We start from the raw sequence: 56599 nt of genomic DNA, 5'->3' as shown, positions 1-56599 counted from the left end.
GGGCCTTTCACCGGCACGCACGGCCTGCTCATCGACACCGACTACGTGACCCCCGAAGGATTGGAAGCCTACAAACTGACGCCCAAAACGGGCTTCGACATCTCGAAGGGCAATACGCCGCAGTTCACCATCGGATTCTGGTTCAAGGCCCCGACCTGCGTGAGCAAGAGCAATGTGACGATCCTTGCCAACAAGAACTACGTCAGCGGCGGCAACGCCGGTGTGGCCATCGGCATGTTCTCGAGTTCCGGCAACCAGTGCGGCATCGCGTTCAACATCGGATCGGGCGGCGGTGTGCGAGCCGACGGACCGACCGGCCCCTATACGCAGATCACCGTCGACCGCTGGGTCTACCTGGCGTTCTCGGTGGATGGCGTCGGCCGGACGATGAATGCCTATGTCCACGATCCGGTGACCCGCACCTCCTCCAAGGTCGTGAGCAACAAGTCGACTGGCAGCGTGGACTTGTCGAAACTGTCCGCCTTCCCGCAGTGGGGCATCGGGGACGACGGCTCGGGGGCCTACCTGATGAACAAGTGCAATGGCTCCGTGACACCGCCCTACTTCGCCGGCAAGTGCGCAACTGCCCCGACTTACCAACAGATCTTCGGCGACCTGGCGATGTGGAACCGCGTGCTGACCGACGACGAGCTGCAATCCATCTTCCTGTCGAACAAGCCGCTGTCGACCTTGCCCCTCCAGTGAGACCCAACATGACAGAGACCCCCTCGCGAAACCGCGTCGCCCTTCACACGGCCATGACCCTGGGCCGCACGCTTGCAGTCGCCATCCTGGCGGGTGTGCTCGTCACGGCCTGCGGTGGCGGAGACGAGCCGGCCAGTCCGGTCGCTTCCCCTCGGCCCACGACCGCCGCAGACGGCGCGTCCGACGTTCAGGCGCCCATCGCCGTGCAGCCGGCCAAGGGTTGCGATACCGCGCCCACCGGCGAGACGGTGCAGCCGCCGCTCCTCAATACGCAACTGGACTGCGCACCTTGAAGCGCCGGCAGCCCACGCCTTGAAAAGACACAGCCATGACACAAGTCAACCGTCGAAACTTCCTTCGGGCAGCCGCCGCGAGCGCCGCGCTCAGCCCCTTCCCGCCCGCCATCCAACGAGCGCTGGCCATTCCAGCCCACAACGCGACCGGCACCATCCATGACGTCGAGCACGTCATCATCCTGATGCAGGAAAACCGGTCGTTCGACCATTACTACGCCACCCTGCCCGGCGTGCGTGGTTTCAGCGACCGCTTCACCATCCCGATGGCATCGGGCAACCCCGTCTGGGTTCAGCAGGGCAGTTCCGGCCCGGTACAGCCCTATTACCTGGATGCCACCAAGGGCAACGGCCTGAGGGTCGGCGGCGCCCACGACTGGCGGGATCAGCAGGCCGCCTGGGATGGCGGACGGATGTCCGCCTGGCCGCGGGCCAAAAACACCAACGTCGCCATGGGCTATCTCCAGCAGTCCGATCTGGCCTTCCATTGGGCACTGGCCAATGCCTTCACCGTATGCGATGCATACCACACGTCGATCAATACAGGCACCTTCACCAACCGCATGTTCCTGTGGAGCGGATCCAACGGGGCCAACGTCGGCGACTACGCCTGTGTCACCAACGCCAACTGGGGCGGCCTGGGGCCTTCTGCGGAGGGTCTGACCTGGAAGACCTATCCCGAACGCCTGCAGCAGGCCGGTGTGAGCTGGAAGGTCTACAACAAGCCCGGCAACAACAGCAACAACAACCAGCTCGTTGCATTTGCGGCCTACCGCGAAACCAACGAACGCCTGCAGTCGATGGGTTCTCCCAACACGGCCTACTCGGCGACCCTGGAGTCGTACTCCCCGCTGTACAAGGGCTATGGCAACACCATGCCCGACGGCGGATTCCTCCAGGCCATTGCGGACGACATCGCACTGGGCACACTGCCGCAGGTCAGCTGGATCGTCGCGCCCGGGGCCTACAGCGAGCACCCCAGCATGTCGGTGCCGAGTCAGGGCGCCTGGTATCTGCAGACCCTGCTCGATATCCTGACAGCCAAGCCCGAGATCTGGAGCAAGACCGTGCTCATCGTCAACTACGACGAGAACGACTGCTTCTTCGACCACATGCCGCCGCCCGCACCGCCCTGGCGCAACGACGACGGGACGTACGAGGGCAAGTCGACCGTGGACATCGAGAGGGAGTTCTACACGATGCAGGCCCCTCCCGGATCGTCCAACAAGATCGCACCGGATGGCCGTCCGTTCGGTGCCGGTCCCAGACTGCCGACCCTGGTGATTTCGCCTTGGAGCGTGGGCGGATGGGTGAACTCCCAAGCGTTCGATCACACCTCGACGCTGCGTTTTCTGGAACAGCGCTTCGGCGTGCTGGAGCCCAACATCAGCCCCTGGCGGAGGACGGTGTTCGGCGACATGCTGTCGTGCTTCGACTTTCGCAATCCCAACGCCAACAAGCCCGCGCTGGTCACCGCGCCCACCAAGGAACAGGCCGATGCCTTGCATGCGCAGCAGGTCGCATCGGGCAGCGTACCCGTCCCGGCTTTCGGCTCGCAACCCTTGCCGACGCAAGAATTGCTCGTTCGCCGCTCCCGCGCGTTGCCCTACCAGTTGCACACCAGTGCCAATGTCGATCTCGCAACCCAAGAGGTCTGGCTGACGTTCAGCAACACCGGCTCGCAGGGTGCCGTGTTCCATGTCTACGACGAGCTGAATCTGTCACGCTATCCCAAGCGCTACACCGTCGAAGCAGAGAAGATGGTGTCGGACCGCTGGAAAGTCGAATCGACGGCCTCCGGCAACTACAGCCTCTGGGTTCTGGGCCCCAATGGCTACCATCGACACTTCAAGGGCAACCTGAACGGGCTCGGACAAGGTGCCAATCCTGAAATCCGCGTGTGCTACGACACGGCCGGCAACGCCGTCTACTTGACGCTCATGAACATGGGCGACGATGTGGCCGAATTGACGGTGACCGCCAATGCCTACCGCCAGGACGGTCCCTGGACTTACCGCGTCGATCCCGGCATGCAAGTGGAGCCACGCTGGTCGCTGGCCGCTTCGCACAGCTGGTATGACTTCACGGTCACGATGGACAACGGTTTCGAACGCCGGTTTGCCGGCCGCCTCGAAACCGGAACGGACGGTTGGAGCGATCCGGAGATGGGCGCAAGCTGAACCGTCATCCTCCGCCAATCCGGCGATGGAGCTGCTGATCGAATCGCTGGAAGCGCAGCAGTGAGCGGCCTGGCCTCAGAAAAGATCGGTCTTGTCTTTCGAAATCTGGCGCACGTGCTCCATCAGCCTGCCACCGACGCTGGCGCAGGCCTATCCGTCGAAACCCATCACCGTGGTCGTGCCCTATGCGCCGGGCGGCGGGGTCGACATCGTGACCCGCATCGTCACGCAGGAGCTGGCCACGGCACTCGGCCAGTCCGTCATCGTCGACAACAAGCCCGGGGCATCCACCAACATCGGCATGTCGGCCGTGGCGCGGGCGCCGGCCGACGGCTATACCCTGCTGACGGCCTCGCCCACCCTGGCCAGCAACGGCGCCCTGTTCAAGAATCTGGGCTTCGATCCCGGCGCCGACTTCACGGCCATCGGCAAGATCGGCTACGCGCCGCTGGTCATCGTCGTGCCCGTGGCCTACAAGGGTGGCAGCCCGGCCATCACCGATCTGCTCGGCGGCCGCATCTCCTTCATGTCCATCAACCCGTTGGAAGTGCTGGCCCATATCCAGGCCGGCAAGCTCAGGGCCTCAACGCCGAGCTGCAGAAAACGCTGGCCCGCCCGGATGTGCAGGACAAGCTGGCCACCCGGGGCGCCATCGTCGAGACCGGCTCGGCGGCACAGTTCGACGCCTTCAACCGCGCCGAGATCTCGAAGTGGACCCAGGTGATCAAGGACGCGGGCATCCAGGCGGATTGAGCCCCGGGGCTCGGCGCCTAGCCGTGCAGCAGGCCTGCGGCCTCGACACCCGCGATGCAGATCAGTTCGTCCTCGTCGCCGGTGCCCCCGCTGGCCCCCATGGCGCCGATGACCGTGCCGTCGGCCGACTTGATCACCACGGCGCCGGTCTGGGGCAGGAATTTCCCGGCGGCCGTGGCGGAGAGCGAGACAAAGAAATTCGGATTGTCCTTCGCCCGCTCGGCCAGGATGCGGCTGGAGACCCCCATGCCGGCCGCGCCCCAGGCCTTGGCCCGGGCGATGTCGAAACGGAACATGCTGGCGCCGTCTTCGTGCGCATAGGCCTTGAGGTTGCCGGCGGCATCGAGCACGGCGATGCCCATGGGCTTGAATCCGGATTCACGCGCCCGGGCGAGGGCCGCGCGAAGCAGGGTCTGGGCTTGATCGAGAGTGAGTGAGGTCATGGGGGTTGGGCAGCAGTCGTGCCGTGTATCGGCGTTGCAGGGATGTCGAGGCGGGGGCCTGCGGACGGGGTCGGTCAGCCTCCGGGAACGAGGCTTTCGAAGCTGTAGCGGTTCATGCTGCCGAACAGCGGCATGCAGGGATGGGGCACAAAGGCGGTCCGGCAATCCAGCACGGCAGGCCTGCCGCTGGCCAGTGCACGGGCCATGGCGGGGGCGACCTCGGCCGGGGTCGTCACGGTCTCGCCATGGCAGCCGAAACCGCGTGCGATGGCCGCGTAGTCCGTGCCCGACAGCGAGGTGCCGAACTCGAAGCCCCGGCTGCTCTTCTGGCCGGCCCGGATGATGCCCCACGACTCGTTGTTGTGGATGATCGTCACCACCGCCAGGCCGTAGCGGCGGGCCGTGTCGAGCTCGTTCATCGAGAAACCGAACGAGCCATCCCCCGTGATGTGAAGCACCGGCCTGTCGGGGTGACTGGCCTTGAGCGCCATCGCGTAGGGCAGGCCAAAACCCAGGTGGCTCATGCCCGGCTCGTGAAAACGCGTGCGCACGTCGTGGACAGGCGTCAAGTCGTTGCTCCAGAACGAGGTGTGGCCGCCGTCGTACACGGCCAGCGCATCGCGGGGAAACGCCGCGGCGATCTCGCGCGCCAGGGCCGCCGGATGCATGGCCGGGGCGTCGTCGGCGGCCAGATCGGCCAGCGTCTTTTCGTGCGCGCGACGGGCCTCCCGCATGCGCTCCAACCACGCAGGGTCGCGCCCTTGCGACAGCCGCTCACCGCCCACCGACAGCAGGTCGCCGAGCGCTGCGCGGGCGTCCGCCTGCAGGGCCACCTCGTGGACCGCCGGATGCCCGAGAGCCGAGGCATCGAGGTTGATGGCGATCGTGCGGTGCGTGCGGCGTGCGAGCGGTCCGTGCTCATCCCACATCCAGGACGACCAGCGGCAGCCCACGCTCAAGATCACATCGGCCTCGGCAAAAGCCTCGCGTATCGGCGGGCCCGCGATCAAGCCGCCGTGGCCGATGAAATGGGGGCTCTCGCTCGACACCACGCCCAGCGCCATCTGGGTGGGAACGACCGGGCACCGCAGGCGCGCCGCGAGCTGCCGGATCTGCTCGCCGGCCTCGCTGGCGATCACGCCGCCGCCGGCGACGATCAGCGGCCGGCGTGCATCCGCCAGCACGTCCACGGCTCGCGCCACGCCGTCGGCATCGGGCCGGATGCGTCCGGTGAACCGGTATCGCGCCGGGGTCAGATCGAATTCGCTTTCGCTGTAGCGGCAGCGCTGGTCGAGCACATCCTGCGGAATATCCAGGTGCACCGGACCGGGCCGGCCGCTCAACGCTTCGCGAATGGCACGGCGGGCGATCTCGGGGATGCGCCGGGCATCGTGGACGACGGCGTTCCATTTCGTGATGGGGCGGCTGACGGCGACGGTGTCCAGATCCATGAACATGCCGTTGTGGGGATAGGCGGCCGCGCGGTGCTGGTTGGTGGTGATCGCCAGCAACGGCAGGTTGTTGTTGAAGGCCACCCCCAGACCCGAGATTAGGTTGAGACCGCCGGGGCCCATTTCTGCCAGGGCGACCGCCAGCCGGCCCGTGGCGGCATAGGTCGCCGCAGCCATCATGGGGCCGGCCGCCTCGTGCCGGGTGCCGATATAACGCAGCGCCGGCTCTTGGGAAACGGCATGCAGCAGAGGGCTGAGCTTGCCCCCGACGATGCCGTAGACATGCCGGACGCTTTCGCCCAGCAACACGCGGGTCAGTGCCTGTGCACCGGTCAATTCTGGGTGCATGTCAGTCCTCTGCCGTGAAGCCGGATGCCTTGACGATGGGCCCCCAGCGATCGAAGTCGGTGCGGACCCGCTGCGCGAACTCGGCCGGCGTCTGGTGCAGCGGCTGCAATCCGCTGGCCGCGAGCGCATCGATCAGTTGGGGATCCTGCAGACCCTGCCCGACCCGCTCGTTGAGACGGGTGACGGTGTCTGCCGGCGTCTTGGCCGGAACGAACCAGCCCAGCCACTCCTCGACCGCGATGTCGTCGTAGCCCTGCTCCACGAAGGTCGGGATCTCGGGCAGGAAACGCGAACGCACGGGGCTGGAGACGGCCAGTCCCCTGAGCCGTCCGCTGCGGATATAGGGCATGACTTCGCCCAGCACGCTGATGCTGACCGGGATCTGCCCGCCGAGCACGTCGTTGAGCAAGGGTGCACCGCCTTTGTAGGGGACCGCCGTGTAGCTGCCGCCCAAACGTGCGCCCAGCATCATGCCGACGAAATGCAGGGCCGAGCCGGCCGCGGGAACGCCGTAGCTGGCCAGCCGGGGATGGGCCTGCACCCACTGCACATACTGCGCCAGCGTCCTCACGTCGTCGGGCACCCCGGGGCCGGCCGTGAGCACGAATGCATACGAGACCGTGCTGGCGACCGGTACAAAATCGGCCAGCGGTTCGTAACCCAGCTTGCGATAGGTATGCGGGTACAGCGTCATCGGCGAACTGGGAATCTGCAGGATGGTCGACCCGTCCGGCGCCGCCCTCTTGACATAATCCACGGCGATCCGGCCGCCCGCGCCGACCTTGCTGTCGACGACGACGTTCTGGGCATACACGCCGCGCAGCTTCTCGGCCAGGGGCCGGGCGACGTGATCGCCCATGCCGCCCGCCGGAAAGCCGGACACGATGAAAGCCGTTTTCTGAGCTTGCGAGTGGGCCGGCAGAGCGGGGGCGAGCAGCCCCAGTGCCAGACTTCTTTCGAGTAGCGATCTCCGATGCATGGTGTCTTTGTCTCCTGTTCTTGTCGTCGCGGCATGCCGTGCATGTGACTCGACTGTGCCGCCCCCTCAGGAAAAAGCCCATAGACAAAGCACCCTGTTGCCGGTACTTTTCCGACATCTTCTGCTGCATGTCCATGACCTTGGAAACCCAGGCCATCCGCCCCGTCCCGTTCCGCGAGGTCCGTCACGACCAGCCGGACGACTGCGTCCACTACGAACCGGTCGCGACCCGCTTCGCCGCCATGAACTGGACCATCCCGATGCACTGCCACGAGGGCCTGCACCAGTTGCAGTACCTCACGGAAGGATCGGTCCAGGGGCGCATCGACGACCGGCAGGTCAGCGGCTGCGCGCCCGTGTTCTTTCTGATGGCGCCGGGCTCCATGCACGGCTTCCAGTACTCGCACGATGCCGTGGGACACCAGTTGACCCTCCCCTCGGCGACGCTGGCGCGATGGCTGGCGCAGACCCCGGTGCTGGAGCAATGGCTGAACGGCTCGTTCATGCTGCACCCCTGCGCCGTGCAGGCCGAACGATGGCGCATCGGCTTCGAGCAGATCGCCGAGGAGTTCGAGAGCGCGCACCCGGGGCGTGTGCAGACTTTGTGCGCTCTGACCACCCTCATGGCCGTGCAGGCCGGCCGCCTGTACGGTGCGCAGGCCGTCGGCGAGAAACGCTACGACACGCGCGACGCCTTGGCCCGCCGCTTCAAGGCCCTGGTCGAACTGCACTACGGCAAGCACTGGCCGCTGAGCGACTATGCCGCCTTGCTCGGCGTCGGGCAGGACCATCTCAGCAGAGCCTGCCGCAAGGCCTGGGGCCTGGGCGCACTCACGGTGCTCAACGACCGGCTGCTGCTGCAGGCCCGGCGGCTGCTGGCCTACACACCGCTCTCCGTCTCCGAGATCGCCGAGCAACTGGGCTACGCGGATTCGGCGTACTTCAGCCGGGTCTTCCGGCGCGGCGTCGGCCGCACGCCGTCTGAATACCGCGTGCTGGCCGAGCAGGGCATCCACAGCGCAGACTGAGGCGTCAACGCATCTTGCCGCCCTTGTCTCGCCGGTTGACCGCGTAGATCAGGCCCCGCAGCCACCGGTTGGCGGGATCGGTGTGCATGCGGCCGTGCCAGTACTGCTGGATCCTGAGTTCGGGCGGCCGAAACGGCAACGTCAGTTCGCGCAGCCGGATGTGATGCCCCAGCACCGTGGCGATGTCGTCGGGCACCGTCGCGATCAGCCCGCTGTCGGGCAGGAGCTCGAGCAGGCTGAGGAAATGCGACAGCTCGAGCGTGACCTGCCGCTGCCAGCCCTTGTTCTCGAGATGCTGGTCGAGCAGATGCTCGCGGCCGTCCGGCCGCACCACCACATGCCGTGCCGCAAGGTATTGCTTGAGGCTCAGGCGCGGACTGGCCAGCTCGGTGTCTGCGTGCGTGATGCAGGTGTATGAACTCACGAACAGCGCCTGCTGGAAGTAGCCCGCACGCTGCAGATCCGGAAAGAAGCCGATGGCCAGATCGGCCTCTCCGCGCTCGAGTGCCTGGGCCGCTTCGTCGCGCGACTTGGACATCGCCCGCAGCCGAATGCCCGGGGCCTCGCTCTGCAGCCGTCTCAGCACCGCCGGCAGGAACGCCACCTCGCCGATGTCGGGCGTCAGCACCGTGAACTGGCGCCTGGCCGTCGCCGGATCGAAGACGGGCGCGTGCAGCACCTCGGTCTGGATGGTCTCGACCAGCCTGCGCACCGTCGGCGCCAGCCGCTGGGCCTTGGGGGTCGGCAGCATGCCCGATCCGGTGCGAACGAACAGCGGGTCGCCCAGCATCTCGCGCAGCCTGGCCAGAGCGCCGCTGGTTGCCGACTGGCTCAAGCCCATGGCCTCGGCCGCGCGGTTCACGCTCTGCAGCCGCGACATCTCGTCGAAGAGCACCAGCAGGTTGAGATCGACTTTTCTGATATCCATGAAACCGATTTTACAGATCGATCAAAAGCCGTATACAGGATATACACGCCCCCCTAGGATTGCGCCAGAGACAAACCAGACCGAAAAGGCGTTGTATGCATGGCTTTCCGATAACCGCGCTGCGCAGCGTGGAACTGTCGACTCCCGATCTGCCCGGCTCCGTCGACTTCTACACCCGCATATGGGGCTTGCAAGTGGTCGCCGAGCAGGCCGGCAAGGTGTTCCTCGGCGCCACCGGCGACGATTTCCACGTGCTGGAGCTCAAGGCCGGCGACCGGTCCGAGCTGCGCAAGGCCACGTTCCGAGCGGCCTCCGAAGACCACCTCGCCACCCTGCTCGCCCGCTGCATCGACCGTGGCTGCACGGTCGTGCGCGACATCGGCCCGGCCGATGCGCCATCCGGCGGCCTGCGCTGCGTGATCCGCGAACCCCGGGGCAGCACCCTCGAATTCGTGCACGGCGACCGCCGCAAGACATCGGCGGCCGTGCCCAACCAGGTCCAGCGGCTCGCCCACGTGAACATCAACACACCCGACCCCGACGGCCTGGCGGCCTTCTACCGGGACGTCCTGGGTTTCCAGATCACCGACCGCTCGCGGATGATGGCTTTCCTGCGCTGCAACGACGACCACCATGCCGTCGTGCTCGCCGAAGCACCGGTCGACGGACTCAACCACATCGCGTTTCTGATGCCCGACCTCGAGTCCGTGATGCGGGGTTCGGGCCGCGTCGTCGACGGCGGCTGCCCCATCGGCTGGGGCGTCGGGCGGCATGGTCCCGGCGACAACGTCTTTGCCTATTTCGTGGACCCCCATGGCGTGGTCGTCGAATACACCGCCGAGGTCTTGCAGGTCGACGACAGCTACCGCTTCAGAGGCCCCGACGAATGGACCTGGCCGCCCGGGCGCACCGACCACTGGGGCATTGCGCCGCCCAAGAGCGAGGTCTGCAAGAAGGCCCAGCTGGCCATCGGTTTTGCCGGCTGACAGGCGGCAGGTGTATCGGCCGCACAGCGGCAAATGGATGTCAACATGGAACAACACACACGCTACGATGTGCTGGTGGTCGGCTTCGGCCCCAGCGGCGCGGTGGCCGCCGGCCTTCTGGGCCAACTCGGCTACCGCACCCGGGTCATCGACCGGCTCGCCGACATCTACGACCGGCCCCGGGCGATCGCGCTCGACCACGAGATCATGCGGCTCTTCGACAACATGGGCATCGCCGCCGATGTCCAGCCCTATGTCACGCCTTTCACCGTGTCCGAGCACTTCGGAGCCCGGGGACAGCTGATCCGGCGCATCGACATGGTCCAGCCGCCGTACCCGATGGGCTATACCCCGAGCATGGTGTTCACGCAGCCGCCGGTGGAAGCTGCCCTGCGCCGCCATGCCCAGTCGTTCGACTCGGTATCGGTGGCGCTGTCCACCGAACTGATCGACCTCGTCGACAACGGCGAAGACGTCCTGGCCACCCTCAGGGACAGCGAAGGCCAGACCTCCAACGTGCGGGCCCGTTACGTGATCGGCTGCGACGGGGCCTCGAGCACGGTCCGCCGGCTGGCCGGCATCGCGCTGGAAGACCTGGTCTTCGACGAACCGTGGCTGGTGGTCGACGTCAAGGTCGAACCCCATGCACTGGCGGGCCTGCCGCAGAATTCCGCTCAGTTCTGCGATCCGGCACGGCCTGCGAGCTACATCGTCGGCCCGGGCAACCACCGGCGCTGGGAGATCATGCTGCTGCCCGGCGAAGACCCGCTGCAGATGGCACAGCCGGATGCCGTCTGGCCGCTGCTGTCGAAATGGCTCACGCCCGAAGACGGCGAACTGTGGCGGGCCGCGGCCTACCGCTTCCACGCGCTGGTGGCCGACGACTGGCGGCGTGGCCGTGTGTTCATCGCGGGCGACGCCGCACACCAGCAGCCGCCGTTCATCGGGCAAGGCATGTGCCAGGGCCTGCGCGATGTCGCCAACCTGCTGTGGAAGCTCGACCGGGTCATGCGCGGCCAGTCCTCGCCGCGGCTGCTCGACTCCTACACCGTCGAACGCAAACGCCATGTCCGCACGCTGACCGGCAAGATCAAGGCCATCGGGCAGACGATCTGCGAGCGCGATCCCCAGGCGGCCCACGAGCGCGACGCCAGCATTCTGGCCGCCGGCAACGGGCAGCCGCTGACCGTGACCCGGCAGGACATCGTGCCGCCGCTGGAAGCCGGCTTGCTGGCTGCCGACAGCCCGGCCAAGGGCATGCTGTTTCCGCAGCCTGCCGTGCGCGATGGACACGGCCGCCGCCTGATGGACCAGATCGCAGGCACCGGCTGGCGCCTGGTCGTCGACGGCCGCCGCGTGCCGCACGCCGAAGTGGCCGGCCTGGCGGCGGCGGTTCCCGGTCTGCGGTTGATCTCGGTCGTCGCAGCGCATGGGTTCGACGACGGGTCGGGCGATGCGCGTGCCGCTTCGGACGTGAATGCCGACACCGATGCCGATTCCGATGTCCTGACCGTGCATGAAACCGACGGCGTGGTGGCGGCATGGTTCGACCGCCATTCGGCCTGTGCGGCATGGGTGCGCCCCGACCACTACGTGTATGGCGTGGCCGTGGACATGGCCGATTTGTCCCGCCAGTCGATCGCACTGCAAACCGAACTGGCCTGAGCGCCGGCCCCTTGAACACCCTTTCCAACGGAGTCATCACATGAAACTCTCTACCGTCCTCCTCCACGGCCGTGTCACCTGGGGCGTCGTCCAGGACGACCGGTTCATCGACACCGGTGCGGCCCTGAGCCAGCGCTACGCCGATCTCAAGGCCGCGGTTGCCGCAGGATTCGCCGGCGTGCAGGAAGCCGCCGCACAGGCCCCGGCCGTCCCGCTGGCCGAAGTCGAATGGCTGCCCGTGATCCCGAATCCAGACAAGATCCTCTGCATCGGCCTGAACTACGAGACGCATCGCAAGGAAACGGGCCGCTCCGAGGTCGAGCACCCCACCATCTTTGCGCGCTACGCCAACAGCCAGGTCGGCCACCTGGCGCCCATCGTCCGGCCCAAGGTCTCCGTCGAGCTGGATTACGAAGGCGAGCTGGCCGTCGTCATCGGGCGGCCCGGCCGCTACATCGCCCGAGAAAACGCCTTCGACCACATCGCCGGCTTTGCCTGCTACAACGACGGCAGCGTGCGGGATTTCCAGCGCCACACGCACCAGTTCACACCGGGCAAGAACTTCGTCGGCACCGGCGCCTTCGGCCCCTGGCTGATGACGCGCGACGAACTCGGCCCGCTGGACGACCTGCGGCTGCAGACCCGCCTCAACGGCAGCGTGGTGCAGGAAGCCACCATCAGCCAGATGATCTTCGACCTCGCACGGCAGATCGAATACTGCTCGACCTTCACCCGGCTCGAAGCCGGCGATGTGATCGTCAGCGGCACGCCCGGCGGCGTCGGTGCCAAACGCAATCCGCCGCTGTGGATGAAGCCCGGCGATGTGGTCGAGGTCGAGATCGACCGCCTGGGCATCCTGCGCAACACCGTCGTTGCCGAAGAAGCCTGATCCCGCCCTTCCATCGACCGGACGGCACTCACCATGAATCATCCCTCCGCAAGCGCGCCGTGCTGCGGCGTCGGGGCCAGCGGCGGCATCGATGTGCATGCCCACGTGATCCCCGAACACTTCCCGCACTACATCGGCTCCCGGCTGCCGAGCGACTGGCCGTCGATGGCGCCCGCACACGCCTGCCACCGGCATGTGATGATCGCGGGCAAGGTGTACCGCACCGTGTCCGACCGCTGCTGGGACGTCGGCCGCCGGCTGGAGGACCTGCCCGGCATGGGCCTGGCGATCCAGGTGATCTCGCCCATGCCCGAGCTGCTGTCGTACTGGATGCAAGCCGCCGATGCGCAGCAGCTCCTGCGTTACCTCAACGACCAGATCGCCGCCATGGCCGATCGGTCCGGCGGACGGTTGCTGGGCCTGGGCGCCGTGCCGCTGCAAGACCTCGACCTGGCGATCCGCGAACTCGACTACGTGGTTCACACGCTGGGCATGCCCGGCATCGAGATCGGCAGCAACATCAACGGCCTGCCGATCGGCGACCCCGCCCTCGATCCGTTCTTCGAGGCCTGTGCGGCCTGGAACGTCGCGGTCTTCGTGCATGCGCTCAGGCCGGCCGGCATGGATCGGCTGGTCGGTCCGGCGGCCCTGCAGCAAGTGCTCGCCTACCCCACCGACGTGGGGCTGGCGGCAGCCTCGGCCATCACCGGCGGGCTGCTGGCGCGCCGTCCGGATCTGCGCATCGCCTTCAGCCATGGCGGCGGCGTGCTCGCCTCGCTGCTGCCCCGGCTCGAGCAGGGATGGAAGACCTTCCCGGCCCTGCGCGACACGCTGCACGAGTCACCCACGCAGGCCGCGCGCCGGTTCTTCTACGACACCCTGGTCTTCGACGAACCGGCCCTCAGACACCTGGTGCACTGCTTCGGCGCCGGCCAGCTCATGATCGGCACCGACTACCCCTTCAATTTCCACGACGCGCAGCCCACCCTGCGCATCGAACACGCACTGGCCGACCCCGGCGAGAGATCCGCATTGCGCCACGGCAACGCGCGGCGTTTCCTGGGCCTGCCCTGAGACACCCTCGGCGGCGCACCGGCATGCACCCGGTGCGCAACGCACGCCGCAACCGATGAACGAGATGCCAGACGGCAGGCCCATGCCGCCAGACCTTCAATAAAACGACAGGAGACAAACCATGCAACGTCGACACTGCCTTTCATGGATCGCAGCCACCGCTGCGCTGTGCGCGGCCACGCCAACCTGGGCGCAGCCGGACTGGCCGTCCAAACCCATCCGCTTCGTGCTGTCGCAGCCCGCAGGCTCGGGGCCGGATGCCGTCGCCCGCCTCATCGGCAACGAGCTCGGCACGCGGCTGGGCCAGCCCATCATCGTCGACAACAAGCCCGGCGGCCAGAACGCCATCGGAGCCCAGGCCGCTGCGCGCTCGCCCGCCGACGGCTACACCTTCTACTTCACCACCGCCGCAGCCCTGGTGACCAACCCCTTCCTGTTCAAGAGCCTGCCCTACGATCCGCGCAAGGATTTCACCTCGGTGGGCATGGTCGGCGTCGTGCCGTTCGCGGTCTCGGTCCATCCCGGCTCGCCGTTCCACACGCTTGCGGATCTCGTCGCCTACGCCAAGGCCAACCCCGGCAAGCTGGCCGTGGCCAACGAGGGGCCGCGCACATTCGGCGGACTCGTCACCCTGTTCCTGGCCAAGCAGACCGGCATCGAGGTCAATGCAATCCCCTACACCTCGGTGGGCGCGGGAATCAGCGATGCGGTGGGCGGGCAACTGGGCGTGCTCGTCAGCGATGTGCCCGCCGTCATGCCCATGGTCAAGGCCGGCCGGCTGCGCGTGCTGGCCGTGACATCGGCAGAGCGTGTGGCCGGCCTCGAAGCCATCCCCACGGTGAAAGAAGCGACCGTGCCCGACTTCGACTTCTCGGGCTGGATGGGCCTCGTGGCACCTTCGGGCACGCCCGCCGCCATCGTCGCGCGCGTCAACCGCGAACTCGATGCGGTGCTGTCCCAGCCCGAGCTGGCCGCCAAGATCCGGACCATCGGCCCCATCGTCAGCGGCGCAGGCTCACCGGGCGACATGGACGGCATGCTGGCCAGGGAACGCCAGCATTGGGTCAAGCTGACCCGCGATGCGGGCATCCAGCCCGAATGAGCCGTCGGCCCGGGCCCGGGCCTCGCCCCCGTGCGCTCTAGAAGTCGGCGGGCAAAGGCTGCTTGAGCCATTGTTTGGCCAGCTCGTTGAGCTGGCCACGCTGCTTGATCGACGTGATCGCGGCGTTCACGCGCTCGAGCAGCCGGCTTTCGCCCTTCGTCACGGCGGTTCGCACCGGCGAATTCATCAGCAGGAATTTCTCTTGCGGCGCACGTGGCAACTGCCGGGTCGCCAGTTCTGCCGCGACCACATTGCCCACCGAGATCAGTTGAGCCTGTCCGCTGATGAACGCGCCGATCGTGGCTGCGTGATCCTCGTAGCGCTGAAGGCGTGCAGTCGGCGGAGCCAGACGCGTCAGCAACTGGTCTTCGATCGTGCCTCGCGTCACGCCGATCAGGTGGCCCTCCAGATCCGCCGCCGACTTGACCGCCATGTCGGCAGGCCCGTACACCCCGACGTAATAGGGCGCGTAGGGCTGGCTGAAGTCCACCACCTTGGCGCGTTCTTCGTTTTGCCCCAGGTTCAGCAGCAGATCGGCCTTGCGGGTCACCATCGTCGGGATCTTGCTGGCATGGACGACACGCACCAGCTCCAGCTTCACGCCGAGCTCCTGGGCCACCAGCCGGGCGAAATCGACGTCGTAACCCCGCGGGGTCAGATCGGTGTCGACCGAGCCGAAAGGCGGGTAGTCGAGCGTGATGGCCACGCGCAGCGTCTGCGTCCGCATCACGTCGTCCAGCGTGTCGGCACGTGCCAACGAAGCCAGACCCATCGAACCGGCCACCAGTGCAAGCATTGCGATGCGACGGCCGACAGCACGCGATCCACGAGAAAAGTGAGTCATGGTGATTCTTTCTTGAAATCAGATGTTGCCGAGGAAAGCATGGAGTGCCGCGTCGAAGGCTTCCGGAGTTTCCTCCATCGGCGTGTGACCGCTTTCCGTCAGGTGTGCAATGCGGCTGTCGGGTATGCCGGCCTTCAGCATTTCGGCATGGTCGATGGTGCGGCCCGCATCGTGATGGCCAAAGACGATCAGCGTCGGTGCCGAAATCCGCGGCAACAGCGGCCGGCAATCCGTCTCCAGCAGGCTCTGCTGCACATCGATCATCGCCTGCAAGGGCGCATCGTTTGCGCGCTGCACATAACCATCGAAGAAGGGCTGCGGCAGCCGGTGGAACCACTGCGCACTGGTCTCCCGCATGTTGGCATAACCGTTCTCACGCAGATCCTTGAGCAGCACACGGCCCAGCGTGTGGTTGGTCATCACCGCACCGGTGCAGACCAGCACCATGCCGCCGAAGCGTTCCGGCTGGGACGACGCAGCCAGCTGGCAGACGACACCGCCCATCGAGTGCCCCGCGATCACGGGCCGCTCGAGATCCATCGCATCCGCAAATGCGTGCACCCGTTGTGCAAGGGCCTGCACGTTGTAGCCCTGCGGCGGCGGCGACGAACGCAGGAAGTTGTCGATCGCATAGCCGCGCCAGCCTGCGGGCAATGCAGCCATGGTGCGCTGCCACAGTTCGGAAGAACTGCCGAAGCCGCCGTGCATGAAGATCACGGCGCGCGGGCCGCTGCCATGCTCGGCATAGTGAACGGGGACGCCGTCGAGATGGATGATGGGCATGATGGTTGCGTGCGTTGAACAAGTCCAGGCAGCTTATGAACTGCCATCCCGCCACACAACGCGCAATTTTGAGAAATGACCCATTTTTTAGACAGCATCACGAAATCGGTACAAATGCACCAAAATAGGAAATGACGCATGAGTGAATCCCGCTTCCTGGCGATCGGCGAACGCCTCAGACAACTGCGGGAAGACTCGGGACTGACCGCAGACGCCGTCTCGGCCGCCGCACGCATTTCACGTGCGCTTCTGTACCGCTACGAAGCCGGCGAAGTCGTCAAGCTCGATGTGATGGAACGCCTCGCCGAGCTCTACGGTACCTCGCTGGCCGCCCTGCTGGGTCTGGGCAATCAGTACTTCACTCACGGCCTGCTGATGTTCGATCATCTGCTGCGGCTCGAAGAACAGGCCACGCAGCTGACCATCGTCTTCGGCCCTCAGGCCTATGTGCTGAGCTCGGACGCCTACGACGAGTCGCTCATGGCCCGCCTCGTCGACCACCGGAACGACCAGATGGCACTCAGCGAACTCGAAGCGCAGCGCCTGATCCATCTGCTCAAGAGGCGCAAGGAGGCCTTCAAGACCCATCGCACCTCCCTGGTCAACATCATTCCGGTCGAGGACATTGAACGTTACCTGGCCTTCGGGCTCGGAGGCCATGCCAAGCTGCCTGCCGCTCAGCGAGCACGACGCCGGCAGGCGGCTCGGGTCGAGGTCGAAAGACTGGCGCAGATGATCGCGTCTCCACCGATGGGCGTGCAGATCGGGCTGACCACCGAACAATTGCCGACCGCCGGATTCGAGCTGGTCAACATCGGCCCTCGCTCGCTTCTTGTGCTCAGTCCTTTCCGGGTCGTCGAGCCCATCAATATCCATTACGGCGTTGCCACCGTCACCGAGGACGAGCAGGCGCTGCGCCTGCATCAGGGACTCGCCGATCGGCTTTGGGCGAATTCGCTCAGAGGACATGCCGCATTCGTCGAAATCCAGCGCCTCCTCAGAGAGGCGGCCGGCTGACCGGTCCTCTCGAACACAAAGGCCTCAAGACCTCGATTGAGATGCATTCCTGTCATTTTGTATAATGATGTCTATTCTCATTACTGCAACTCTCCATGACAGGCTTGCCGGCATCCATCAGTTGTGCGTCGTCTACCGGAGCGGACGGAACGGTGGACATGGACCGGCTTTACGTCGCCCACATCGGCTGGCTGCGTCAGTTCCTGCGCCGCAAGCTGGGGGGCGATGTGCACCAGGCCGCCGATCTGGCGCAGGATACGTTCGTGCGGCTGCTGATGCGGCCGCGCACGCTGACCGATGAACCGCGTGCCTACCTGAGCACCATCGCCCGGGGCCTGCTGGTCGACCACTGGCGGCGCCAGACCGTCGAGCGGGCCTGGGCCGAGACCCTGGCCTCGCAACCGCCCGCGATGGCGCCTTCGGCCGAAGACCAGGCCATCGTGATCGAGACGCTGTGCCAGATCGACGCCATGCTGGCCCGGCTGGCCGACAAGCCCCGGCGCGCCTTCGTGCTGTCGCAGATCCACGAGATGACCTACCGCGAGATCGGCGCGGAGCTCGGGGTCTCCGAACGCATGGTGAAGAAATACATGGCACAGGCCATGCTGCAGTGCCTGCTGTTCCAGGCCGAATTCACCCAAGCCCGCGCATGAACGGCCGAGCGACCGCCGGCCCGATCCCGCCTGCGCCGACGCCTGCAGGCCCGCCGCCCCTGGCGCACGGCACGCTTCGGCAGGCGGCCGAATGGTTTGCCGTGCTGCAGGACGAGCCCGCCGATCCGCAAGCCCGCCAGCGCTGGCTCGACTGGCTGGCGGCGCACCCCGACCATCAACGGGCCTGGCAGGCCGTGCAGGCGATCAGCAGCCAGTTCGATCCCTCGCGCCGCTTGCAGCCTGCCGCCAAACGGGCGGCCAGCCATGCGCTCGATCAGGCGGCCCACCATGGCGGTCAACGCCGGCGCGCGCTGCGCACCCTCGCGGCGATGGCCGTGTGCGGCACGGCCGGCCTGCTCGCCGCCCGTTACGTGCCCCCGGTGCGGCACCGGTTGGCCTCGCAAGGCTGGGACTGGCAGAGCGACCACAACACCGGCGTCGGCCAGACCCGCCAATTGCATCTGGCCGATGGCACCCGGCTGTGGCTGGCCCCTCGCACGGCCATCGACCTTGCCGAAGCCGCCGATGCACAGCAAGGTCCGCGCATCGTCCTGCATCAGGGAGAAATCCTGGTCGACACCGGCCGCCCGGCCCTGCCCGCGCCGGCCCACCGACCCGAGCTCACCGTCGTCACCCACCTGGCCAGCCTGCGCCCGCTGGGCACCCGGTTTTCGGTCCGCACGCGCGACCGGCAGTGCACGCTATCGGTTTTCGGGGGCTCGGTCGCGGTCCGCCCCGGCACGGCGGCCGCAGCCGCAGCCGAACAAATCGTGCCCGGCGGCTGGCAAACCGACATCGGCGCAACCAGCATCGGCCGCAGCAGGCCGGTCGACGAAGCACGCCAATCCTGGGCCAAGGGCTTGCTGCTCGCCGACGACATGCGGCTCGCCGACTGGGTCGCCGAATTGTCGCTCTACCGCCCGGGGCACCTCGCCTGCGACCCTGCCATCGCCGACCTGCGCGTGGCCGGCGGCTATCCGCTGCACGACACCGACCGCGCCCTGGCCCTGCTGATGCAGGCCCTGCCCATCCGCGTGCGTTACACGCTGCCGTGGTGGGTGCAGATCGAACCCCAGGCCGGCTGAAGCCGAAAAAAACGGCTCGCACCGACGTCTCCGGTTCCCTTTTCTCGCGGCTCGCTCGGATCACGCAGGACCAGCCATCCATCCGAGGAGAAATCTCACCATGCGCCCATCGCGCCCTCCAGTCATCGCCAGCCCGCTGGCCCCCCTGCCGTTTGCCCTGCGCATCGCCCTGCTCGCCACCTCTGCCCTGCTGCCCGCCACCGCGGCACTGGCCCAGCAGGCCGCAGCCGCCGCGCCGGCCGACATCCGAACCTACGACATCGCCAACGGCCCCCTCAACCAAGCCATCAACCGTTATGTCGCGGTGACGGGCGTGTTCGTGGCGGCCGATGGACGGCTCACCGCCGGCAAACACAGCGCCGGCGTGCAGGGCGCGCACTCGGCCAGCCAGGCGCTGCATCGGCTGCTCGGCGGCACCGGCCTCGAAGCCGTGCCGCAAGCCAACGGCAGCTACGTGCTGCGCGCCACACCCGAAGCCACCGGCGCCGCCGGTGTCGATCTGGCCGAAGTGCGCGTCACCGCCAGCGCGCTGGCGAGAGAGACCACCGAAGGCACGGGCTCGATGACCTCCGGCAGCGCCAGCACCGCGACCCGGCTCAACCTCTCGCTGCGCGAGACGCCGCAGTCCGTCAGCGTGCTCACCCGCGAACAGATCGACGTGCTGGGCCTGACCACGCTGGACCAGGCCGTGCAGAACGTGACCGGCCTGGTCGTGCAGAAGGGCGACCTGGTGGGCGAATCCGGCAGTTTCAGCGCCCGCGGCTTCGCCATCGACAGCCTGCTGCTCGACGGCCTGCCCACCAGCCTGGGCGGCAACGGCACCGCCAACCCCGACAACGAAGATCTCGCCATCTACGACCGCATGGAAGTGGTTCGCGGCGCCAGCGGCCTCACCACCGGCAGCGGCAACCCTTCGGCCGCCCTCAACCTGGTGCGCAAGCGCCCCACGGCCACCCCGCAAGGCTCGCTGCAGGCCTCGATCGGCAGTTGGGACAACTACCGGCTGCAGCTCGACGGCAGCAACGCGCTCAACGAAGCCAAGACGCTGCGTGGACGGGCCGTGGCCTCGGTGCAGGACAAACGCAACTTCTACGACACCGCGCACGACCGCAACGGCCAGCTCTACGGCGTCCTCGAAGCCGACCTCTCGCCCGACACGCTGCTCACCGTCGGCGCCCACTGGCGCCGCATCTACGACACCGGGCTCTACACCCGCCTGCCGCTGGCCGCCGACGGCTCCTTCCTCGACGTGCCGCGATCCGCCAACCTGGCCAACGCGTTCGACCATTGGGGCCAGACCACGCAGACCGCCTTTGTCGAGCTCGAACAGCAGTTGGCCGGCGGCTGGCGCGCCAAGCTCTCGGCCGTGCAGCGCTGGCAGGATGTGGACATGACGTTTTCGGGCCTGAGCCGCATCGGCGGCTCGCTGTACCAGAACACCCAGGCCTACGTCATCGACAACCGCCAGACCAGCCTCGACGTGAACGCCAGCGGTCCCTTCTCGCTGCTGGGGCGCGAACACGAGGCGGCCTTCGGCCTGTCGCATCGCCGGCTCAAGTACGACTCGAACGGCGGCTGGTCGAGCTACGCCTGGACATCGTCAGGCCCGCTCGTCGACCCCTACAACTGGAACGCCTACGCCGTCGCCCAGCCCGCCATCGACATGAGCGCCTGGAGACTGCGCTTCGACACCCGCCAGACCGGCGCCTACGCCGTCGCACGCTGGCACTTGGCCGAGCCGCTCAAGCTCATCACCGGCCTGCGTGCGGACGGGTATGAACGCCTCAGCCACCAGACCAAGACCAACGCCGCCCCGCTCAAGTACGACCCCGGCCACCAGCTCACCCCTTACGGCGGCCTGATCTTCGACCTGGACGACCGCCACTCCGTCTACGCCAGCTGGACCCGCATCTTCCAGCCGCAGACCGCCTACGACATGAACGGCACGGTACTCGACCCCATCACCGGCACCAACCTCGAAGCCGGCGTCAAGGGCGCGTACTTCGGTGGCCGGCTCAACGCCAGCGTGGCCGTGTTTCAGATCAAGCAGCGCAACCGCGCCACCGACGACACCGGCGGCCCCAACCCCTGCCCCGGCAGCAGCTTCGGCTACTGCCAGCGGGCATCGGGCGAAGTCGAGAGCCAGGGCATCGAAACCGAGATCGGCGGCGAACTGCTGCCGGGCTGGCAGATCGCAGCGGGTTATGCCTATGTATCGGCCAAATACACCAAGGACAGCGACCCCGCCAACATCGGCGAGCTCTTCAGTCCCAACTACCCCCGCCATCAATTCAAGATGACCACGGCCTACCGCCTGCCCGGCGAATGGCACCGCTGGCGCACCGGCGCGTCGCTGTACGTGCAGAACACCACGGTGTCCAGCTATGGCGACACCATCCGCCAGAAGGGTTATGCGCTGGTCGGCCTGAACGCCTCGTACGACATCAGCCGCCAGGCCACCGTGCGCCTGAACATCGACAACCTGTTCGACAAACACTACTACCAGGGCCTGGGCTGGTCCACCGGCGGCAACCAGCCCGGTGCGCCGCGCAGCTTTGGGGTGACGCTGGACTATCGGTTGTAAACGCAAGCAGCGTCTGGGACGCTGTGCGGATTGAATCGATTTCGGCCATTTTCATCGCCTAACTGGTTTCAAGTCCATCCATCCGAAAAAGGCCCGCATCCCATTCAAAATCATGATGCCAGATTGGACTGCCCCTTCATGAAATAGCTTGAATGACGATGACAGGCCTTTTATTTCAGGGCTTCAAAAAAAACATGCGCATCAAAACAAGCAAAAACAACGGATAAATCTCGAATTCAGCCCCAATCGACATTCATCAAAACCCCCATCGAAATCCTACACCCCCCATCCAATCCTCGTTTATCGAATCGATTACACCGATATTCACAACCCTGTAGTCGAAAGACCACGCCAAGGGGGCGCACTTCACTCCAGACCCCAATACATTTTGGCCTCAGGATGAGTGAGGCCGATATATCGATGCATTCACCTGGCTCCAGCCCGTCAGCATGTGATACTGAAAGTAAACCCGGTCGTATTAAAACCATACTCCACGACAGGAATACCTCATGTTCTCTCACAATAAACGGCTTCAGTACACCGTGCGTGTCTCTGAAAGCAACCCCGGCCTGGCCAATCTGCTGCTCGAGCAATTCGGGGGCTCGCAGGGCGAACTGGCCGCCGCATGCCGGTACTTCACCCAGGCCATCGGCGACGACGACCCGGGCCGCAAAGACCTGCTCTTCGACATTGCCACCGAAGAGTTGAGCCACCTGGAGATCATCGGCACGATGGTCGCCATGCTCAACAAAGGCGCCAAGGGCAAACTGGCCGAGGCCTCCGAGTCCGAAGCCGACCTCTACCGGTCGATCACCGGTGCCGGCAACGACAGCCATCTCACCCAGGTGCTGTTCGGCGGCGGTCCGGCGCTGACGAACTCTGCAGGCGTGCCGTGGTCGGCCGCCTATGTCGACACCATCGGCGAGCCCACGGCCGATCTTCGCTCCAACATCGCGGCCGAGGCGCGCGCCAAGATCGTCTACGAACGGCTGATCGCCTTGACCGACGATCCCGGCGTCAAAGACGCACTCACCTTTCTGATGACCCGCGAGATCGCTCACCAGAAGTCGTTCGAGAAAGCGCTGTATGCCATCACCCCGAACTTCCCGCCCGGAAAGCTGCAGGGCCTGGAAGAGTTCTCGTCCACCTACTTCAACCACTCGGCAGGACGCGATGTCCAGGGCTCCTGGAACAGCGGCCCCAACTGGGATGTACGAAGCAAATCCAGCGAGCTGCAGGCCGTGGACGGCGGCGACGGCGATGCATTCGTCGAACTGACGCCCGACGAAGAACTGCCCTACCTCGCCATGCTCAACCGCACGACCTCCGACCCCCTGCTCGACCCTCGAACGGGTGCCGAGCTGGGAGCGGGCAGCCAGCCCCTCAAGTCGCCCAGGAGATAACGCGACCCACCACGCGGGCCCGATGGCCTCAGGCTCGAGCGCCGCCGACCGGACGGCTCACATGGGCCGCCAGCAACCGCGCGGCGCTTTTCAGAAACTCGATCTGCCGTGGAGGCGCCTCGATCTTCAGAAAATCGAAGTGGCACAGCGTGCCATAGACCTGGGCATTCTCATCGAGGACCGGCATGCCGATATAGCTTTGCATGATGTCGCGGTACTTGTGGCCTTCGAGCAGCGGATCGGCCGCTGCATCGGCGGTCACGTACCGACCGTCCTTGAGCGTGAACTGGCAGTAGCTTTCTTCATACGGAACCTCGGCCAGGTCGACGCCGCTGATTTCCTGGGCCGCATCGAAAGCCGACGTGCAATACAGCGTCTTGTGCCGAAGCCGGTAGATGGCCGTGAAGCGATGAGGCACCAAGGCGTTCAGGTAGATCAACGCCGAGCGCAGCCCTTGCCCGGCGGCCAACGCCTCGAGTTCTTCGAGCGAACCGTTGCGAAGCGGATCCTTGAACTTGGTGTTGTGAAGAAGGTCGGCTACGGAGTGCATGGTCGTCCGGTCGGTATGAAGAAGAGTTGCGTTGCAAGCCAGGGACAGGCCCGGCGTTCTGACACGGGGCCGATTGTTCGCCCCCCGACAGGGTCACTCAACGGACGATGTCCCCCAGTGTATTGCGGCTTCGCCCTGCCCTCACACCCTATCAGAAGAGAGAGAAAGCGATGACCGTCGAATATCTACGAAACGCCGGACCGGTCCGGCAAGGCGCATACCGCCCTGCCGCCACGCCCGATTCATTCATCGAAGGCACGTTTCGCAATTCAGCGGGGGCCCGGTACTACAAGCTGTATGTCCCGCCCAACCCGGCCGGCAAACGCCTGCCGCTCGTCGTCATGCTTCACGGCTGCAGTCAGGATGCCGACGACTTTGCGGCCGGCACGGCCATGAACGACCAAGGCCGTCGACACGATTTCTACGTGCTCTACCCGGTGCAGTCGCGGGAAGCCCATCCGCAGCGATGCTGGAACTGGTTCGAAAACGGCGAGCAGCTGCAGGGCCGTGCCGAAGCCGCTCTGCTGGCCGGCATGACTCGCGAGGTGGTGCTGGCGCATGGCATCGACTCGCAGCGGGTCTACATCGCAGGCCTGTCGGCAGGCGGTGCCATGGCCGCGCTCGTGGCCCGGTCGTATCCCAAGGTCTACGCAGCCGCGGGCGTGCATTCGGGCCTGGCACCCGGCGTGGCCTCCGATCTCTCGTCGGCAGCGGCCGCCATGCAGGGCCTGCACAGCACGCCGCCCACCCTGGCCGGCAGCGGCGTGCCGGTGATCGTCTTTCATGGCGATCAAGACACCACGGTGCATCCCAAAAACGCCCTGCAGATCGTTTCATCGAGCCTGGGCGATACCGCCCCCGAGGTCGTGACCGGCATGCCCGGCGAACGTGGCCAGCACCCCGTCACCCGGCACATCTACCTCAACGGATTGGGCGACGTCATCGCCGAACGATGGGAGATCCATGGCGCCGGGCATGCCTGGGCCGGCGGCTCGGAACTCGGCTCGTGCACCGATCGGAAAGGCCCCGACGCCACGTGCGAAATGGTCCGCTTCTTTCTGACCTTCAGCCAGAACGCATCGGCAGGAACTGGGCGTTGAACGCACGGCCGTCAGATCGAGGACGGCAACGCGCCATCCTCTCGCCGATCTCGCGCCACCCTATGCCCGCAGCGCTTTTCCGGCCCCGTTGGCCCCAGCGGGCTTGATCTTGAACCAGATCGAATACATCGCCGGCAGGAACACCAAGGTCATGATCGTTCCGCCCAGCGTGCCGCCGATCAGTGTGTAGGCCAGGGTGCCCCAGAACACCGAGTGCGTGAGCGGAATGAAAGCCAGGATCGCCGCCAGCGCCGTCAACAGCACCGGGCGGGCGCGTTGCACGGTCGCCTCGACCACCGCATGGAACGGATCCAGTCCCTCGTTCTCGTTGTGATGGATCTGGCCGATCAGGATCAGGGTGTTGCGCATCAGGATGCCCGACAGCGCGATCAGGCCCACCAGTGCATTGATGCCGAACGGCTGCTGGAACAGCAGCAACGTCGGCACGACACCGATCAGGCCCAGCGGTGCAGTCAGGAAAACCATCACCATCGCCGACATCGAGCGCACCTGCAGAATGATGATCAGCAACGTCATCGCCAGCATGATCGGGAACAGCGGCAACATCGCCTGGCTGGCCTTGCCCGATTCCTCGATCGATCCTGCTTCCTCGATCCGGTAACCCTCGGGCAGCCTGTCGATGATGGGCCGCAGTTCCTTGACGATGACCGCAGAGACGTCCGGCGGCTGCAGGCCTTCGGCGATGTCGCCCCGCACCGTCACGGTCGGCGTGCGATCGCGGCGGCGCAGAACCGGATCTTCCATCCGGACATCGACCTCGCCGACCTGCGACAGCGGGATGCGTTGCCCCGCCGAGCCCACCAGCGTGAAGCCTTCGATCCTGGCGGGATCGAGCCGGATATCGCCGGCGGCACGCCCCACCACCTGCACCGAGCGTATGTCTTCGCGCACCGAGGTGATCGGAACACCCGTGAGCAGAAACTGAAGCTGTTGCGCCACGGCTGTCGAAGTCAGCCCGACCGACTGCAAGCGATCCTGATCCAGCGAGAAATGCAGCGTCGAGACCGGCGGGCCCCAGTCGGAATTGACCGTGCGCATCATGGCGTTCGCCTGCATCACCTGCTGCACCTCCGCCGCGATGTCGCGCAACCGGGAAGGATCTGGCCCCATCACACGATACGCGACCGGGTACGGCGAATACGGGCCGAACACGAGCTGGGTGACCCTCACGCGGGCTTCCGGTGCGAGTCCTTCGGCCACCGCTTCGCGCAGGCGGAACTTGAGCTTCTCGCGCGCTTCCTGGCTGTCCGTGAGCACCACGATCTTCGCAAACGACGGATCGGGCAGCTCCGGCGCCATTGCCAGATAGAAACGCGGCGCGCCCTGGCCCACATAAGCCGTGACGATTTTTGCTTCTTCCTGCTTCTGCAGCCACGACTCGATCCGGGCCGTCGTCGCGCTGGTCTGCTCGATGGATGTTCCGTAAGGCATCTGCACCTCGACCAGTACCTCCGGGCGGTCCGAGGTCGGAAAGAACTGCTTCTTGACCAACCCCATGCCGAGGATCGCGACGACAAACGCCATGATCACCGTCCCGGCCACCAGCCACTTGCGGGCGATGACACGCGCCAGCACCTGGCGGAAGCGGTTGTATCGGGGCGTGTCGTAGATCGCCGCGTGGCCGCCCTCGACCTTCCGGATGTTCGGCAACATCTTCACGCCCAGATAAGGCGTGAAGAACACGGCGACCACCCATGAGGCGATCAGGGCGATGCCCACGATCCAGAACATGTTGCTGGTGTATTCACCCGCCGTCGACTGTGCAAAGCCATTGGGCATGAAACCGATGGCCGTCACCAGCGTGCCCGACAGCATCGGCGCTGCGGTGTGGCTCCAGGCGTATGCCGACGCTTCGATGCGGTCGTAGCCCTGCTCCATCTTCACCACCATCATTTCGATGGCGATGATGGCGTCGTCCACCAGCAATCCGAGCGCCAGGATCAGCGAACCCAGGGTGATGCGGTCGAAGTTCTTGCCCGTGGCCGCCATGATCACGAAGACCACGGCCAGCGTCAGCGGCACGGCGGCGGCCACCACCACGCCGACCCGCCAGCCCATGCTGACAAAACAGACCACCATCACCACCAGCAGCGCGACAAAGAACTTGACCATGAACTCGTCGACGGCCGAGCCGATGTTCACGGACTGGTCGGTCACCTTGGTGAGCGTCATGCCCAGCGGCATGCCGTCGTTGATCCGGGCCGTCTCGGCATCGAGCGCCTGGCCCAGATCCAGACCGTTCCAACCGTCGCGCATCACGATGCCCAGCAGCAGGGCCTCTTCCCCGTTGTTGCGAACCAGAAAAGTCGCCGGGTCTTCATAACCGCGCGTCACCGTCGCCACGTCAGACAGCTTGAGCGTGCGCCCCTGCACCGCGATCGAGGTGTTGCGGATCTTCTCCAGCTTGTCGAAGGCGCCGTCCAAGCGAAGGAAGACTTGCGGCCCGTCGGTGTCGATCGACCCGGCCGGCGTGAGCACGTTCTGGCTGTTCAGGGCCGAAAAGATGTCTTGCGGCGAAACCCCGAGGGTCGCCAGCCGATCGTGCGAGAACGACACGAAGATGCGTTCGGCCTGTTCGCCGATGATGTTGACCTTCTTCACGCCCGGCACATGCAACAGGCGCTGCCGCAGCGACTCGGCATCGCGCACCAGAAGCCGCTGCGGCTCGCCCTTCGCCTTCAGTGCAAACAAGGCAAACGTGACGTCCGAAAACTCGTCGTTCACCATGGGGCCCATCACGCCCGCCGGCAGGTTCCGGGCTTCGTCCCCGAGCTTCTTGCGCGCCTGATAGAACTCCTCCTGCACTTCCGAAGGCGGCGTGCCGTCGGCCAGCGACAGCATGGTGAAGGCCAGCCCCGGTCGGGTGTAGGTCTCCGAACGGTCATACCACTTCAGTTCCTGCAAGCGCTTCTCGAGCGGCTCGGCCACCTGATCCTGCATTTCCTGCGCCGTGGCGCCCGGCCAGGCGGTGATCACCGTCATCTGCTTGACCGTGAAAGGAGGGTCTTCTGCACGGCCCAGCTGAAAGAACGCCACGATGCCCGCAACCGCGATCAGCAAGATCAGAAAAACCGTGATCGAGCGCTCGCGGACAGCCAGCGCCGACAGATTAAAACGCCCTGCGCTCATGGCCGGCTCCCGGCAGCGCTGGCATCGCCCTGCGGCGCCAGGCGAACCTGCTCGCCGTGTTGCAGCAGATGCGCACCCAACGCGACCACCTGTTCACCCGACGTCAACTGGCCCACCACCCGGGCGGCATCGTCGCCCAGGCCCACCACCTGCACGGCCCGCCAGCTCACCCGCGTCGGATCGCCGGCAATCACCCAGACACCCGAACCTTTGCCCGAATCGTAAATGGCAGCGATGGGCACCTGCAGCACCGGCTTGCCGGCTGCCGCCTGGGCGATCCGGAGGGTGACCGTCGCGCCCAACGGCGCCTGGGCCAGCGGGCCCTCGAGCACATACCGGGCCTCGAAAGTCCGCGTCACCCGGTCGGCCGAATCGGACAGCAACCGGAGCTTCGCAGGTACTGCGCCGGCCTGGCTGCCGTAGAGCGTCGCCTGTGCGATCGATCCTGCGGCGGGGCGCAGCGTCTCGGGCAGATGCACGATCGCCTCGCGCTGGCCGGCCCGCGCCAGTCGAACCACGGCCTGCCCTGGACTGACGACCTGACCGGCTTCGGCCAGCGTCTCCATCACCACCCCATCGGCATCGGCAACCAGCACCGCATAACCCGAAGCATTCCGGGCCACGTCGGCCTGCGCCACCGCCGCATTCAGTTGCGCCTTGGCCGTGTCGGCTGCCGCCTTGATCTGGTCATAGGCCGAAGCCGAAACCGCACCGGCGGCCACTAGGTCCCGATAACGCAGTTCTTCGTCTGCCGTCTGCCTGGCGCGTGCACGGGCCGCCGTCACCGACTCCTGCTGCGCCTGTGCCTGCAAGCCCAGGTCGATCGGGTCCAGGCGCATCAGCGGCTGACCCCGCTTGACGGTCTGGCCCGTGTCGACCAGACGCTCGAGCACCTTTCCGGACACCCGAAAGCCCAAGTCGCTCTGGACACGAGCCGCCACCGTGCCGGTGAACGACCGCGAGATCTCGGAAGAATCCTGAACCAGGGCCGATCTCACCAGCGGCGCACGGGTGCGGGGGTCGTCGGCCGTGGAGGTCTCGCCACACGCTGCCAACACAAAAGGCAGCAGGCAAAGGGCAGCGGCGGCAGGTCGTAGCCAAGACATGGGGTCCCTTACTCATCGATAGAACAGGAACCGAATTCTCAGACCAGTGACCAATAATGTCAATAGTCACACATCGACTAGGGCGCTAGGCTGCGAAGGATGAGTGCCGACAACTGCACCGCCGCATCCGGTGCCCGATCCAGGTTGTACTGAAGCTGCACTGGGTTGATGTACGGCCGCATGACCAGGTAGATCGCATTCGAGGCTTCGTCCAGCGGCGTCTTGCGCTCGAACTCGCCGGTCTCGCGCCCTTCGCGAAGAATCTCCTGGATCAGTTGCCGCAGGTGCGTCTCGAGCGTGCGCACCGAAGGCCACTCGTCCCGCGCGGCGACCGCCGCAATGTCGTAAAGCTTGCGGTCGTGGAAAAAAAGATCGCTGCCCGTCTCGGCCAACGCCCGGAAGAGGCGCCTCAGACGCTCCGACGCCGTGGGGGCATCGGCGATCACTGAATCCACGATGCGCGTGATCATCGCCAGCCGGTTGGCACAGATCACCTCGCCGATCGCCTGCTTGGAATCGAAGAACTTGTAGATGTAAGCCTTGGAGAAACCGATGGCCTTGGCCAGATCCGACACCGTGGTCTTCTCGTAGCCGTAGTGGCCGAAATGTTCCGTGGCGGCTTCCACGATCTGGTCCCGGACGTTGTGCTCCGTCGGTCCGCGTGCGAGGGGTTCATGGCTCTTGTCTGTCATTTTTGTAGCTTATCTCGACAGGCCTCGATTGACAACCAGTGACCATACAGTAATATGGTCACTTATTCTGTTCCATTCAAGGACTCTCGATGCTTTCCCCTCGCTCTCTTGCCCTGGTCGCGAGCGCCGGCCTGCTGACGGCTTGTGCGGTGGGTCCGGACTATCGCCGACCAGATGCTCCACTGCCCGTGCGTTACCTGGCGCAGCCCGCAGCCGATCAGCGCAGTGCCACGCCCCCCCCCAGCCTCGCCGTCTGGTGGGAGAGCTTCGGCGACCCGGTGCTGAGCCGCCTCGTCACCCAGGCGCTCGCTCAGAACCTCGACTTGGCACAAGCCGCGGCAAGAGTCGGCCAGGCACGGGCCGGGCTCGGCGCCGCGACGGCTGCGCTCCTGCCGTCCGGCAACCTCAGCGGCCAGGCCGCGCGGGCCTATCAGTCCATCGAGACTCCGCTCGGCCAGGTGCTGGCCTCCACCCCCGACTTCGACCGCTACGGCAATGCCTACGAGGCCAATCTGGGCGCCAGCTGGGAGCTGGACCTCTTCGGCGGCCTGCGACGCGGACGCCAGGCGGCCCTGGCCGACTACGAAGCCTCTGAGGCCGGTGCCACCGCGACCCGGCTCGCCGTCGCAGCGCAGACGGCGGACATCTACATCGCCCTGCGCGGATTGCAGACGCGCCTGGACATCGCCAACCGGCAAGTCGAGACGCAGCAAGCACTGCTTGAGAAAGTCCGGTTGCTCCACGGCAGAGGGCTCGCCGCCGACTATCAGCTTCGGCAGACCGAAGGCTCGCTCGCGCAAGTGCAGGCCACCCTGCCCGTGCTGCAGACCGGCCTGGATTCGGCCATGAATGCACTCGACGTGATGCTGGGCGTGCCCCCGGGCACCCATCGTGCGGACTGGACCGCCGCCGGCGCCATTCCGCAAGCGCCGCAGCTCGCCGACACCGGCACGCCGGCCGACCTGCTGCGCCGCAGGCCCGACCTCATCGTCGCCGAGCGCCGGCTGGCGGCGTCCAACGCCCGCATCGGCGTCGCCATGGCGGAGTTTTACCCCAAGTTCTCGCTGAGCGCCTTGATCGGCAGCGCCACATCCATTTCCAGCGGCCATCTGTTCTCGAGCGGTGCCAACCAGTCGGCGGCGGTGCTGGGATTGCGCTGGCGCCTCTTCGACTTCGGCCGCATCAACGCACAGATCGAACAAGCCCAAGGACAGGAAGCCGAAGCCCTGGCGGCCTACCGCCTGTCCGTGCTGCGCGCCACCGAAGACGTCGAAAACGCATTCTCGGCCTGGGCCAACCGCACCCGCCAGACGCTGATCCTGAGCGGCGGCGAAAGCTCGCTGGGCCAGGCCCGTCAGTCGTCCTTCATCGCCTATCAAAAGGGTGCCGCCAGCCTGGTCGACGTGCTGCGCGCCGACGAGACCTGGCTGCAAGCCTCGGACGCCAGGGCCCAGGCGCAGACCGAAGCGGCTCGCGCAGCCGTTGCCGCATACCGCGCGCTCGGGGGCGGCTGGCAGCCGTCGGCCCGGACCGACACCGTCGCGGCGGCAGCGGTCGCCCGGTGAGAGCCGGCCGGATCCGGGGCCCGGCCCCTCGTTCCGGCCGGCCACGCGCGCGATGATCAACCTGTTCAGAGCCATGCGCACCTTCATCTGCGTCGTCGATGAAGGCAGCTTTGCGGGCGCGGCGCGAGCGCTCGACATTTCTCCGGCCGCGGTGACACGCCTGGTCGCCGAACTGGAGCAAGAGATCGGGGCACGCCTCCTCCACCGCACCACACGGCGACTGGCCCCCACCGAAGCCGGATTGGAATACACGGATCATGTCCGCGAGATTCTGGCGAAAGTCGCCGAGGCATCCGCTGCGGTCGAGTCCACCTCGCGCGTGCCGGCGGGCCCGCTTCGGGTGGGTGGCGCAGCCCCCTTGCTGTCGCACCAGATCGCGCCCCTGCTGCCCGAGTTTCGGCGGCGGTATCACAAAGTCAGCTTCCAGTTGACCGCGCTCGACCCTCAATCCCTGGGTGGGCTGGACGAATCGCTCGACATCACCCTGATCTGCACACCCGCCAAGCTGGTGACCGGAGACTTCGTTGCCCATCTGCTGGCGAGCACCGAGTTGATATTCTGCGCATCGCCCAGCTACTTCGAAGCGAACGGCGTGCCGGTCTACCCCGCCGATCTGGCACACCACGAAGTACTGGTCCCCAACGCACACAGCACGCCCCGAACCATCGAGTTCAGGCGAAAAGGCCATCCCGCAGGCGGCGACGTTCATGCGGTTCAAGCCAAGACACGTCGCAGCGGTGTGCTCAGCAGCGCGCACCACGAGACGCTGCATGCCGCGGCCAACGCCGGCATGGGCATTCTGGCCACCCTGCCCTGGTACGTGCAAAGCGGCCTGTCCAACGGCACCCTGGTCCGCGTGCTGCAGGAATGGGCCTCGCTGCGCTTCGATCTGTATGCAGCCATCCCCAGCAGAAATCTGGTTCCCCCCAAGACCCGTGCATTCATGGATTTTCTTCGCGAGAAGATCCAATCGCTCGATGGGAAGTGAGTGCGTTCGTCGGGCCGTTCTTGAGACCTGCTGCATCGTCTGGAGACCGAAGGCGAAGTGACCACCGCTGCGCTTCTGGATGTGCTCAGGGCCATGGGTTACACGCTCCGATTGGAAAAGACTGGGCTTCCGTCTCTGGAAGAAATGCGCGCCCGCTTCGCAGAGGATGAGGACGAATCATGAACCTCCCGGAAAAAGTGAAGCTGCTGAACGTCGAAGTCAGTGACCAGCCATGCGGGCAATTGCTTCAGGAGTCGCAGTTCGAGTTTCGTTATCTGTCCGACGATGCAAATCAGACCCCTGTGGGTCTGCTGATGCCCGCCTCTGCCCTCACCCGCACCGCTTCGGCCTGCCCTGCGGCAGCACGCTCGAGCTGTTGCTCGAACACGAAGCCGATCCCGCATCGCTGGCCGCGCTGGTCGCCGCGCTGGAACGGGGGCGACTGATAGCGCGCAGCGTGTCGCTTGCAGACGGCGGCGCGACCCTGGCAGAAGCCGCAACGCCGAAGCCCGGCGCGAACGTTTGATCACGCATTTCGACCAGACCGCCGAGTCCCTGGCCCGCCTGCGCGGACCGATCGGCATCTACATCGCAAGCAAGACCCCCCCCGAGATCGCCGTGAGCGTCATGGCAGAAATCCTCGCCGTGAAAAATGCGGTGGCCTTGCCGCGCGAAAGCGACGTGGCCAACGCCAAGACGGCCCAGAGCCTGCAGCAGACGATGGCTTGATGCAGCGGTGCGGCCCATTGCGCACGGCAGCGAGCGATGGCCCCCGACCTCGGCGTTAATCACTCCGCCTGCTATTCACTTTCCCCAACTTTCGTTTATGGTGTGGACAACTCACCGCACAGCGTGGGACTTGTCCACAGACAGCCGCATAGGTGGCATCGAAACATGGAGGAGATCGAAGCATGAGCGCCATCCCCGGTCACGTCGACGCCCGTGTTGCAGTCCTGGTCGATTGCGACAACGTTCCGCCAGATATCCTGGAACACGCCCTGTTGATGGCGGCCCAGTTTGGACGCGTGGTGCTGCGTCGCGGTTATGGCAACCAGACCACCCTGGCAAACAAATGGCAAGAGGCACTGATCCGGCTGGCTTTCACGCCCTGCCTGCAGTACCAATACGCGGCGGGCAAAAACACCGCCGACATCGCCCTGGCGCTCGATGCCCTCGAAGCCATGTTCGACGGACGCGCCGAGACCTTCTGCCTCGTCACCAGCGACTCCGACTTCGCCTACCTGTGCCGCAAACTGCGCGAGCGCGGCGCCCATGTGTGCATCGTGGGCGAGTCCAAAACACCCGATGCACTGCGCAATGCAAGCGACCAGTTCATCGAGTGGGAGCGGCCCGTGCAAGCGCCGACGGTTCCGGCCGCGCCCGTCGCTTCAACTGTGGCGACGGCAGCTCCCGCAATCGCCCCCGCGGTCAAAACCGCAGCCGCCAAAGCCGAGCCGGTGGCCAAGGCCAAAGATCAGAAGCCGGAACCATCCAAGCCACAGCCCAAGACCCGTCCTCGATTCATCGTCGAGGCCGTTGCCCTGCTGGCCGGTGGAAGCTCCGAAGGCAAGATCTCGCTGGGCGCCCTAGGCCAGTACCTCAAGCGCGCGGACCCCGCGTTCTCACCCAAGCTCTACGGGCACTCGGGTCTGCTCGACATGCTCAAGACCTACGACCTTTTGGTGCTGCAGCAGGAGGTTGGGGGGCATTGGTTTGCCAGCGTCGTTCCCCATTCGGACTCGTAGTTGGCAATGGCGATCGCGATCAGCAGTTCCTTAACTCCGCACGCAGACCACATGCACGCTTGATGCGTCCGAGCTTTTCGCCAATGGACACGGGGTGCACACATCATGCTGCGTGTCGTGCTTCTGCCGTGCGGTGGTGGCAAACGGGCGCAGACAGCGGACATCCATCGGGCGGTGGAGTACGGGCATGACTGGCCACGGAGAAGCAACGATGGAAAGCAGATCGAATGACGAAGCCATGGCGGAGGTTTACCGCAGCGATCCGGCTTTTGCGCTTGAAGTCATCTACAACATTCTGGAAGACGGCGACCAAGCCGAACTGATGATCGTGCTGTGGAGTTGACCCGGTTCCGTGGAGACATCATTCTTTGTGTTCAAGGAGTCGCAAATGTCCAAGGTTCGACCGCCATACCCGGCGGAATTCAGGCAACAGACGGTCGAGTCGGTGCGCGCCGGGCGCACACCGGCCGAGTTCTCTCGCGAGTTCAATGTCACCGCGTAGTCCATCGCCTACTGAGTCGGCCAAGCTGCCATTGACGGCGGCAAGCCGTTCCCCGGCAATGAGGGCTTGAGCAGCGCCGACCGCGAGGAGCTTGTTCGGCTTCGCCGCCAGCGTCGACAGGAACGCGACATCCTGGCAAAGGCTACGGTCTGGTTCGCCGGTCGCAGTGATGCGACTTTCACGCAGTCTTCGGACTCGTAATGGCAAACTTGAAGGGTGGTAAAACACCAGACGGCGCCACAGCGGCCTGGGCTACCTCACCCATGAACTATGAAAGGAGTCAGCCTTCCTGCTTCACTGCTCGCCAACATGACCCACTGTATGCGGATGAAGCACCCCAGATCGTTTGAGAATCAAACTGAAACCATCCACGAGTTGGGTCAACTACAACCCCAGTCCCTCGCCATCGCGCTTTGCGCTGCGCTGGTTGACTCGCGTGGCATCACGCAATTCAATCGTCTAAAGACCATGGCTGCGACCACAAAAAATTTAAACTTTTACCGATGCAGGGGGAACACGTTTCGCATTAGAAACCCATTTCTCGTCAGGTAGTGTCTCGAACCCAGCTTCGAAGCGGGGAGACTCAAAGCGAAACGCTGAGGATCGAACATAAGTGCCGGCAAACTTGCCCTCTGCATCCAGTTCACACGACACCCAATTTCGACCCAATGCCTCTGCCACTTCGCCCGTCGTATTACTACCCGCGAATGGATCGTAGATAACATCATCATGCTCGGTCAGGAACTCAATGAAGAATGCTGGGAGCCCTTTGGGAAACCGAGCATTATGAGGTTTCACGCCATGCAGACGGCACTCGGAAAGATATTTGTCGTTCGAGATCGTATTTGAGACAGCCAGGATGTTGTCAAACAGCGCGTCGAACGGCTCACCATGCAAATCGCTTTGATCGCCATCGGCGAAACCAAGCAGATTTGGCGGTATCGCGCCCTTGTTGTCCACCATGAACTTGTCAGTGATGTTGTGATTGGAAGGACGTTTGCGAATCTGGTAGCCGTTCTTGAGCAATGCATCCATTGATGTAGAGTAGCGCTTTAGCACCCTACGGTTGTCTGCCTTTGTCTTGCTCGCATCCTTGGCGAACCACAGGATCAAGTTCACTGAATCTTTGACGCGAATCCTATCAACATTTGTCCACTGAGCAGGCCCGGGCAACTTGGCCGGGTTGTACCAATAAAACTCCTGGCAGAGGTCAAAGTGTCGCGCAAGTCGAGCCGCTAACTCGAAATGGTAAGTTGATCGCTTCGGAGCGCCGGGGAGGTATGAGCCGCCCACATCGATGACGAGCGAGCCTGTATCGCATAACAACGACTGCCAAACCGGCACGAACGTGTCGAACCAGCTCAGATATTCGTCATGCGGCTTATTGCCGTAGTCTTTTGGCCGGGTCAATGAAAACGGCGGCGAGGTGAAGATGAGGTCTACGGACCCCGGCTTCATCACCTTCGACGCAAGGACAAGGCGAGAGTCGCCCTGATAGGCTTTACCTTTCGCCGTCGTGTAGGCGAGGCATGGCTGCGAATTGAGATTAGCGTTCATTAGAATGAAAAATCCAGTAGCTTCGTCGGTCCCACTGTCTCGTGACCTGACGACATAAGAAAAAGGTAGCGGGCGAGGTACTCTGGCCGAAACGCAAGCGCGGTCTCCAGCTCGCCGTCCGCGCATTGCCTTACCTTAGAGTCTGCGCCGACCAGATACGCCTGTTTCAACACAGGGAATGTGATCTGGCAGGATGAAGAAATGCCCACCTTGATGTGCCTGACGGGGTCCCACGCAGTGATGATCCGCATATCCGATGCGGGATAGTTGCCCATCTCTTGACCGACATGGTCCTGCTCCACGTCGTAGTACCCCAGTAGCACGGAGGTGGCATCCTTGAATGCGAGCTGTCGCCCATTGCCAAGCTTGACTTGGATACGGTATTCAAGTGCAGAGCGCGACCTGCCTCCATGCCCCACGGTCCAGCAGTACAAGTTGTACCGCCGCTTGCTGCCACAGGGGAATGTCACATCGAGCCGGCAAGGTAACTCGCCGGAAATGCCGCCGAGTTCTGCCTTGTCAATAGTACAGCGCTGCTGCGAGAGATATGCACACAGACGCTCCACCAGTTCCGCCTTTTTTAGACCTGACATAGGTACTCAAGCCCATGGCGCCGTCTGATCTGGATCAAGTGCGTCTGAAAGTGTGCCGTTGGCAGTCACCAAGCGGTTGAATAGAAAGGCGAGACCCGCATGTGCAAGCCGCTCGGAGAACGTTGCTGGGCTCGCTACCTCCGCAGGATTCAGTGCGGCGATCAGTTGACGCAACTTACCGTCGCGATCGACACCGCCTGTGAAGTTGTAGGTTGTACGGATTCCAACCATCTCTGCCGCGCTAGGTTCAAGATGACGGGCTAGGGCGACGGCTATTGCCAAGCGATAGCAGTCCTGCCGATCGGCAAACCAACCGGTCTTGAGCAACTCATCGAGCTGCTGATCCGCGACTGGAGTCAGGCCGATTTGAGCCTTGTCCTGAGTTTCTGCGGCTGCTTGCATTTCAGTCATGACGTGATCTCGGTAATCCTGGAACGATCGGAAGCACCATCGCGCTCGACCCGGTACTCGCGAGCAACATGGGGCGCAAGGTCAGCCAGGTCACGGTCTCGCTCCAACTCGCCGGATTGAACAAGCAGCACGACCTGAGCGCCGAAGTGCGGAGCAAATTTCAGGATGTTGTGTCTGTGCCGGCGATCCAGCCGGCCGAAGGGCGTGTCCATGATGATGGGCCCCTCGCGGGTCGCACATCGATTGAGTGCTCCTATCAATGACAGCGCCACAATCTGTTCGGATCCAGCCGACCGGTCAGTGATGATGCGGCCACGGTCATTCACGAGGGAGAGCCCGAATTGTTCGTTGATCTTGAGGCCACCATAGCCAGGTTCAGCCGACAGCGCCTTGTGTATTTCGGACGCCTCGCGCTCGACATCGACGCGCAGACGCTGCCTGAACTCTTCCACTGCTGAATCAAAGATTTCTCGCAGTGCGTCGTAAAGCGCCGCCTGGGTTGCCAAAGCTTTGTTCGCTGATGGGAGCCTGCGAATCTGTGCCTGCAGACGCTGCAACGCGGCGTCGGCTTCGTTAAGACGATCCTGCGTTTCGCTGAGGATGCGTTCAGAGTCGCGTAGCTGACCCAGGCACTTTTCCAGATCGCGTTCAACCTGTCCGATCTCTGCACGGTTGTCTGTCCTAACGCGCTCTTTTATTTGCTCAATTTCCGTCTTGAGCTGGCGCTTCTTGATACCGGCGCGTCTAAGCGCGCCCTCCTTTTCGCGCAAAAACTGGTGCACCGCCTTGCCAGCGAAGGGACGCAGAAGCGACATTGTCTCGAAGTGCTTTGCTGCTTGGATTTCCGGGCCTAGCTTATCGAGTTGGCTTTGCGCCACAGCTCGCTTCGCGGACAAGGCGTCAATTTCCTCGGCCGACACATGATGTCCGCACAGACCGCACATTTGTTCGAGAACTGTGCGGTCAACTTCTGCAATCTCCCGCGTGAGACGTTCGCGCAGTGCCGATGCTTCGGCCGCGCGCTGCGCGAGAGTTTGGGCTTCGTCTGCCTTGGCTGCAATCGCTTTCTCCAGAGGGAGCCACCAAGACTCCTTGACGATCGCCTGGATCTCGCCCATCAGAGTTGCAGCATCTTCGTCGGCCTGCTTCACCTCTCGCTCGCACCGGTCCATTTCACGGAGGTCTGCCTTAATTTCGCCGAACGTCTCCATCTTCTGTCTGAACTGATTGCGCTCATTCTCAAGGTCCGCCTTGATTTCCTGCTGCCGCTGAATGTCCTTTTCGAGGGCACTGACCAGTTCTTCCTTCTGCTGAGCACTTACGATCAGCCGCTCATTGTCTCGGCGAGCTCTGGCTTCTGAAAGCTGGCTGCGCTCTGCATTCCGCTTCAATTCGGCGAGCCCCGTGATCGAGCGCTGAATCGACGGTAAACCCAGAATCTGCTCGATCGACTGTTTCACGATCAGCGTGCGTTGATGGGGATTGCGCAATAGGTCCTCGTAGTCATTCAGCATTTCGCCGTCGAAGAGGAAGAAGCGCGAAATCTGCGGATGCAGTATTTCATTGATGCTGCGGTCGATCCCGGCCTCAGGCTCAAAGCTGCCATTCTTGCGCATCGAGCACCGAAACTGGAAATCCCGATCATCGCTTGGCGCACGATCGGCCTGTGCATGCCGCTCAAGAATAAAGCGAGCACCGGCATGCTCGAACTCTAGCGTGACCGAGAGATTGTACTGCCCACCAAGTCTGGCATCGGTATTGAGGAGCCTGACCGTCGGGATGTGGATGCTGTTGCGCCCAACGGCCTGTTTGTACAGGCACCAACGGATCGCATTGGCGAGCGAAGTCTTGCCTCGCTCGTTCTCTCCATGAACGAGGATCACCGGCGCATTCGCAGTCACCGTCAGATCAAGTTCGTGACTGCCGTTGAACGGGCCGAAATTTTCTATCCGAACGCGAGTGAGTTTCATTAGCTCACCCCATTCTGCGGTTGATTGGCAGTTTCCGTCACCAGGTCGCGCGCGGCACGTTGGAATTGCAGCACATCATCTTCAAACTGCAGCCGCCAGGCTTCATTGAAAACTGACTGGAGGAACTCAGCGCTCATCAATGCCGCGATATCCTTATCCTCCATCTTCTGCACGACCTCTTGCCGCAGCGCCTCCAATGTTTCAAGCGCCGACTGTTTTGTTTTCGGTTCAACTACCATGGTTCCCCTCCAGTTCTCCGGTAACGACATCGAAATCTTCAATGCCGTGCTGGCGCGCGAGGACGGACAGCTCCATTCCGACGGCCTTGTTTCTAGCATACTGTGCAAATTCAGCGCTGCGCCGAAGCTCAGTCCGTAATATAGCGGTTTCTTCCCCAACCTCGTCGTCGGTGAGAGCCGGAAGCACCAGACAGTCGTGCACCTCTGCTGAAAACTTGTGCTCTTGCCACCTGAGCACCCGGCCCCGCCGCTGTATGAATTCACGGGAGTTGGTAGAGGAGGCGAGGATTAGGGCACGGTTTACCGCCGGAATATCAACGCCTTCGTCGAGGCATCGAATTGCAACCAGGATGCCGCCGCGAGCGGCGAAGTGTCCCATCGTTGCCCCGCGCTCACCCTCCATTGCGCTGTGATAATCATATGCAGGTAGCCGGTTATGCTGCAGGCCCATGAGAACATCGCCCAATTGCTCTTGTGTGTCGCAATAGACCAGCCACCGGTCACCGTCCTTGTACTCCCCGCGCAGAATGTCAATCGCAAGGTCGGTTTTTCCTTGAGCCTGTTTGAGGATGGCAGCGCGCCGGAATAACATGAGCTGGAAACGGTCGCTGGGGACTCGCGATCCACCTATCCCCTTCGGCAAACGCGCGTATTCGCGCTTGATCGTTTCGGTTAGCTTGTTCCAGCTTTCCTGCTCGGATCTCGTCAACCGAACAGTATGGATGTAGTAATCGTAGGGCACAAGGCGCCCTGCGACAATCGCTTCCGGGATACCAAAGGGCGGCTGCAATCGCTCCCCAAAATAGCCAAATATCCGCGCCGTGCCTGCGGGGTCTCCAAACCGTTCAGGTGTTGCGCTGAGACCGAGACGAGCGCCGGCCTCGATGGTAAGAATCCGGGCACATCCGCTGCTGCCGAGCCGATGCACTTCGTCGGCCACCAACAGTAGATGAGGTCCCCCCTGCACTCGTGAAACGAAGTGCGGCTTGGACGCAGTCTGAAGCGTGGCGATGGTGATACGTGGGCCAAGCTCAACCATGTCACGGGTCAGATCAGCGAGCAAGCCCTCCCAGCTTGCTCGCGAATTGCCGGCGCCGGCCGTCACCACCATCGGATGCAGGTTGCTAAGATCCTTCTCGACCTCGATTGCCCACTGCTTGGCCAGCAGTTCGCTTGGAACCAGCACTAAGGCAGGCCGGCCATTCGCGCACCAGTCTCGGATGGCCTGCAGCGCGGTGACCGTCTTCCCCGCCCCAGTGACATGTGGAACGATGCCCCGGTATCCGGCAGATCGCCAATTTGCGAGCACTTCGGATTGATGCGGCTGAAGCGTTCTGCGTGTTGTCGGGGACTGTTTTTCCGGCTTATCCGATGTCTGAGGCTTTGGCGCCCCAACAAGATGACGGACGCGCTCTGCGGCATCGTCGATGCCTTGCGGCAACCTAGCAGCAACCAACTCCTCACGGGCGACGGAAGGAAAGTCCTTCACCTTCAGGCCAGCAACGTTGCCAGCCCACAGGCGCTCGAAATACTCGGCATGTCGCGCCACGCGGCCCGGCTCATCGCTGTGCCATGAGCGAAATACATCGAAGCTTTCACTGTTGGACTCAACATCCCACGCCGAGAACGTCTCATTGGTTGATCCGTTGAACGACACGCGGTTCTCGAAAGCGTCTTCGAAGATGCCGATCTTCTGATGAAAGATGCCAGCCCTGCCAGGCTTGTACGCGATGCGTACATCCAGAACACCGCAGGCCACGAGCGTCGCCAGGAACTCAGTGACAGGCCTCGATTCGACATCGGCAAGCAGATCACGCACATCCGCCAACGTTCGATCACCGACGACATCGCGCTCCTCGTAAGCTCCATCTAGCGCCTTAATGTCCTCGGGCGAAAGATGAGGCGAGCAGACCAGCCGAATCTTGCCGCCACGGTATGCAAAATTGGAGAATGCCAGGCCGACTAGAACGTAAAGCGTCGAGCGAAAGTAACCTACGGCACGGCTGTACTTCGCCGCCGACGACAAGCACGGCACGTAAAAGTCCCGAACAAGATCATCATCCCCGCTGGCATATCCCAGCGAAAACGCCACCTCCGTCAGCGGTTTCGACATCGTTGTTATTCCTTCACATTCACGACAACAAAGGTGCTCCTGCCGACGCGTGGCGGCTACCGCGGCAGTGCTTTAGGCGACGACTTCAAGCCCCCGCTTCTGCACGAGGTACAGAAGCTTGAGCGCCGCACCCGTAGGTCTTTTTGGGCCGATCTCCCATTTCTGTACTGTGGAGAGGCTCGTGTTCAAAGGCGCCGCGAACACCGCTTGACTGACACGTGATGCATTGCGGGTGCCTTTGATCTGCGCAGGCTCAAGCGATACGATGACTGGTAAGCACACGCGGTCGAACTCGCGCAATGTGACCTGATCCTTCCCGTCCACCGTTTGCCGCCCCTTCGCAGCTTGGTGAACCGCATCGAGAATCGGAGACACAGTCTTTCGCATCGTAATCTACTCCACAAGCTCGCCAGCTTTCTGCGCCCTTTAGACCCGGACGGTTAGTAAGAACAGATGCACCACAACCTCTTCAACGCCCCCTCTTCGCCCCCCACTAATGATCGGAAATCATAGCACTTGGCGCTATGGTCTCATGGACGGATTAATGACCATATATCCTTAAGCAAAATGGCAGGCTATGTGCAGCACCCCACCGCGAGATCAGTCCTCACTATCGCATCTGCAGGCACTGTCGCCGGCGGGGCCCCTCGTCCATCAACGATGGCATCGAACATCTACACCGACTAGCTGCAAAGAATTTAAAAGTGACAATTCCTCAAGGCCACAATTATCACACTTGATAGAATCCCCCAATCCAGAGTCCCCCACTGCATCCATTTTGCAGCCGCGCAAACTGGAAGACCCATAAACTAGTACTTTCAACCTACACACCCTACTCAACAAGACATTAATGAAGTATTGATATCATTAAGATATTTCCACTTCAACTGAGAACATACAGAATAAATTTCAATCATCCCTACCCAAACCACTCCATGCCGCAACCATTTGCCTCACACGAACCGTGTCTACCTCCTCAAGAATAACAAGCATCAACCATTCATCTCAAGTCCGCTACAATTTTCACGCTCAAGTTTTGCTCGGGCAAATAGAAGCCACGTATTAGTGAATTTATACTCGCAAAATCATAACTCATTATGTCCAAATTCGTCATTTACAACATTCAACTACTCCCAATCAACAACAATGAGAAAGAAGTAGGTATAAATGGATACCGAAAACTTTTTTCAAAACTCCGAGACCTAAATCAGAAACATCGCACCCAGAAAACTCAACCTCTGTTCCACCATGCACTAGGTGGAGAGTCCTATATAGGACCAGAATTTTTCGCTTTTAAATCCGGCTACATTTATGGCCATTTTATTCGCTACACCAAAACTGATACACTAAAAGATCTTGGTACTGGCCAAACCGTCTTCAGAGCAGGCAAAAAAACCACTGTCTCCAAGCTTCAAGAAATCCCCTTTATCTTCGACACAAATAGACACCTATTAGCCATTGACAAGCAAAACATCCCTAAAAATAACGGCTTTCAAACGGCACTCGAAAAATTTCTTCAACCAATTTCCAATGAAGAATTTCCGCATCACGAATTAACAATCAACTTAATCTCTACCAAAAAAACTTTGGAGGAAATTTTTGACAAGGCAATCGCATATAGGACAGTTGATGTAACTATCTCCCCTCCCAACGGAGGCGAGACAGAAGGCTTGCTACGAGATCTTCGTGAAAAACATACAAGAATCAAGGTTCACGCCTCGGGAGCGGGCAATGGCGAAAAAGGCCGTATGTCGGGGGTGCCGGAGATTCTAAAAACTATGCTTCGTGCAGCAGTACTATACGGAGCGGCCAAGATGAGCTACCTAGCCACCCAAGAGGGAGAAAAGGCAAAGTGGCAAAATTATGATTCAGCTGACTCCCCGGCTTCATTTACAGTAAGAAAATCATCATCCGACCAGAGTGATGCCGACTACTTTTCAAGGGTGCATGAAAAACTAAAAAATCTCGAACTAGATCAACTATCAAGCGAGGAATAAATGAATCCCTTGAAAATACTCATCAAGACTCCTATCCTGGGGACAATAATTTATATAATAAATAACTACGTATACTCCGGAGATAGTAGAGCCTCAAATAATTTCGCCCCCCTCAACCTCTGGATTAAGACTTTATTTCTTCCATTCACAATTGCCATCGGCTTGACGGCAACCAGCCTATACCCACTTATTCAAGATGCGATAAATGGGAACGATCTCAACTTTTCGCGACTCTCGAATATACAAAAAAATCCATCCGAGATAATCATCTCAATTTTTCCCAGCCTACTGGGATTTGGCATAGGCGTGTATGCACTAATATTTGCACTACAAGCCTCGGTGATCAACGGGATGCAGCAAGAAATCGAGAAGCGATCGGCATCAGGAAGCCGTAAATATGGCTCAGTACTAATGATTAATGCAGACATGGCCTATCCCTTGGTGGTCCTCACAATCAGCTTGGGAGTCGGAATATTTCAGAAAATCTTTGAATCAAACTCACTCCTTTATGCCACATGGTTTACCTTCTGGTACGGAATGATTGTCGTACTCCAGGTAATAGGTGTACTCTTCAGTCTCGGCGACAGCTCAATTCTAAACAAACTGGAGGCTCCAGAAGAATGAGTGTAAACCGACGTATCAAAAATTCACTACTAAAAAATTTCAACGGCTGAATCCCAAAAAAAGAAACAACACAGAAATATTCCTTAAGCACTCCAGCTATCGTAATCGCCAACACGGCTGTTGTGGCTATTAGCAGCCGGGGGGAGGGGGGAGGGCAACCCCGATGTCACTGCGTACACCAAAGTACGTTCATTTCAATTAAACACGCCAATCAAGATACACGAGACGCCTGCAGTCCAGTGCCACCGTCCTCACATCCATCAGATGCAGCAGCTCGCTCCTTGCCATGAGTTCGCCAGCACAGCGCCCAACGGTCGACAACACAGGTCTTAAACTCAAGCGCATATCCACACTGGAGACAGCATGAATCAAATCTCAACCCCCAACGCCCCCGCCGCCATCGGTCCCTACTCGCAGGCCATCGCTCACGGCGACTTCCTTTTTGTCTCGGGGCAGATTCCGTTGAACCCGGTGAGTGGCGAGATCGAGGGCAGCACGGCTGCTGAGCAGATTGCGGTCTGTATTTCCAACATCCAGGCCATCGCCGAAGCGGCGGGGACGACGCTTCAGAAGACGGTCAAGACGACCTTGCTGTTGACGGATCTGGGCGACTTCGCGGCCGTGAACGAGGTGTACTCGAAGTTCTTCACCGCGCCCTTCCCTGCCCGGGCCTGCTATCAGGTGGTGGCACTGCCCAAAGGGGCAAAGGTTGAGGTCGAGTCCATCATTGCGCTCAAAGATTAGACGTCAAACGTCCGAGATGCGGAGGAGCTGACGTGGAGAAGAAGGGATATGCCACAGCGTGCCACGGCGATCGACGCGTGGTTGATCGGGGTGGAAGCTTTCATTGACGAGCTGAAGCGCGCATCGCGTGATCCACATCCACGCCCCCGCAGGCCCCTCAGACCGCCTGCTCGTCCCCTCCCCGCTCCTCGCCAAGCAGTCGAGGAAACTGGGCTTCGGTGTTTCCCGTCCAGCGCACGGGCTCATGACGGCGGCGTTCCACTTCGAGAGAAAAGACATCGAAGCGGTTGTAATAACCGACCACGTCATGAAACTGTTTCGGCTCGATGCATCGAGTCAAGTCGAATTCTGCATAGGCGATGCCTTCTTCGTTCTGCAACAAGTCGCCGGTTGGGCTGCCTGTTGGATCCACGAACATGCTGACGCCACGCGGGGTTTGATCAATGATGTCGGCCACGGTGGGGTCGCGGTCGACGAGAAAATCGCGCATGGGTTTGTCCATGAAACTCGCACACACGATACCGAATGCCTTGGCCTCGAACGAGTGTGCCGAAGCACGGATTCGGTTCGCAGCGACGTTGTCGAAGTTTCCGCCTCCGGTGGGTGCGCGGGTGGGCCACATGGGGGGCCAGCTCGACACATGGATCTGTTCGCCCTGCGCCATCAACGCAAAACGTGCCAGCGGATTGGTGTTCTCGCCGCAGATCAGGCCGCCGATGCGACCGAACCGGGTGTCCGCCACACGCAAGCCCTCACCGTCACCCGATGCCCAGACCAGCTTCTCGTAGAACGTGGGCACCAGCTTTCGGTGATGGTTCAAGAGCGTTCCGTTCTCGCCAATCAGCAGACTGGTGTTCCAGATGCAGCCTGCACTCACGGTGCTGCGTTCGCTGATTCCGATCGATACACAAACGCCAAAACGTTTGGCGGCCGCAGCAATGCGGCTGATCTCCGGGCCTGGCACGCAAAGGCTGTTCTCGACCATCGCCTCGAACAGATCATGGTTGTAGATCGGAGCCCAAAGGGCGGCCCAGACCGGAAAAGCGGGAATGTAGGTTTCCGGAAACGCAATCACCTGCGCGCCATGGCGTGCGGCCTCTTCGATCAGGGCGACGGCTTTTTCTGTCGTGGCCGACTTGTCGAGAAACACGGGTGCTGCATGAGCGGCGGCGACCTTCACTCTTGGCAATGAGCTCATGGTTGGTACTTTTGAATCGTCTGACTGGAGAGCTGCAAGCGTAGCGATGCAGGGCCGTGTTGTAGATAACGAAAAGCGCAATCGCGCCTGCAAAATTGCAGCCCATCGATAACGCGCGCACCACGATGGCGATCGCCTTTTGTTTCAAGCGGATCCAACCGTCTTGAACCCCATGCCACAGGCACGGTTTTCGGGCGCTCACCCAGCACGGGCCTTCGTCAAAGGGGCGCCAAGACGGTGCACGCCCCCACGCTCGCGCAGAAAAATAATGGGCGAACACGCCTTCGCCACGGGCCCAAGTCCATCACTCAACGCCGATTGACCCGGTCACCGGGCATTTCAGCGCGATTCGAATCCCCATCTTCGCAACCGCTTGTGCGGATTTACCGGTACGCGTGCGCACGGTTTTCGCGTGTTCTCACGCAGCCGTGCAAAAGCTGTTTGGCATCGCGCCGAGTAACCGCCGCCCGCAAGGCGACGCCGCTCAAGAGCGCTTGCAGGCAGGCACGTCCGTCATCTCAACAACATGCTTCGAGGAACTATGTCGCTTACCAGAAGGTCCGTCATCAAAACAGTATTGGCATCCGCCGCCGTGGCTGCCACCCAAGCGCCGTGGAGACCCGCACACGGCAGCCAAGCGCTGAGAATCGTGTCGCCCTTCAATCCAGGGGGCGTCAACGACGTGCTGGCACGTGGACTTGCGCAACCGCTGGGCGGTCTCGTGAACCAGACGGTGATCGTCGAGAATCGTCCCGGCGCGGGCGGCAGTATCGGCGCGGGTTATGTGGCACGCTCGGCGGCCGATGGCAACACTTTGCTGATGGGCATCGTGGACACCCAGTCCATCATCGAATTCATCTACAGAAAACTACCGTACAACCCCGACAAGGACCTGACCCCCATCAGCCTGGTGACCAACATCCCGATTGTCCTGATGGTCGGCAAAACTCTCTCTCAACTGGGCAATATTGCCGACTTGGCCAAACTGGCCAAAAGCCGCCCAGGCTCACTCAGCTATGCCAGTTGGGGCGTCGGCAGCATCATTCACCTCGCCATGGAGCGCCTCGCAGCCGCTTTGGGGCTCGACTTGCTGCATGTGCCGTTTTCCGGTCAGGCGCCGGCCGTGCAGGCTGTCCTCAGCAATCAGGTCGACATGATGTTTGTGCCTGCGGGTGCCGCCGATGCCGCGTCGAAAGACGGGCGAGTCAAGATTCTCGCCAGCGCCACACCGGCCCGCCTGGAACTCCTGCCGCAGGTCCCGACGCTCAAGGAGCTGGGCGTGGATCTCTCGATGGGGCTCTGGCAAGCGCTTTACGCACCGGCCAAGACCCCAGCGGACCGAGTCGAACAACTCACATCGTCCGTGCATGCGGCGATGCAGGACAAGGCCTTTCTCGAAGTCCTTCGCGTGCAGGGCGCCCGGCCTGAACCGACGTCTTCCGAGGCCTTGCGCAAACTGCAGACCGAGGAGCGACAGGTGTATGGCGCCCTCGTCAAACGGCTGGATATTCGACTCGACTGACCACCGACAACAAGCCCCGCAGGGTGATGGGGAAACACCATGCGGGCGCGGCGGCAGATTGGCGACCTGATGGGTGCCGGCAACGCCATTGGCATGGACATTGCGATATTGCGGTATGGCCAGTCGGCTCTGGACTTCTCTCTCTCTCATCACCTTGAAACTTGCCGCACAACCCATTTCGCATCGCGCTCGGGCTTTGCACCGGTTCATGTGCGAATTTGCAGGCACGCCATGACGACTAAAAAGCTCCCGCTGTCGGACCTGGATTGGGACGACCTGCGGCTTTTCCTTCAGATCCATCGCATGGGCAGCCTGGCCCAGGCGGCGCGCCAGTTGCGCATCGACCATTCCACTGTCAGCCGGCGATTGGCGCAGTTGGAACTGTGTGTGGGCGGTGCGTTGTTCGAACGCAGGCGCGCCGGCCTCAAGGCAACCGAGCTGGCGCATGTTCTGGCCACGCAGGCCGACGCGATGGAAGCGGCCGTGCTGTCCCTGCAAGAGAAACTCGGCGGGGGTTCCGAACGTGAGCCTTCTGGCACGGTACGGGTCGCGATGATGGAAGGCATCGGCACCACCTTCGTTGCGCAAAACCTGGAACCCTTCCTGCGCGACTACACCCGTCTGCAAATCGAACTCGTCACCTCGTCGTCGGTTGTGAATGTCAGCCGGCGCGAGGCGGATGTCTTCGTGAGCTTCTTCAAGCCCGAGGGGCAGGGACTCACCTGCGCGGCTGCGGGGACTTTTGCCCTTTACCTCTACGCCTCGCCGCTTTATCTCGAGAGCCACGGTACGCCGACCGATTTGGCCGATCTGACCAACCATCAGTTTGTGGGCTACATCGAGGATCTTGTGCAACTGGAGGCCGTGCGGTGGCTCGACGACGTGGTTGTCCGCCCCCCGATGCGTTTCCAGTCGAACAGCATGCTGGCGCAGCGGTCGGCAGCGGAATCGGGATTGGGCCTGGTGCTGCTGCCCAAGTTCTCCGTCACGGATCCGGAGAAACTGGTGCCGGTTCTGCCGGATCAAGCCAAAGTGACCCGTGATCTCTGGATCAGCGTTCACTACGATCTGCAGTATTCCACCAGGATCCGGGTGGTGCTGGACTATCTGCAGCGACTCATGGCGTCACAGCAGGACTGGCTGAACGGCCCCCCATGAGCCCTGCGAGGCGAGGCTGCTCTAGATCGCCTAGATCGCCGCCTCATCCCCCACCCGCCTCAACGCCCTCTCCACGCAGTTCACCAGTGCATCGATGTAGCTGCTCATGATCGCGTCGTTGAACGCGATCTTCATATCGAGCGCGACGTTCATGGAATCCAACAGGCGCAGCAAGGCGTTCACTTCCATCAATTCCGCACTCAGAAAACCGTCGGTCGCCGAGTCCTCGCTGGCGGCGCGATAGACACGGTCCGCAACCTTGCAGGCCCACTGGATGACCAGGCACAACTGCAGTTCCTCGGGCCGCTCATCGGCTGGACAATCGCCGCCGAATGCATAGCCCAGCGTGGTGAGCACGGCCTTCAGGTGGTGCAGGTCCTCAAGAATGGCATCGGGCATATCGAGTTGTTCGCTCATGCTGCCTCCCCGCCGACAAATGAATGCTGTGTTGAAGGTGCGTCCGTCCCTGCACTCAAGCGCCCCACATCGCGACTCGGAATGGGCGGTTTTCCCTGGAGATGAAGCATCATGACTGGTCCTCTATATGCCGACTTGGCATATTGGAATCTATGCCCAGCCGACTCTTATGTCAACTAGGCATTATTGAAAGTATTCCGAGTAGGCATCACGATGCGGGCCTATGCAGAAGAAGAAGCCTTATCCGAGCGAGACCCAGCAACGCTACATCGTTCGTTTTCCGGACGGCATGCGTGATCGCATCAATGCGGCGGCCAAAGTCAACAACCGTTCGATGAATTCAGAGATCGTCGCTCGCCTCGAAGCGAGCTTTGAAGAGGCCGATCTCGCCCCCGACGCCCGCACCCTCGAATGCCTGATCGACGCCCGTGTGGAAAATGCCGTCAAGAAGGCGCTGGCCGATTACTTCGACCACTTGCCCAAGGAGCGCCTCTCCGCCCTGGCCAAGGCCGTGGCGAAGAAGGATTGATCGGCGGGGGCAGCCCGCCCTACAGCGGCACTACAGCGGCAGCGCCGCCGTGCACTTGAGCTCGTTCAGGCAGATGTTCGACTTCACATTGCTCACCGCCGGAATCTGCGCCAGCGTGCCCAGCAAGAAGTCCGAAAGCGCCTTCAGGTCGCTGGCGACGACCTTGCACACATAGTCGAAATCGCCCGACACGGCATAACACTCGAGCACCTGGGGCATGTCGCTGATCGTCTGCTGAAAATTCTGCAGCGCCCGCATCTGCCCGCGCTCGATGCCGACCTGCACGAAGGCCGTCACGCCATAGCCCAGCATGGCGGCGTCCAGCCGCGCCTCGTACTGGCGGATGTAGCCCAGTTGCTCCAGCCTGCGGTGCCGGCGATTGCTCTGCGCGGGCGACAGGTGCACCTGGCGCGCCAGCTCCTGGTTGGTGATGCGCCCGTCGGTCTGCAGTTGGGCCAGGATGTGGCGATCGAGCCGGTCGAGCGCCGACGGATGCAACGATGTCTCGTCGTGCTCGGTTTCGGTGAGAGAAGGTTGCATGGCGGGGCGTCCTTTGGCTCGATTTCGAGAGCAAATTGTGCGCACGCGGCGAGAAACTTGTCATTCACACAAACCATGATCGCCTCTGCCCGCCGCAGGGCCGCAAGAGGCTGGCTGGAGACAAGACATGACCCCTCCTCCTCTGCACGGCCTGGCCGCAGGCGGCTTGGCCCCGCCCCACAGCCCGGACTGGACGATCGACCAGGGCTGGGCCGCTTATGGCCCCGCCGAGCACGCCACCTGGAAAACGCTGTTCGAGCGCCAGTCGCGCCTGCTGCCCGGCCGCGCCTGCGACGAGTTCGTGCAGGGCATGCTCGATCTGCCGATGTCGGCGGACGAGATCCCGGATTTCCGGCGGCTGTCCGAGGTGCTGTCGCGGCGCACGGGCTGGCAGGTGGTGGCCGTGCCCGGATTGGTGCCCGACGACGTGTTTTTCGACCACCTGGCTCACCGGCGGTTTCCGGCGGGCAACTTCATCCGCTCGCCGCAGCAGCTGGATTACCTCGAAGAGCCGGATGTCTTCCACGACGTGTTCGGCCACGTGCCGATGCTGATGAACCCGGTGATCGCGGATTTCATCCAGGCCTATGGCCAGGGCGGCCTGAGAGCCCGGCAGCGGGGCTGTCTGACGCAGCTCGCCCGTCTCTACTGGTACACGGTCGAATTCGGCTTGCTGCAGCAGTCCGACGGGCTGCGCATCTACGGCGCGGGCATCGCATCGTCGTACACCGAATCCCAGTTCTGCCTCGACAGTCCCTCGCCCCACCGCATCCGTCTGGATCTGGAGCGTGTGATGCGCACCGACTACCGCATCGACGATTTTCAAGAAACCTACTTCGTGATCCGCAGCCTCGACGAACTGCTGCAGATGGCCGCGATCGATTTCGCGCCGTTGTATGACCGTGTGACAGGTTTACCGGCCTTGGAGCCCGGCACGGTGCTGCCGCAAGACGACGTGCTGCATCGGGGGGATGGGCGTTATCACCATAGGGATGGCAGCCCAAGCTGACTCGGGACTACAGGCCTGCAAGACCTCAGCAGACGGAGCGGAACCGGTACGAGGGGTAGCGTAAGAGATCGCTCTTTCGCCAACCGACCTTCCCGGGGCCAGCCCGCTGGCCCTGGACGAACCAGGAGAATCCCGTGACCGCCACCACCGAACAGCACCATCGCCGCCTTCAGCAACAGCAGGACAAGATCGACAACGGCCAGCAGGAAAGCCGCGACAAACTGCCCGAATCCGCCATTCCGGGCCCGCACCACGACGAGCCGACCAACCCGCTGCCCGCCCAGCACCTCGACAAACCGGGCCTGGAGGCCGATCTCGCGCTCAAGCCGCGCTACCAGGCCGAACACTACCGCGGCAGCGCCAAGCTGCAGGATATGGCCGCGATCATCACCGGGGGCGACTCGGGCATCGGCCGGGCCGTGGCGGTGCTGTATGCACGCGAAGGCGCGGATGTGGCCATCGTGTACCTCAAAGAAGAAGCCGAAGACGCACGCGAGACCCAGGCCGCGGTCGAAGCAGAGGGCCGCCGCTGCCTGCTCATTCCGGGCGATGTGAAAGACAGCGCATTCTGCAAGCGCGCTGCCGAGCAGACCGTGGACACGTTCGGCCGCCTCGACATTCTGGTGAACAACGCGGCTTTCCAGGAACACGCCGAATCCATTCTCGACCTCACCGAAGAGCGGCTCGAGGAAACCTTCAAGACCAATATCTTTGGTTACTTCCACATGGTCAAGGCGGTGCTGCCGCACCTCAAGCCGGGTGCATCGATCGTCAACACCGGCTCGGTGGTGGGGCTGCGGGGCAAGAAGACGCTGCTCGACTACGCCTCGACCAAGGGCGCGATCCATGCCTTCACGCTGTCGCTGGCCTCCAGCCTGGTGGACAAGGGCATCCGGGTGAACGCCGTGGCACCGGGCCCGGTGTGGACGCCGCTCAATCCTGCGGACCAGCCGGCCGACAAGATCGGCGATTTCGGCAAGCATTCGGATATCGGCCGCCCGGCTCAGCCCGAAGAGCTGTCGCCGGCCTACGTGTTTCTGGCCGCACCGTGCTGCGCGAGCTACATCACGGGCATCGTGCTGCCCATCACCGGCAGCGTGGGGAATTGAGCCGGCCGGTAGTCCTTCACCCCCGTGCAACCGGCGCATTCTCTTTCATGCAGCCTGCGAGCACGGGAGAACAATGAGTACCCAACTGCCCAGGAGGCACATATGCCCATCAAGACCCTACAGGATCTGTTCATTCACGAGCTGTCCGACATCAACAGCGCAGAAAAGCAGTTGTCCAAGGCCCTGCCCCGCATGGCACGCGCGGCCGAAGACCCGGCGCTGATCGCCGCTTTCGAGCAGCACTTCGAAGAAACCCAGGGCCAGCTCGAGCGCATCGATCAGGTGGTCGAGGCGGGCAACTTCAAGCTCAAGCGCATCAAGTGCGCCGCCATGGAAGGCCTGGTCGAAGAGGCCAAGGAAATCATCGACGAGATCCCCAAGGGCCCCGTGCGCGACGTGGCGCTGGTGGGTGCAGCCCAACGGGTCGAGCATTACGAGATCGCGGGCTACGGCACCCTGGTGGCCCTGGCGAAGACCTTGGGGCACGACGTGGCGGCCAGCACGCTGCACGCCACGCTCGAAGAAGAAAAGGCCACCGACATCAAGCTGACGGAGTTGGCCAAGACCACGATCAATCGCAAGGCCTTGCTGGTCAAGTGATGTGTACCCGCTCGCCCCACCGGGCGAGCCAACCGGAGAAACTGATGAGCAGCCCACCCCCGACACCGACCACCCCGGATTTTCCTCAACCGCAGCGCGAGCCGCCGGTCGAGGTGCCGATCGATCCGGGCGAAAACACCCCGCCCCAGCGCGATATCGATCCGGCAGATCCGCCCATCGATCCCATCCGCGATCCGGGCCGCACGACGCCGGTCGGCGAGCCTTTGCACTTGACGTCGCACAACCCCACGCAACAGGCGCAAGCGCAAGCGCAGGCAAACGCGGGCCATGCCGATGCCCCGGTGCCCGGCCAGCCCGCGATCGACGACGACGACGACGATAAGTCGAACGACGAGACCGAAGACGATCCGGACGACAACCCGGGCCGTGATCAGGGCCGCGACAACGAAAGACACCGCACCCAAGACGTGCCGCCCAGCGAGGGCGTGCCGCCGGTGATTCCGCACGAAGACCCGGTGGGCGAACCCAAGCAGTAAGCGCCAGGGCCGATCAAGCCCGATCGGCCTGAAGGTTTTCTGCCAGCAGGCAAAGCTGTTCGTACATCAGCGTGGCGCCGACCAGGGCGGTGTTGCCGGATACGTCGTAGGGCGGCGAGACTTCGACCACATCGGCGCCGACCAGATCCAGGCCGCGCAGGCCGCGCACGAGTTGCAAGGCTTCGCGCGAGGTCAGGCCGCCCACTTCGGGCGTGCCCGTGCCCGGCGTGAAGGCCGGATCGATGGCATCGACGTCGAACGACAGATACGCCGGCCCCGTGCCGGCGATACGCCGCGCTTCGGCAATCACGGCGGGAATGCCCATGGCCTCGACCTCGTCCATGAAGATCACACGGATGCCGTGGTCGAGCGAGTACTGCCAGCCCTCTTCGGTGTTCTGTGCACCGCGAATGCCGATCTGCACCATGCGTTTCGGATCGATCAATCCGGCTTCGAGCGCGCGCCTGAAGGGCGATCCATGGCTGAATTTCGATCCGGCAAAGGCGTCCCAGGTGTCGGTGTGCGCATCGATGTGGATCAGGCCCACGGGCTGCGCCGGGTTCAGGGCCTGCAGCACGGGGAAGGTGATGGAATGGTCGCCCCCGGCGATCACGAGTTTTTTGCCGGCGGCAAAGAAGGGGGCCAGGAACTCGCGGATCTGCGCATGGGCCTGCGGCACGTCGAACAGGCTCGAGAACGGCACGTCGCCCAGGTCGGCGACACGGCTTAGGCTGAAGGGGTCGATCCGCGTCGCCTGGTTGATGCTGCGCATCATGCAAGAGGCGTTGCGCAGCTCGCGCGGCCCCATGCGGGCGCCGGGGCGCAGGGTCAGGGCGCCGTCGTAGGGCACGCCGACCAGGCCGATGTCGAAGCTGTCGAGATCGCTGGCCAGGGGGGCCCGCATGAAGGTCGGCACACCGCAGAAGCGCGGCAGGTGCGCCGATGAAGAAGGGGTCGTGGACATGGAGAGGGTGGGCAGGGGATGGGTCCGGCGGATGCCGGCGGTTCTCAGAAGGTCGCGGGCGTGTTGACCCACAGCACCTTGGCGATCTCGTCGCCGGGATTGAGGTAGCTGTGCGGCGTTTCGCTCGAGAAGTAGAACGAGTCGCCCGCCTCGAGTTCGTAAGACTGTTCGTCCAGCGTCAGCACCAGCCGGCCCTGCAGCACGTAGCCCAGCTCTTCGCCCACATGCGAAATGCTGAAGGCGACCTTGGCCTTGGGCTCGAGGATGTGGATATCGCCCTGCAGCAGCTGCCCGCGCTGGACGGGCACCAGCCGCTCGAGCCGGATGCGCCGATTGGCCGGCCGGCCGCCGTGGTCGAAACTCACGACGGCGCGCTGGTTGTTCTTCTGCACCGGGCTGTCGACGGCGGGCATCACGGTGGTCAGTTCGGCCACGTTGGTATCGAGCGCCTTGGCGATGCGATGCAGCATGTTCAGCGAGGGGCTGGCCAGTCCGCATTCGATCTTCGACAGCATGCTCTCCGAGCAGCCGACCGCCTGTGCCACCTTCTTCAGCGTCTCTCCCTTGCAGTTCCTGGCGAACCGGATGCGCATTCCCAGGTGTTGTGCGTCAGGATGGGATTCAGAGGACATGGTGGAACTTCGTAGGGCCAATGGAAAGGCGGGGATGCCGACGGGGCACTTTACCGCCTCAGGCGGTCACCGAGAAATGAACCGGCTGCGGGTCGTTGCTGTTGATGGCGATCACGTCCTGCGGGCAGGCGGACATCGCCACGATGCAGTCCATCTCGGCCACGAACTCGACCACGTCGCCGGGCTTGCTGACGGTGGGCAGCCACTGGATCGTGCCTTCGGCATTGAAGGGAATGTTCATCCACAGGTTGAGCGAATCGGGCACTTCGGTGCTGACCAGGCCGATCGCCTTGAGGCTCAGCCGCAGGTTGTCGGCGCAGCTGTCGTGATAGCCCTGCACGCCCAGGTTGCGGTAACGATGGATGTCGCAGGGCGCGATCAGGCTGTCGTGCACGCCGGGCGAGGTGTCGCCGACGAACTTCAGGATGGCGCGGCGATGGTTGGTGACCAGCGTGTCGCCGGCGCGCGGGTTGATGCGGTCGATCCAGGCACGCATGTGCTCCATCGACAGGTGCTCGCTCACGTCTTCTGCATTGAAGGCCCACATGTCGCAGACCTGGGTGCCGTGGGTGTTGACGATGCGCAGGGTCTGGCCGCGCGCCACTCTCACGGCCTTGCCTTGGCGGGCAGGCACCTCGTAGGTGCGGCCGAGTTCGGGGGTGCCGTCGGCAGAGATCGGCGTGCCCAGGCTGGGGTTGGTGCCTGCGGGATGACGGTTGTCGGGGATGGCGTGGCCTTCGTGGCTGCCGCCGCATTGGGGACAAGACATGGTGTTCCTTTCTGAACGGGATCTAGCGAGGGGATCAGTCGGCCAGTTTCAGCACGGCTGCGGTCAAGGCACGGGCCCCTGCGATCAGGTGCTCGTGCGCGGTGTTTTCGTCGGGGTGGTGGCTGATGCCGCCGATGCTCGGCACGAACAGCATCGCGGCCGGGGCGACCGAGGCCAGGTACATGGCGTCGTGAAAAGCGCCCGAGGTGATGCGGCAGGCCGGCTCGCCGGTGGCCTCCACGGCCGCCTGAACGGCCGCCACGGCCATCGGGTGAAAGACGGTGGGGGCCTTGTCCATGACGCGTTTCACGCCGACCGGGCAACCGCTCCACAGGCGGGCGGCACGCTCGGCGAGCAGCGTCTCGATCTGGTCGAGCCGCTCGCGGCGGGGATGGCGCAGGTCGATGCTGAAGACGACCCGGTCGGCGATGGTGTTGACCGAGCCCGGCGCCACCTCCAGCTTGCCGACGGTCCAGCGCAGCGTGTCGTCGCCCAAGGCCAGCACCGATTCGTGCAGGTCGGCGATCAGTTGGGCAGCCGCCAGCAGGGCATCCTGGCGCGCGGATTCGGGGGTGGTGCCGGCGTGGGCGCCGCGGCCCCGCACGGTGACTTCGAACCAGCGCACGCCCTGAATGCCTTCCACCACGCCCAGCACACGGCCGTCGGCCTCCATCACCGGGCCTTGCTCGATATGCGCCTCCAGGTAGGCATGGACAGCGCGGCCGAGCGCGGCCCGGGGCAGATCCGGCAGACCTTGCAGCGCCTGCGCCAGGGCGTCGCCGAACGGCACGCCCTGGGCGTCGCGCCGCTGCCGGT

54 protein-coding genes and 3 pseudogenes (2 of these 57 only partly in view) are annotated in these 56599 nt (G+C 63.2%); 33 read left to right on the top strand and 24 right to left on the bottom strand.

Features of this window, described 5'->3' with window-relative positions; translation table 11 throughout:
• From EC845_RS06770 to EC845_RS06755, 4 genes are all read left to right on the top strand, one after another.
• Positions 1-705, top strand: partial view of an alkaline phosphatase family protein gene (locus EC845_RS06770; protein ID WP_123296508.1) — the 3' end only. 1530 nt of this gene lie to the left of the window's left edge; the window shows 705 of its 2235 coding nt (coding positions 1531-2235); its start codon lies beyond the left edge, outside the window; it ends in the stop codon at positions 703-705.
• Positions 706-713: 8 nt separating this feature from the next.
• A complete protein-coding gene (locus EC845_RS06765; protein ID WP_148077263.1) occupies positions 714-998 on the top strand; it encodes a hypothetical protein in 285 nt (94 codons plus the stop codon).
• Positions 999-1033: 35 nt separating this feature from the next.
• On the top strand, positions 1034-3178 hold the full coding sequence (locus EC845_RS06760) for a phosphocholine-specific phospholipase C (RefSeq protein WP_123296504.1): 2145 nt from the start codon (positions 1034-1036) through the stop codon (positions 3176-3178).
• 91 nt (positions 3179-3269) lie between these two features.
• On the top strand, positions 3270-3902 hold the full coding sequence (locus tag EC845_RS06755; RefSeq protein WP_123296502.1) for a tripartite tricarboxylate transporter substrate binding protein: 633 nt from the start codon (positions 3270-3272) through the stop codon (positions 3900-3902).
• A gap of 46 nt (positions 3903-3948) precedes the next feature.
• Here EC845_RS06755 and EC845_RS06750 read toward each other — a convergent pair whose 3' ends face one another.
• From EC845_RS06750 to EC845_RS06740, 3 genes are all read right to left on the bottom strand, one after another.
• On the bottom strand, positions 3949-4374 hold the full coding sequence (locus tag EC845_RS06750) for a heme-binding protein (protein ID WP_123296500.1): 426 nt from the start codon (positions 4372-4374) through the stop codon (positions 3949-3951).
• A gap of 74 nt (positions 4375-4448) precedes the next feature.
• Positions 4449-6173, bottom strand: coding sequence for a thiamine pyrophosphate-binding protein (locus EC845_RS06745; protein ID WP_123296498.1), 1725 nt, complete (start codon positions 6171-6173; stop codon positions 4449-4451).
• Position 6174: 1 nt separating this feature from the next.
• The gene (locus tag EC845_RS06740) at positions 6175-7152 is read right to left on the bottom strand and encodes a Bug family tripartite tricarboxylate transporter substrate binding protein (RefSeq protein WP_123296496.1); all 978 of its coding nucleotides are present in this window, start codon (positions 7150-7152) and stop codon (positions 6175-6177) included.
• Between the two features lie 128 nt (positions 7153-7280).
• Here EC845_RS06740 and EC845_RS06735 point away from each other — a divergent pair, with 128 nt between their 5' ends.
• Positions 7281-8180: a helix-turn-helix domain-containing protein gene (locus tag EC845_RS06735; RefSeq protein WP_123296494.1), complete on the top strand. Its 900-nt coding sequence runs from the start codon at positions 7281-7283 to the stop codon at positions 8178-8180.
• A gap of 4 nt (positions 8181-8184) precedes the next feature.
• Here the strand turns inward: EC845_RS06735 and EC845_RS06730 are convergent, their stop codons facing one another.
• On the bottom strand, positions 8185-9108 hold the full coding sequence (locus EC845_RS06730) for a LysR family transcriptional regulator (RefSeq protein WP_123296492.1): 924 nt from the start codon (positions 9106-9108) through the stop codon (positions 8185-8187).
• A 95-nt stretch (positions 9109-9203) separates the two neighbouring features.
• On the opposite strand from EC845_RS06730, the gene EC845_RS06725 reads away from it, so the two are divergent.
• From EC845_RS06725 to EC845_RS06705, 5 genes are all read left to right on the top strand, one after another.
• Positions 9204-10094 carry a VOC family protein gene (locus EC845_RS06725; RefSeq protein WP_123296490.1) on the top strand — a complete coding sequence of 297 codons (891 nt, stop codon included), beginning with the start codon at positions 9204-9206 and terminating at the stop codon, positions 10092-10094.
• Positions 10095-10139: 45 nt separating this feature from the next.
• Positions 10140-11759 carry a bifunctional 3-(3-hydroxy-phenyl)propionate/3-hydroxycinnamic acid hydroxylase gene (locus tag EC845_RS06720; protein ID WP_123297932.1) on the top strand — a complete coding sequence of 540 codons (1620 nt, stop codon included), beginning with the start codon at positions 10140-10142 and terminating at the stop codon, positions 11757-11759.
• A gap of 40 nt (positions 11760-11799) precedes the next feature.
• Positions 11800-12648: a fumarylacetoacetate hydrolase family protein gene (locus EC845_RS06715; protein ID WP_123296488.1), complete on the top strand. Its 849-nt coding sequence runs from the start codon at positions 11800-11802 to the stop codon at positions 12646-12648.
• Positions 12649-12681: 33 nt separating this feature from the next.
• Positions 12682-13722: an amidohydrolase family protein gene (locus EC845_RS06710; protein ID WP_123296486.1), complete on the top strand. Its 1041-nt coding sequence runs from the start codon at positions 12682-12684 to the stop codon at positions 13720-13722.
• Between the two features lie 121 nt (positions 13723-13843).
• The gene (locus tag EC845_RS06705; protein WP_123296484.1) at positions 13844-14824 is read left to right on the top strand and encodes a tripartite tricarboxylate transporter substrate binding protein; all 981 of its coding nucleotides are present in this window, start codon (positions 13844-13846) and stop codon (positions 14822-14824) included.
• Positions 14825-14861: 37 nt separating this feature from the next.
• On the opposite strand, the gene EC845_RS06700 is transcribed toward EC845_RS06705, so the two are convergent.
• Complete coding sequence (locus EC845_RS06700) at positions 14862-15668, bottom strand: transporter substrate-binding domain-containing protein (protein WP_123296482.1); 807 nt, start codon at positions 15666-15668, stop codon at positions 14862-14864.
• An 18-nt stretch (positions 15669-15686) separates the two neighbouring features.
• Positions 15687-16451 (bottom strand): alpha/beta fold hydrolase, encoded by a 765-nt coding sequence (locus tag EC845_RS06695; protein ID WP_123296480.1) that lies wholly within the window; start codon positions 16449-16451, stop codon positions 15687-15689.
• Between the two features lie 138 nt (positions 16452-16589).
• Between EC845_RS06695 and EC845_RS06690 the strand changes: the two genes are divergently transcribed.
• The 5 genes from EC845_RS06690 to EC845_RS06670 all read left to right on the top strand — a co-directional run bounded on the left by EC845_RS06690 (position 16590) and on the right by EC845_RS06670 (position 23193).
• Positions 16590-17468 carry a helix-turn-helix domain-containing protein gene (locus EC845_RS06690; protein WP_123296478.1) on the top strand — a complete coding sequence of 293 codons (879 nt, stop codon included), beginning with the start codon at positions 16590-16592 and terminating at the stop codon, positions 17466-17468.
• A gap of 158 nt (positions 17469-17626) precedes the next feature.
• On the top strand, positions 17627-18121 hold the full coding sequence (locus tag EC845_RS06685; RefSeq protein WP_123296476.1) for a sigma-70 family RNA polymerase sigma factor: 495 nt from the start codon (positions 17627-17629) through the stop codon (positions 18119-18121).
• Positions 18118-19206 (top strand): FecR domain-containing protein, encoded by a 1089-nt coding sequence (locus EC845_RS06680; protein WP_123296474.1) that lies wholly within the window; start codon positions 18118-18120, stop codon positions 19204-19206. The genes EC845_RS06685 and EC845_RS06680 overlap by 4 nt, the downstream gene beginning before the upstream one ends.
• Positions 19207-19306: 100 nt before the next feature.
• Positions 19307-21790: a TonB-dependent siderophore receptor gene (locus tag EC845_RS06675; RefSeq protein WP_123296472.1), complete on the top strand. Its 2484-nt coding sequence runs from the start codon at positions 19307-19309 to the stop codon at positions 21788-21790.
• Positions 21791-22299: 509 nt separating this feature from the next.
• Positions 22300-23193, top strand: a complete 894-nt coding sequence (locus EC845_RS06670) for a manganese catalase family protein (RefSeq protein ID WP_123296470.1) — start codon at positions 22300-22302, stop codon at positions 23191-23193.
• A 28-nt stretch (positions 23194-23221) separates the two neighbouring features.
• On the opposite strand, the gene EC845_RS06665 is transcribed toward EC845_RS06670, so the two are convergent.
• Positions 23222-23743, bottom strand: a complete 522-nt coding sequence (locus EC845_RS06665) for a GAF domain-containing protein (protein WP_123296468.1) — start codon at positions 23741-23743, stop codon at positions 23222-23224.
• A gap of 170 nt (positions 23744-23913) precedes the next feature.
• Here EC845_RS06665 and EC845_RS06660 point away from each other — a divergent pair, with 170 nt between their 5' ends.
• Positions 23914-24843, top strand: a complete 930-nt coding sequence (locus EC845_RS06660) for a PHB depolymerase family esterase (protein ID WP_233597967.1) — start codon at positions 23914-23916, stop codon at positions 24841-24843.
• A 60-nt stretch (positions 24844-24903) separates the two neighbouring features.
• Here the strand turns inward: EC845_RS06660 and EC845_RS06655 are convergent, their stop codons facing one another.
• From EC845_RS06655 to EC845_RS06645, 3 genes are all read right to left on the bottom strand, one after another.
• A complete protein-coding gene (locus EC845_RS06655; RefSeq protein ID WP_123296464.1) occupies positions 24904-27993 on the bottom strand; it encodes an efflux RND transporter permease subunit in 3090 nt (1029 codons plus the stop codon).
• Positions 27990-29099: an efflux RND transporter periplasmic adaptor subunit gene (locus EC845_RS06650; protein WP_123296462.1), complete on the bottom strand. Its 1110-nt coding sequence runs from the start codon at positions 29097-29099 to the stop codon at positions 27990-27992. Before EC845_RS06650 ends, EC845_RS06655 begins: the two co-directional genes overlap by 4 nt.
• 77 nt (positions 29100-29176) lie before the next feature.
• Entirely contained in the window at positions 29177-29791 is a 615-nt protein-coding gene (locus EC845_RS06645; RefSeq protein ID WP_123296460.1) for a TetR/AcrR family transcriptional regulator, read from the bottom strand.
• An 89-nt stretch (positions 29792-29880) separates the two neighbouring features.
• Between EC845_RS06645 and EC845_RS06640 the strand changes: the two genes are divergently transcribed.
• From EC845_RS06640 to EC845_RS22585, 7 genes and pseudogenes are all read left to right on the top strand, one after another.
• Positions 29881-31356: an efflux transporter outer membrane subunit gene (locus EC845_RS06640; protein ID WP_123296458.1), complete on the top strand. Its 1476-nt coding sequence runs from the start codon at positions 29881-29883 to the stop codon at positions 31354-31356.
• 73 nt (positions 31357-31429) lie between these two features.
• On the top strand, positions 31430-32344 hold the full coding sequence (locus tag EC845_RS06635) for a LysR family transcriptional regulator (RefSeq protein ID WP_158615649.1): 915 nt from the start codon (positions 31430-31432) through the stop codon (positions 32342-32344).
• A 179-nt stretch (positions 32345-32523) separates the two neighbouring features.
• Positions 32524-32790: a hypothetical protein gene (locus tag EC845_RS22595; RefSeq protein ID WP_233598026.1), complete on the top strand. Its 267-nt coding sequence runs from the start codon at positions 32524-32526 to the stop codon at positions 32788-32790.
• A pseudogene (locus tag EC845_RS06630) lies at positions 32682-33073 on the top strand (XdhC family protein); the annotation flags it as partial. The gene EC845_RS22595 and the pseudogene EC845_RS06630, both read left to right, overlap by 109 nt.
• A 182-nt stretch (positions 33074-33255) precedes the next feature.
• Positions 33256-34089, top strand: coding sequence for an NYN domain-containing protein (locus EC845_RS06625; RefSeq protein WP_123296456.1), 834 nt, complete (start codon positions 33256-33258; stop codon positions 34087-34089).
• A 211-nt stretch (positions 34090-34300) separates the two neighbouring features.
• Positions 34301-34423 (top strand): annotated as a pseudogene (locus EC845_RS22335) (addiction module antidote protein); the annotation flags it as partial.
• A 54-nt stretch (positions 34424-34477) separates the two neighbouring features.
• Positions 34478-34758: pseudogene (locus EC845_RS22585) on the top strand (transposase); the annotation flags it as partial.
• 322 nt (positions 34759-35080) lie between these two features.
• Here the strand turns inward: EC845_RS22585 and EC845_RS06615 are convergent.
• The 7 genes from EC845_RS06615 to EC845_RS06585 all read right to left on the bottom strand — a co-directional run bounded on the left by EC845_RS06615 (position 35081) and on the right by EC845_RS06585 (position 41861).
• Positions 35081-36148 (bottom strand): site-specific DNA-methyltransferase, encoded by a 1068-nt coding sequence (locus EC845_RS06615; protein WP_123296455.1) that lies wholly within the window; start codon positions 36146-36148, stop codon positions 35081-35083.
• Positions 36148-36741, bottom strand: coding sequence for a hypothetical protein (locus EC845_RS06610; RefSeq protein ID WP_123296454.1), 594 nt, complete (start codon positions 36739-36741; stop codon positions 36148-36150). Before EC845_RS06610 ends, EC845_RS06615 begins: the two co-directional genes overlap by 1 nt.
• A gap of 6 nt (positions 36742-36747) precedes the next feature.
• A complete protein-coding gene (locus EC845_RS06605; protein ID WP_123296453.1) occupies positions 36748-37152 on the bottom strand; it encodes a hypothetical protein in 405 nt (134 codons plus the stop codon).
• Positions 37149-39122 carry an AAA family ATPase gene (locus tag EC845_RS06600; RefSeq protein WP_123296452.1) on the bottom strand — a complete coding sequence of 658 codons (1974 nt, stop codon included), beginning with the start codon at positions 39120-39122 and terminating at the stop codon, positions 37149-37151. The genes EC845_RS06605 and EC845_RS06600 overlap by 4 nt, the downstream gene beginning before the upstream one ends.
• Complete coding sequence (locus EC845_RS06595; RefSeq protein WP_148077262.1) at positions 39122-39361, bottom strand: hypothetical protein; 240 nt, start codon at positions 39359-39361, stop codon at positions 39122-39124. Before EC845_RS06595 ends, EC845_RS06600 begins: the two co-directional genes overlap by 1 nt.
• Positions 39351-41474 carry a DEAD/DEAH box helicase family protein gene (locus tag EC845_RS06590; RefSeq protein ID WP_123296450.1) on the bottom strand — a complete coding sequence of 708 codons (2124 nt, stop codon included), beginning with the start codon at positions 41472-41474 and terminating at the stop codon, positions 39351-39353. Before EC845_RS06590 ends, EC845_RS06595 begins: the two co-directional genes overlap by 11 nt.
• A 72-nt stretch (positions 41475-41546) precedes the next feature.
• Positions 41547-41861, bottom strand: a complete 315-nt coding sequence (locus EC845_RS06585; protein ID WP_123296449.1) for a DNA-binding transcriptional regulator — start codon at positions 41859-41861, stop codon at positions 41547-41549.
• 710 nt (positions 41862-42571) lie between these two features.
• On the opposite strand from EC845_RS06585, the gene EC845_RS06580 reads away from it, so the two are divergent.
• From EC845_RS06580 to EC845_RS06570, 3 genes are all read left to right on the top strand, one after another.
• Positions 42572-43471, top strand: a complete 900-nt coding sequence (locus EC845_RS06580; protein WP_123296448.1) for a DUF4747 family protein — start codon at positions 42572-42574, stop codon at positions 43469-43471.
• 9 nt (positions 43472-43480) lie between these two features.
• Positions 43481-44095: a hypothetical protein gene (locus tag EC845_RS22105; protein ID WP_158615647.1), complete on the top strand. Its 615-nt coding sequence runs from the start codon at positions 43481-43483 to the stop codon at positions 44093-44095.
• Positions 44096-44458: 363 nt separating this feature from the next.
• Positions 44459-44839, top strand: coding sequence for a RidA family protein (locus EC845_RS06570; RefSeq protein ID WP_123296446.1), 381 nt, complete (start codon positions 44459-44461; stop codon positions 44837-44839).
• 157 nt (positions 44840-44996) lie between these two features.
• On the opposite strand, the gene EC845_RS06565 is transcribed toward EC845_RS06570, so the two are convergent.
• On the bottom strand, positions 44997-46037 hold the full coding sequence (locus EC845_RS06565; RefSeq protein WP_123296445.1) for a carbon-nitrogen hydrolase family protein: 1041 nt from the start codon (positions 46035-46037) through the stop codon (positions 44997-44999).
• A gap of 592 nt (positions 46038-46629) precedes the next feature.
• Here EC845_RS06565 and EC845_RS06560 point away from each other — a divergent pair.
• Together EC845_RS06560 and EC845_RS06555 are read left to right on the top strand one after the other, a co-directional pair.
• Complete coding sequence (locus tag EC845_RS06560; protein WP_158615646.1) at positions 46630-47559, top strand: tripartite tricarboxylate transporter substrate binding protein; 930 nt, start codon at positions 46630-46632, stop codon at positions 47557-47559.
• A 69-nt stretch (positions 47560-47628) separates the two neighbouring features.
• Positions 47629-48717 carry a LysR family transcriptional regulator gene (locus tag EC845_RS06555; RefSeq protein ID WP_158615645.1) on the top strand — a complete coding sequence of 363 codons (1089 nt, stop codon included), beginning with the start codon at positions 47629-47631 and terminating at the stop codon, positions 48715-48717.
• A gap of 30 nt (positions 48718-48747) precedes the next feature.
• On the opposite strand, the gene EC845_RS06550 is transcribed toward EC845_RS06555, so the two are convergent.
• Entirely contained in the window at positions 48748-49134 is a 387-nt protein-coding gene (locus tag EC845_RS06550; RefSeq protein ID WP_148077260.1) for a hypothetical protein, read from the bottom strand.
• 223 nt (positions 49135-49357) lie between these two features.
• Here EC845_RS06550 and EC845_RS06545 point away from each other — a divergent pair, with 223 nt between their 5' ends.
• Positions 49358-49663: an Arc family DNA-binding protein gene (locus EC845_RS06545; RefSeq protein ID WP_123296441.1), complete on the top strand. Its 306-nt coding sequence runs from the start codon at positions 49358-49360 to the stop codon at positions 49661-49663.
• Between the two features lie 30 nt (positions 49664-49693).
• Here EC845_RS06545 and EC845_RS06540 read toward each other — a convergent pair whose 3' ends face one another.
• Positions 49694-50161 (bottom strand): Lrp/AsnC family transcriptional regulator, encoded by a 468-nt coding sequence (locus EC845_RS06540; RefSeq protein WP_370451289.1) that lies wholly within the window; start codon positions 50159-50161, stop codon positions 49694-49696.
• A gap of 169 nt (positions 50162-50330) precedes the next feature.
• Between EC845_RS06540 and phhA the strand changes: the two genes are divergently transcribed.
• From phhA to EC845_RS06520, 4 genes are all read left to right on the top strand, one after another.
• Positions 50331-51212, top strand: a complete 882-nt coding sequence (gene phhA, locus EC845_RS06535) for a phenylalanine 4-monooxygenase (RefSeq protein ID WP_123296439.1) — start codon at positions 50331-50333, stop codon at positions 51210-51212.
• 134 nt (positions 51213-51346) lie between these two features.
• Positions 51347-52321 (top strand): SDR family oxidoreductase, encoded by a 975-nt coding sequence (locus EC845_RS06530; protein WP_123296438.1) that lies wholly within the window; start codon positions 51347-51349, stop codon positions 52319-52321.
• Between the two features lie 102 nt (positions 52322-52423).
• Positions 52424-52921, top strand: a complete 498-nt coding sequence (locus EC845_RS06525) for a ferritin-like domain-containing protein (protein WP_123296437.1) — start codon at positions 52424-52426, stop codon at positions 52919-52921.
• A 44-nt stretch (positions 52922-52965) separates the two neighbouring features.
• Positions 52966-53418: a hypothetical protein gene (locus tag EC845_RS06520; protein ID WP_123296436.1), complete on the top strand. Its 453-nt coding sequence runs from the start codon at positions 52966-52968 to the stop codon at positions 53416-53418.
• Between the two features lie 13 nt (positions 53419-53431).
• Here the strand turns inward: EC845_RS06520 and speB are convergent, their stop codons facing one another.
• The 4 genes in view from speB to EC845_RS06500 are tightly spaced (at most 58 nt apart) and all read right to left on the bottom strand, a layout consistent with a single transcriptional unit that may run on beyond the window.
• Complete coding sequence (gene speB, locus EC845_RS06515) at positions 53432-54382, bottom strand: agmatinase (protein WP_123296435.1); 951 nt, start codon at positions 54380-54382, stop codon at positions 53432-53434.
• Between the two features lie 44 nt (positions 54383-54426).
• The gene (locus EC845_RS06510; protein WP_233597966.1) at positions 54427-55014 is read right to left on the bottom strand and encodes a cupin domain-containing protein; all 588 of its coding nucleotides are present in this window, start codon (positions 55012-55014) and stop codon (positions 54427-54429) included.
• A gap of 58 nt (positions 55015-55072) precedes the next feature.
• Positions 55073-55783, bottom strand: a complete 711-nt coding sequence (locus EC845_RS06505; protein ID WP_123296433.1) for a DUF1989 domain-containing protein — start codon at positions 55781-55783, stop codon at positions 55073-55075.
• A 34-nt stretch (positions 55784-55817) separates the two neighbouring features.
• Positions 55818-56599, bottom strand: partial view of a hydantoinase/carbamoylase family amidase gene (locus EC845_RS06500; RefSeq protein WP_233597965.1) — the 3' portion only. 505 nt of this gene lie beyond the right edge of the window; 782 of the gene's 1287 nt are visible here — the last part of the coding sequence; its start codon lies off the right edge, out of view — the gene reads right to left on this strand; it ends in the stop codon at positions 55818-55820.

Source organism: Comamonas sp. BIGb0124 (assembly GCF_003752175.1).
Taxonomy (GTDB): domain Bacteria; phylum Pseudomonadota; class Gammaproteobacteria; order Burkholderiales; family Burkholderiaceae_C; genus Comamonas_F.
The sequence above is the reverse complement of the archived record's forward strand: the minus strand, read 5'-3'. Positions and strand labels throughout refer to the sequence as shown.

What these genes read in the sequence shown, in the direction of transcription:
- EC845_RS06765 (WP_148077263.1), top strand. Translation starts at nt 714, where the DNA reads ATGACAGAGACCCCCTCGCGAAACCGCGTCGCCCTTCACACGGCCATG.
- EC845_RS06605 (WP_123296453.1), bottom strand. Translation starts at nt 37,152, where the DNA reads ATGACTGAAATGCAAGCAGCCGCAGAAACTCAGGACAAGGCTCAAATC.
- EC845_RS06710 (WP_123296486.1), top strand. Translation starts at nt 12,682, where the DNA reads ATGAATCATCCCTCCGCAAGCGCGCCGTGCTGCGGCGTCGGGGCCAGC.
- EC845_RS06565 (WP_123296445.1), bottom strand. Translation starts at nt 46,037, where the DNA reads ATGAGCTCATTGCCAAGAGTGAAGGTCGCCGCCGCTCATGCAGCACCC.
- EC845_RS06510 (WP_233597966.1), bottom strand. Translation starts at nt 55,014, where the DNA reads ATGTCCTCTGAATCCCATCCTGACGCACAACACCTGGGAATGCGCATC.
- EC845_RS06740 (WP_123296496.1), bottom strand. Translation starts at nt 7,152, where the DNA reads ATGCATCGGAGATCGCTACTCGAAAGAAGTCTGGCACTGGGGCTGCTC.
- EC845_RS06640 (WP_123296458.1), top strand. Translation starts at nt 29,881, where the DNA reads ATGCTTTCCCCTCGCTCTCTTGCCCTGGTCGCGAGCGCCGGCCTGCTG.
- EC845_RS06600 (WP_123296452.1), bottom strand. Translation starts at nt 39,122, where the DNA reads ATGAAACTCACTCGCGTTCGGATAGAAAATTTCGGCCCGTTCAACGGC.
- EC845_RS06635 (WP_158615649.1), top strand. Translation starts at nt 31,430, where the DNA reads ATGCGCACCTTCATCTGCGTCGTCGATGAAGGCAGCTTTGCGGGCGCG.
- EC845_RS06555 (WP_158615645.1), top strand. Translation starts at nt 47,629, where the DNA reads ATGGGTGCCGGCAACGCCATTGGCATGGACATTGCGATATTGCGGTAT.
- speB (WP_123296435.1), bottom strand. Translation starts at nt 54,382, where the DNA reads ATGTCCACGACCCCTTCTTCATCGGCGCACCTGCCGCGCTTCTGCGGT.
- EC845_RS06690 (WP_123296478.1), top strand. Translation starts at nt 16,590, where the DNA reads ATGAGTGAATCCCGCTTCCTGGCGATCGGCGAACGCCTCAGACAACTG.
- EC845_RS06730 (WP_123296492.1), bottom strand. Translation starts at nt 9,108, where the DNA reads ATGGATATCAGAAAAGTCGATCTCAACCTGCTGGTGCTCTTCGACGAG.
- EC845_RS06675 (WP_123296472.1), top strand. Translation starts at nt 19,307, where the DNA reads ATGCGCCCATCGCGCCCTCCAGTCATCGCCAGCCCGCTGGCCCCCCTG.
- EC845_RS06570 (WP_123296446.1), top strand. Translation starts at nt 44,459, where the DNA reads ATGAATCAAATCTCAACCCCCAACGCCCCCGCCGCCATCGGTCCCTAC.
- EC845_RS06660 (WP_233597967.1), top strand. Translation starts at nt 23,914, where the DNA reads ATGACCGTCGAATATCTACGAAACGCCGGACCGGTCCGGCAAGGCGCA.
- EC845_RS06685 (WP_123296476.1), top strand. Translation starts at nt 17,627, where the DNA reads ATGGACCGGCTTTACGTCGCCCACATCGGCTGGCTGCGTCAGTTCCTG.
- EC845_RS06735 (WP_123296494.1), top strand. Translation starts at nt 7,281, where the DNA reads ATGTCCATGACCTTGGAAACCCAGGCCATCCGCCCCGTCCCGTTCCGC.
- EC845_RS06745 (WP_123296498.1), bottom strand. Translation starts at nt 6,173, where the DNA reads ATGCACCCAGAATTGACCGGTGCACAGGCACTGACCCGCGTGTTGCTG.
- EC845_RS06760 (WP_123296504.1), top strand. Translation starts at nt 1,034, where the DNA reads ATGACACAAGTCAACCGTCGAAACTTCCTTCGGGCAGCCGCCGCGAGC.
- EC845_RS06700 (WP_123296482.1), bottom strand. Translation starts at nt 15,668, where the DNA reads ATGACTCACTTTTCTCGTGGATCGCGTGCTGTCGGCCGTCGCATCGCA.
- EC845_RS06550 (WP_148077260.1), bottom strand. Translation starts at nt 49,134, where the DNA reads ATGAGCGAACAACTCGATATGCCCGATGCCATTCTTGAGGACCTGCAC.
- EC845_RS06590 (WP_123296450.1), bottom strand. Translation starts at nt 41,474, where the DNA reads ATGTCGAAACCGCTGACGGAGGTGGCGTTTTCGCTGGGATATGCCAGC.
- EC845_RS06585 (WP_123296449.1), bottom strand. Translation starts at nt 41,861, where the DNA reads ATGCGAAAGACTGTGTCTCCGATTCTCGATGCGGTTCACCAAGCTGCG.
- EC845_RS06650 (WP_123296462.1), bottom strand. Translation starts at nt 29,099, where the DNA reads ATGTCTTGGCTACGACCTGCCGCCGCTGCCCTTTGCCTGCTGCCTTTT.
- EC845_RS06750 (WP_123296500.1), bottom strand. Translation starts at nt 4,374, where the DNA reads ATGACCTCACTCACTCTCGATCAAGCCCAGACCCTGCTTCGCGCGGCC.
- EC845_RS06610 (WP_123296454.1), bottom strand. Translation starts at nt 36,741, where the DNA reads ATGTCAGGTCTAAAAAAGGCGGAACTGGTGGAGCGTCTGTGTGCATAT.
- EC845_RS06505 (WP_123296433.1), bottom strand. Translation starts at nt 55,783, where the DNA reads ATGTCTTGTCCCCAATGCGGCGGCAGCCACGAAGGCCACGCCATCCCC.
- EC845_RS06625 (WP_123296456.1), top strand. Translation starts at nt 33,256, where the DNA reads ATGAGCGCCATCCCCGGTCACGTCGACGCCCGTGTTGCAGTCCTGGTC.
- EC845_RS06705 (WP_123296484.1), top strand. Translation starts at nt 13,844, where the DNA reads ATGCAACGTCGACACTGCCTTTCATGGATCGCAGCCACCGCTGCGCTG.
- EC845_RS06645 (WP_123296460.1), bottom strand. Translation starts at nt 29,791, where the DNA reads ATGACAGACAAGAGCCATGAACCCCTCGCACGCGGACCGACGGAGCAC.
- EC845_RS06720 (WP_123297932.1), top strand. Translation starts at nt 10,140, where the DNA reads ATGGAACAACACACACGCTACGATGTGCTGGTGGTCGGCTTCGGCCCC.
- phhA (WP_123296439.1), top strand. Translation starts at nt 50,331, where the DNA reads ATGACCCCTCCTCCTCTGCACGGCCTGGCCGCAGGCGGCTTGGCCCCG.
- EC845_RS22595 (WP_233598026.1), top strand. Translation starts at nt 32,524, where the DNA reads ATGAACCTCCCGGAAAAAGTGAAGCTGCTGAACGTCGAAGTCAGTGAC.
- EC845_RS06525 (WP_123296437.1), top strand. Translation starts at nt 52,424, where the DNA reads ATGCCCATCAAGACCCTACAGGATCTGTTCATTCACGAGCTGTCCGAC.
- EC845_RS06695 (WP_123296480.1), bottom strand. Translation starts at nt 16,451, where the DNA reads ATGCCCATCATCCATCTCGACGGCGTCCCCGTTCACTATGCCGAGCAT.
- EC845_RS06615 (WP_123296455.1), bottom strand. Translation starts at nt 36,148, where the DNA reads ATGAACGCTAATCTCAATTCGCAGCCATGCCTCGCCTACACGACGGCG.
- EC845_RS06595 (WP_148077262.1), bottom strand. Translation starts at nt 39,361, where the DNA reads ATGGTAGTTGAACCGAAAACAAAACAGTCGGCGCTTGAAACATTGGAG.
- EC845_RS06725 (WP_123296490.1), top strand. Translation starts at nt 9,204, where the DNA reads ATGCATGGCTTTCCGATAACCGCGCTGCGCAGCGTGGAACTGTCGACT.
- EC845_RS06680 (WP_123296474.1), top strand. Translation starts at nt 18,118, where the DNA reads ATGAACGGCCGAGCGACCGCCGGCCCGATCCCGCCTGCGCCGACGCCT.
- EC845_RS06665 (WP_123296468.1), bottom strand. Translation starts at nt 23,743, where the DNA reads ATGCACTCCGTAGCCGACCTTCTTCACAACACCAAGTTCAAGGATCCG.
- EC845_RS06580 (WP_123296448.1), top strand. Translation starts at nt 42,572, where the DNA reads ATGTCCAAATTCGTCATTTACAACATTCAACTACTCCCAATCAACAAC.
- EC845_RS06520 (WP_123296436.1), top strand. Translation starts at nt 52,966, where the DNA reads ATGAGCAGCCCACCCCCGACACCGACCACCCCGGATTTTCCTCAACCG.
- EC845_RS06655 (WP_123296464.1), bottom strand. Translation starts at nt 27,993, where the DNA reads ATGAGCGCAGGGCGTTTTAATCTGTCGGCGCTGGCTGTCCGCGAGCGC.
- EC845_RS06670 (WP_123296470.1), top strand. Translation starts at nt 22,300, where the DNA reads ATGTTCTCTCACAATAAACGGCTTCAGTACACCGTGCGTGTCTCTGAA.
- EC845_RS06715 (WP_123296488.1), top strand. Translation starts at nt 11,800, where the DNA reads ATGAAACTCTCTACCGTCCTCCTCCACGGCCGTGTCACCTGGGGCGTC.
- EC845_RS06545 (WP_123296441.1), top strand. Translation starts at nt 49,358, where the DNA reads ATGCAGAAGAAGAAGCCTTATCCGAGCGAGACCCAGCAACGCTACATC.